Source organism: Streptosporangium sp. NPDC000396, assembly GCF_042898655.1.
Classification (GTDB): Bacteria; Actinomycetota; Actinomycetes; order Streptosporangiales; family Streptosporangiaceae; genus Streptosporangium.
Genome location: NZ_JBIAZA010000012.1, coordinates 193024 through 247173 on the forward strand (window position 1 = coordinate 193024; position 54150 = coordinate 247173).

The following is a 54150-nucleotide window of genomic DNA, read 5'->3' on the forward strand; positions in this document are numbered from 1 at the left end:
AGCACATCACGATCGACCCCCTGCCCTAGCTTCCCGCCCGCCGTACCCGTCCCCGTTGTGCGGTGGGCCGGGCGAACCGGTCCTGGCAGCGGACGCGGAGCGCCACGCCATGCCCTCGCTTGTCCCCGCAGGAAGAATTCGGCAGTGTGACGGCATGCTTCAGAATGCTTCCGACTGCCTTGAGGTCCGCGTCACCGCCAGCAGCCGCGAGGAGGCGGAGCGGCTCTGTTCGGCGGCGGTGGGAGAGCGCCTGGCCGCTGACGCACAGATCATCGCCCCGGTCGAGTCCACCTACTGGTGGGCGGGTGAGATCCAGCGGTCCGACGAGTTGCTGTTGCTGATGAAGACCACCGTTGAGCGGTTTGAGGATCTCGCCCGGCGCCTACGGGAGATTCATTCGTACGAAGTACCGCAGATCGTCGCGGTTCCTCTGGTGGCCGGAACCGCTGACTATCTCGGCTGGATCAGGCAGGAGACGAGTCCTGGCCCGTCGGACGGGGCTGGGTCGCATACATGACCTGAGGTGCCATGGGCTCGTCCTGCCAGTCCGGGGGCGTGACCGTCCCGGAAAGCCAGTCGCGCCGGAGGATCGCATAGCCGATCGAGTCATGGCGTGCGCCGTCCAGGCCCGGCCACGCCTCCCGATAGTGCGCCTCCTTCGCGTAACCGCTCTTACGGAAGATCGCTCGCATCGCGCGGTTGTCCTGCCGGGTCGTGCCCTCGATCCTGAGGATGCCGGGTAACTCGGTGAACAAGTAGCCGGTCAGCCATGACACCGCCTTCGTGCCGATGCCCCGCCCTCGCCAGGCCTCCCGTATCCGCAGGTCGAACATAGGTGTGTCGTCACCGAGATCCAGTAGCCTGACCAGCCCCGCTCGCTCGCCGTCCACGAGAACCCAGAACGTTCTTGTCTCCTCGTTGTCATAAAGACCTTCCGCGGCCCGGCGTCTGACCGTCTCCCGATCCTGGGTACCCGCGTGATACGGCCATTCTTCTTCGGTCAGGAAGTCGGCGAGTGCTTCCGCATCGCCGGACGAGAATCTCAGGAACTCGACGCGCATCCCTTGATCGTCCTCATCGGTTACACGTGGGTCAAACCTGTTTCCCGCCTACCGGGAAGTGCGGAGGCTCTGGGCGGAGATCCGGCCTCCTCCGGCAAGCGCTCATTCACCGTGAGTGACGGCCGCGAGAACACGCGCAGGGACGATGACGACCGAACCTACGCCGGCGACCTCTGACTCGATCCGGAGTGTCGGCGGTTTTCCAGGGCGTTGACATGCTCACTGGTCGGCGCCCTTCCCTCGTGAGGGTTCAGGCGTTGCCGATCTTCCGCCCGAAGGCCGACAGTCCCTGCTCGTGATGCTCGATCAGGCCAAGCCTCCGGTAGAAGGCGTGATTCCTCTCCCCCTCCGGCGTGGACTCGTGATCCGTGGTCAGCACGAAATACCTGCAGTGCGAGTATCGATCCATAAGGTGCTCAAGAAGCCGGCGGCCGACCCCCTGGCCCTGAAATTTCTCATCGACCAGCAAATCCTGGACGTAGCAGATTATTTCGTCATCGGACACCGTTCTCGCCAAACCGAGAAGCCTGCCAGACTCATCGCGGGCGGTGATGACGAGATGCGAGTTCGCCAGACCCCGGCAGACCTTGGCGATGTCGCGCGTCCAGACCCCCCAGCCCACCGAATCGTAAAGCTGGAAGATCTCGTCCTCGTCGAACGATGTCTCTTGAGAGACGATCACCTCAGCTGCCCCCCAGGCTTCGACACGAGTAGCGCGCCTGATCTTATGGCGATTCGCCCGATATTTCCCTTCAATATCCAGCAACCTGAGGTACGGCTACGCGGCCCGGAAACGGTCAACGGCGCCTGACCGGGCCATAAGCCTCGGTCAGGCGCCGTTCCGTAGTGCTCGGCGGAGAGCGTGGGATTCGAACCCACGAGGAGCCGCAAAGCCCCTAGCGGTTTTCAAGACCGCCGCCATCGTCCACTAGGCGAGCTCTCCTGGCCGACACGTTCCGAAGAACGTGTCAGATTGCACCTTAGTCTCTCATCGCCCCGCGCGCGTCCGTGACTCGGCAGCGCCTTGTCTCCGCATCAGAACAGGGCGCTCGCCGTACCGCGTTCAGCGCTGCAGGCTGGCGAAACCGTCGCCCACCGAGGCAGCCAGGCGAAGGTAGGACTCCTGGGTGGCGGGTTGCAGCCTTTCCAGATCGATCTCTGCCCCTTCTTCGAGGTGAGGGTCGTAGGGAACACGGATCACGGCGCGGCAGCGAGCGGCGAAGTGAGCCTCCAGGCGGTTGAGATCCACGGTGGACTTCGAACGGGGGCGGACGCTGCACAGCACCACCGTGGCGGAGCGGACCAGCTCTTCGTAGTGGTGAGCCTCCAGCCAGTCAAGCGTGGCCGAGGCGGCGCGGGCGCCGTCCACGGACGGGGAGCTGACCAGGACAAGCTGGTCGGCCAAGCCGAGGACGCCGGACATGGCCGAGTGAAGCAGGCCGGTGCCGCAGTCGGTGATGCAGATCGAGTAGAAGTTCTCCAGGACCTGTGCCACCGACTGGTAGTCGGACGCACTGAACGCCTCGGACACCGAGGGGTCACGGTCGGAGGCCAGGATCTCCAGCCGGGACGGCGCCTGCGAGGTGAAGGCCCGGATATCGACGTAGCGCTTGATCTGCTGGCGCTCGTTGAGAAGATCTCGGACAGTGGCGGAGGTTTCCAGCTCGACCTTGTCCGAGAGCGTGCCGCGGTCCGGGTTGGCATCGACCGCGATCACCCTGTCGCCACGGATCTGGGCAAGAGTCGCGCCGAGACCGACCGTGGTGGTGGTCTTTCCGACGCCGCCCTTCAGGCTGAGCACGGCGACCCGGTGGTGACCCGTGGCCACGGGGGTACGGGCGCGGCCGACCAGCTCACGGCGGCGGCGGGTCTCGGAGGACTCACCAGGTTTGATCAGACCCGCCGACGCCTTGTAGATCAGCTTGCGCCAGCCGCCCGAGGGCGCGTTCCGGCGACCCCGGAGCAGCGAATCAGGGTCGAGGCTGTCGGCCGAGGGCCTGGGGACACCCACGCCCTGCTGCCGGGGCGGAGCATCGAAGGCGGGCGACGGTGCCGACTGCCGGCGGCGCGCCTGGTACGGCTCCCGCACCGGCTCAGCCGTGTCCCGGCCGGAAGCGAAAGACGTGTCACGCTCGGAAGCGAAGGCCCTGTCCTGGCCGGATCCGAAAGGCACGTCACGCTCGGAGACGAAGGCCGTGTCCTGCTCCGGCGCCGAAGGCACGTCACGTCCGGAAGCGAAGGGGGTGTCGCGCTCGGGAGTGAAGGCCCTGTCCTGGCCGGGTCCGAAGGACGTATCACGACCGGGAGCGAAGGAGGTGTTTCGCTCCGGCGCCGAAGGCGCATCCCGGCCCGGAGCGAAAGACGTGTCCTGCTCCGGCGCCGAAGGCGCGTCACGGCCGGAAGCGAAGGGCGTGTCACGCTCGGAGGCCGAAGACGCGTCGTGGTCCGGCGCGGGAGTCTTGTCACGCTCGGAGACGAAGGCCGTCTCCCGCTCGGAGATGAAGACCGTGTCCTGCTCCGAGGCGAAAGCCTTGTCCCAGCCCCGGGAAGCGAAGGCCGAGGAATCGGAAGGATCCGAGCCGAACGAGCCGGGGGCGAAGCGCTCCGACGGCGCGGCCTGCTTCGACGGGTCGGCGCCAAAAGACTCCGGAGCCCGGAACGGCTCGACGGGCTCAGGCGTGAACCGCTCAGAAGCCGGGCGGAGTGACTCACTGACCGTGAACGACTCGGCGGTTTCGATGACGAACCGGTTGCGGCCGGGATCCGTGCCGCCGGACGTGAACTGGTCCCGCCCCGATTCCGTGCCGCCAGGTGTGAACTGACCATGACCCGGATCCGTGCCGCCGAACGTGGCCCGATCAAGTCCCGGATCCGTGCCACCGGACGCGAACTGGTCACGGTCCTGCTCGGAACCGCCGAAGGAGAACCGGTCATGGCCCGGATCCGTACCGCCAGGCGCGAACTGACCATGGCTCGCATCCGCGCCACCGGGCGCGAACTGGTCGCGACCCGGATTCGTACCGCTGCCCGGGTCCGTGTTGCCGAACGTGAAGCCCTCGGTCTCCTGAGCCGCGGGCTTGAAGGGCTCGAAATCGGAGCTCGGCGACTCGGCGGGGACGGGCCCGACAGGCTCCGCCTCGTCCGAACGGTGAGGCTGTTCGAACAGGCCCCGGGACGGCTCCTGCTCAGGCTCTACCGGCGTGCGAACGTCGGGCCCGGTGAATCCGCCCGGGGTGTAGTCGTCGGCGTCACCCGGCTCCTGCCGGGGCAGCGGCTTGAGCGGCGCCAAGAAGCCGTCGTTGTCCTGCGGGGAAGGAGGGGAAGAGAGCTTGAGGGAGGGCACGGTGAAAGCGCTCACCGCATCGGCCGCCTCCATCCAGTCGGCGGCGTCCGCCTCCTCGGCGGGCGGATCAGCCACGGCCTCCGGCGCGCCCGCAGGGTCGTAGGCCGGATCGGCGGCCGCGCGGAGCAGCGGCGACGAGCTCGCGTCGGGCTCGGCCGGCACCAGGCTCCAGGGGTCTTTCGGATATGGCGAAACGATCGCGTCATCCATCGCGGTGGTCTTTACCGCGACTGGAGGCGGCTCCTCCTGTTCCTTGATAGCGTCGAGCCAGGCAAGCTGTTCCTCGAGAGATTCCTCACGATCGTGTCTTGCCACCGTGTTCCCCCTCGGGATGGGCGTAAAAGGGCAGCAAACACATAGCAGGTTAACGCCCTGTGTTCACATCGATGCGAGCAACCACCAAGTTGGCCCACCGGATAGCTTTGGTCACATGCGCGCCATCGTGATCGACGAACCTGGTGGACCCGAAGTGCTGATCTGGCGAGAGGTCCCCGACCCCAGGCCCGATCGGGGCGAGGTCATCATCGACGTGGCGGCCTCGGCGGTCAATCGGGCAGACATTCTGCAGAGGCGGGGTTTCTACAATCCGCCTCCGGGTGCTCCGCCGTACCCGGGGCTGGAATGCTCCGGGGTGATCGCCGAAGTCGGCTCGGACGTCGAGGGCTTCAGGCCGGGCGACCGGGTGTGCGCGCTGCTCGCCGGCGGCGGCTACGCGGAGAAGGTCGCCGTGCCCTGGCAGCAGGTCATGCGCGCGCCGGACGGCGTGGATCTCGCCGAGGCGGCCGCGCTGCCGGAGGTGGCGTGCACGGTCTGGTCCAACGTGTTCATGACCGCGCGTCTCAGGAAGGGCGAGACGCTTCTCGTTCACGGCGGCGCCAGCGGGATCGGCACGCTGGCCGTACAGCTCGCCAAGGCGTTCGGTTCGCACGTGGTCGTCACCGCAGGGTCGGACGAGAAGATCGCCCGCTGCCTGGAACTGGGCGCGGACGAGGGGATCAACTATCGCGAGGAGGACTTCGCGGAGAAGGTCCGGGCCGATGTGATCCTCGACATCATGGGCGGCCCTTATCTGCCGGGGAACGTGAAGGCGCTCAAGACCGGCGGCCGGCTGGTCGTGATCGGGCTGCAGGGCGGCGCGAAGGGTGAGCTGGACCTGGGTGCGCTCCTCACCAAGCGGGCCTCGGTCCACGGCACCACGCTACGCGCGCGGCCGGTCGATGAGAAGGGGGTCATCGTGCGCGGCGTTGTGGACAATGTCTGGCCTTTGGTCGAGGCGAGGGCGATTCGGCCGGTGGTTCACGCCCGGGTGCCGATGAATGAGGCCGCTGAGGCTCACAGGATCCTGGAGTCCGGCGGCCACGTCGGCAAAATCCTGCTATTGACTTCCTCCAGGTCCTGAAGGGCCTGGATTCCCCGGGCCGCTGGCGCGGCGTGCCGCCGCGAGCGGGCTCGGGGTGGTTGACGCTTCGCAGACCGCCCAGCGGCGAGGTCTCCACGTCCTGACACGGCATGCCCTGCCGCGTTTCTGATGTTGACGGCGGCGTTCACGTCGGCGTGCAGGACCACCGCGCAGGAGATGCAGGCGAATCGCGCTTGGCTCTCACGCGACCTCGCATCCACGCTCCCGCAGGCCGAGCACGTCTGGGACGTGTACGCCGGGTTCACCTTCACGATCCGGGTGCCGGTACGGCGGGCCGCGCCGGTCAACGCCCGCTCCAGGCCGCGCCAGCCCTTGTCCAGAATGGCCCGGTTCAGCCCCCTCTTCTGGGCGACCCGGTGGCCGGGAGCCTGCGCGGTTCCCGTCGCCGAGGCCGTCATGTTCGCCGTCTTCAGGTCTTCCAGGACGACCGTGCCGTACCGCTGGGTGAGCCAGTGCGCGGTCTGGGTGTGGAAGTCGACACGACGATGTCGGACCCGGCGCATTACCGCGCCGAGTTTGGCGACCACGGCCGTACGCCGGTTGCTGCCGCGTCGGGTTCGGGCCAGCTGCTGCAGGCGCCGGTACCGCGCGGCCTGGCCAGAGGTGATAAACGGCCGGTCGAAGAGCTCCCCGTCGGAGGTGGCCACGGCGACGGTCACGCCGCGATCTGCACCCACAACCGGACCGGGGTGCGCGACGGGGGTGGCCTGCCCATCCTCGACCAGGAAGGAGACGAACCAGTGACCACCGTCACACGAGATGGTGGCCGAGCGGGTCTGCCCGCCCAGGGGGCGCGACCAGCGAAATCGGACCCAGCCCAGCTTGGGCAGCTTGACCCGCCCCCACCGGCGAGCCAGGCGTTCGACGATGATCTGCTTGGCGTCGGGGAACCGGAAGGATGGCCTCCACCTGCGGGCCGACCGCCAGCGCACCGTGAACGCACCGTGCCGGGTGCACGCCCGGTCGAGATCCTTCAGCGTCTGCTGGAGCGTCTGGGACGGGGCGTCGGCCAGCCACGTATGCTCCGCTTTGGCATCGGCGAGCTGACGGCACTGCTCGGCATACCCGATGAACGCACCACGCCGCCGGTAGACACGGCGCTGCTCCAAGGCTGTGTTCCACACGCTGCGGCACACCCGCCCGAACCGGTGCGCAAGTTCGGCCTGCTCAGGGGTGAACTCCAGCCGGTAGCGACGACCCACCAGCATCGCCGGCACCTTTCTCGCACACCTCGGGTTGCTCGAACTTTTTATCATCCGGCCGATAAGCGATTCAGGCGAACAGGCGTGGCAGACACGTTGTTTCCGTCTGGTGCTTACCTCCCACCGTCGCCATCGGCAAACCGGTCAACAGCCCGAACGGCGTCTGCTCCCACTGCCTGCGCAGAGAGTTCACCGAGCGGGTCAGCCAGGCCATCATGCACGGCCGCTTCTGGTCCCCGTCCTCCTTGGCCTCCTTCTGCAGCGGCGCACCCTTGTCGATCATCAGGTGATACATCGAACAGCAGCGTCGACCAACCTGACACCCAAGCATCGCCCTCCGCGCTCTGGGATGTCCCGGTTTCGCCGGGCCGCCCCCTGGCGGGGGTCGAATTCGTCCCTGGCCTGAAGGCCGGGGCTTTCTTCGGATTGGCGGTAAGTTGAAGGCTATGAACGCTGAGGAGAGCACTCCGCAAATAGTGGTCGTGGGGCCCCAGGGCATCCAGACCGAGGAGGATGGCGAAGGCCGGTCGGTCGCCGACTTGGTTGAGCAGCCCGCCAAGGTCATGCGCATCGGCAGCATGATCCGCCAGCTCCTCGAAGAGGTCCGGGCAGCCCCGTTGGACGAGGCCAGCCGCAAGCGGCTCATGGAGATTCACCAGAGTTCCATCAAGGAGCTCGAAGACGGGCTGGCACCCGAGCTGGTCGACGAGCTGGAGCGCCTGTCACTGCCGTTCGCCGAGAACAACGGCACCCCGCCGAGCGAGGCGGAGCTCCGGGTTGCCCATGCCCAGCTTGTCGGCTGGCTTGAAGGGTTGTTCCACGGAATTCAGACCACGCTTTTCGCCCAGCAAATGGCGGCCCGTGCACAGTTGGAGAATATGCGCAGGGCGCTGCCCGGCGGTGTGTCCCTCCAGCAGGACAACCATCACCAGAGCAGTTCGGGCCCCTACCTGTAGAGGACCTCTAGAACTCTGGCGACGCCGTCGTCGTTGTTGGCCGCGGTCACGTGATCGACCGCGGCCAGCACCTCGGCGTGAGCGTTGGCGACGGCGTAGGCGGTGCCCGCCCATCGCAGCATCGGCAGGTCGTTGGGCATGTCACCGAACGCGATCACTTCGGCAGGTTTGATCTCCAGCGTCTCGGCGAGCGCGGCCAGTGCCGAGGCCTTCGTCACGCCGTGGGCGCTCATCTCGATCAGGGCGCGGCCGCTGGAGTGAGTGGGCGTGACGAGGTCGCCGACCAGTCCGTAGACCACCGCGTGAAGGATGTCGGGGTCCATCCGGGGGTGCAGGGCCAGAAGTTTGACGCATGGCCGCGAGGTGAGTGTGGCGGTTCCGACGTGGAGTCCGGCGACCGCCTTGCTGTCCAGCCCGCTGAGACGGAAGTCCGACTCGTGGGCGAACCCGCCTTCGTACTCCACGGAGAAGGCCAGGTCCGGCACCTTCTCGCGAAGCCGCCTCACGACCTCTTCGAGCACGTCCGGGGCGATGAGGTGCGACTTCACGATCTTCTCGGTGTGCAGGTCGTAGACGAGGGCGCCGTTGGCGCATATGGCCAGCCCTCGATGGCGTACGGCTCCCGCGACCGGGTGCATCCACCGGGGCGGCCGGCCGGTCACGAAGACCAGCGTGGCTCCGGAGTTCTCCACGAGTGCGAACGCGGCAGCGGTGCGAGGCGAGACGGTGCCGTCCGAACGCAGGGCGGTACCGTCAAGGTCGGTGGCGACGAGGCGGGGGCTTCCCATAACAGATTCCAGTCTGCACTGTGATCCTTGGTGCGGCGGCCCCGGGACCCGCCTAAGGAATCTTCCTCATGGCGGGAACACTGCTGCGCCGGATAGTGTTAGATGTGATGGCGTTGTATTAGCTGAATCCCGTTGTGAAAACCAGCTTGACTGAACCACCCCGGGGCGTGCTGTACGACACATGGGGTTCACGAGGTGTGAATCCCAAAGTTTCAAATCCTGAGGGAGAGCTTTAATGGCTCAGGGAACCGTCAAGTGGTTCAACGCTGAAAAGGGCTTCGGCTTCATCGCACCGGACGGCGGTGCACCGGACGTGTTCGTCCACTTCTCCGAGATCCAGGGCAGCGGCTACCGTAGCCTCGAGGACGGCCAGCGCGTCGAATTCGAGATCACGCAGGGCCAGAAGGGCCCGCAGGCCTCGCAGGTCCGCGCCGTCTGACGCATAGACCTCTGGTAACGAAGGCGGGGTTCGCTCAACGCGAACCCCGCCTTCTTCCTTTCCCGCCGGACTCCCGGCGGACTCCCGGCGGACTCCGCCGGAGTCCCGCCGAGCTCTGCCGGATTCCGCCGGATTCCCGATGGGTTCCTGGCCCGCTCCCTTCCCGGCGGATCGGCCCGCCCGTGCCGGTGAGCCCGCTTCACCTGTAGACCAGGCCCGAGAGCCGCCAGGCGAGGGTGCGGCGGAAGGCGGGGTTGCGCGTCAGGGTCTTCAGGACCAGGTTCCGGATCGGGCGCAGGTGCTTGTTCACGGTGGCCAGCCGGGTGAGCCGGTCGGCCAGAGCGATGACCTTCTCGGCGACCGGGCGCCGGGCCGCCCCGTAGGCGTCCAGAGCCCGCTGATCGCCCTTCAGAGCGACGATGAGGGCCTCGCCCAGGGCTGCGGCGTCCTGGATGCCGGTGTTCATCCCCTGGCCTCCTGCGGGGCTGTGGACGTGCGCCGCGTCACCGGCCAGCACCACCCGCCCGGCGCGGTAGGCGTCGGCCACCCGGTGGTGGATCCGGAAACGGGATCCCCAGACGACCTCCCGCACGACGGCTCGCTCCTTCTCCGGTCCCCGGCTGTCCAGCAGTGCCTGGACGAATGCCACGTCGGGGTCGGCCGGCGCCTCGTCCACCGTTGAGACGATCCGGTGGATGCCGCCCGGCAGCGGGGCGACCACGACCAGCCCGGCGGGTGAGAAGTAGAGGATGACCTCGTCGGCGGGCACGCCGCCGGTGAGTCGCACGTCGGCCAGGCTGAACGACTCGGCGTACTGCCCGCCGGTGAAGCCGATGCCCGCCTGCTCGCGGACCGTGCTGTGCATGCCGTCCGCGCCGACCAGATACTTCGCGGTGACGGTGCTGCCGTCGGCGAAGACCGCGGTCACGCCCTCCTCGTCCTGGGCGAGGCTCTCCAGCGTGTACGGCCTGGCGACACGCCCGCCCAGCTCGGTGAGGCGCTCCAGCAGGACCCGCTCGGTCACCGCCTGAGAGATCATCAGGGTGTAGGGGTAGCGGGTCGGGAGCTTGTCGAACCGGACCGGCACGAGCGTCCTGTCACGATCCCTGATCGTGAACGCGGGGGCATGGATGCCCTGGGCGGCCAGGCGCTCGGAGACCCCGAGGTCTTCGAGGACTTCCAGTGTCCTGGCGTGGACCACGGCGGCCCGGGAGGTGTTGTCACCGGCCGCTTGAGCGTCGATGACGGTCACGTCGAATCCCTTTCCGGCGAGGGATGCGGCGACGGTGAGGCCGGTCGGACCTGCGCCGATGACGAGAACGTCGGTGGTCTTGGGAAGCATCTCGACCTCCAGTAGATAATGTCAACGCTTGTTGGCCAACATCTGTTGGCACAACTATGCGCTCGCGCGCTGGCTATGTCAACAGGTGTTGGCCTACAGTTGTTGACATGAGGAGATCTTCGGAGGACACCAAGACCGCGATCTTGGCCGCGGCGCGCGAACGCTTCGCCTCGGACGGGTACCAGCGAGCCACCATCCGCGCCATCGCCTCGGACGCGGGCATCGATCCGGCCATGGTCATGCGCTACTTCGGCAATAAAGAGAAGCTGTTCGCCGCCGCCGCCGATTTTGACCTGAAACTTCCGGACCTGATGGCGATTCCTCGTGAGGCGCTGGGAAAGACACTCATCTCCCACTTCCTGGACCGCTGGGAGAACGACGAGGGCATGATGATCCTGCTGCGCACCGGCGTCACCAACGAGGCCGTCGCCGAGCGCATGCGTGAGATCTTCGCCCGCCAGCTCGGCCCCTTGGCCGCCCGCCTTTGCGATGACCCGTCCCAGGCCCCGGCCCGGACCGGACTCGTCTCCACCCAGGTCCTCGGCATGGCCCTGTGCCGCTACGTGCTCCGCCTGCCGCCCGTCGCGGCCCTGTCCAGAGACGAGATCGTGGACTGGCTCGGCCCCACCCTCCAGCGCTATCTCGTGGGCTGACCGCCACCGGTCACCGGCAGTGCGTCCGGAGGCCTGAACGCGAGAAGGCCCCGCCGGGCACGGCGGGGCCTTCGGCGCGGACGGTTACTTGACGGGCTCCAGGACGTCGAGGCCGACGTAGGGGCGCAGGGCCTTGGGGAGCACGACGGAGCCGTCGGCCTGCTGGTGGTTCTCCAGGATGGCGACGATCCAGCGGGTGGTGGCGAGCGTGCCGTTCAGCGTGGCCACGTGCTGGGGCTTGCCGTCCTTGTCGCGGTAGCGCACACCGAGGCGGCGGGCCTGGAAGTCGGTGCAGTTGGAGGTCGAGGTGAGCTCGCGGTAGCGGCCCTGGCTGGGCACCCACGCCTCGCAGTCGTACTTCCGCGCGGCCGAGGATCCCAGGTCGCCCGCCGCGGTGTCGATCACCCGGAAGGGCAGCTCGGCCTTGGTGAGCATCTCCTTCTCCCAGTCGAGCAGGCGCTGGTGCTCGGCCCGCGCGTCCTCGGGGCGGGCGTAGGAGAACATCTCGACCTTGTCGAATTGGTGGACCCGGATGATGCCGCGGGTGTCCTTGCCGTACGAACCGGCCTCACGGCGGAAGCACGAGGACCATCCCGCGTAGCGGTACGGCAGCGCCGAGCCGTCGAGGATCTCGTCGGCGTGGTAGGCCGCCATCGGCACCTCGCTCGTCCCGACCAGGAACAGGTCCTCCTCGGACAGGTGATAGACCTCGCTGGCGTGGGCGCCGAGGAAGCCGGTGCCCTTCATCGACTCCGGCTTGACCAGCACCGGGGGGATCATCGGGATGAACCCGGCCTCGATCGCCTGCTGCATGGCCATGTTGAGCAGCCCCAGCTGGAGCCGGGCGCCGACGCCCTTCAGGAAGAAGAACCGCGCGCCCGAGACCTTCGCGCCGCGCTCCATGTCGATCGCGCCGAGCATCTCGCCGAGCTCCAGGTGGTCCCTGGGCTCGAAGTCGAAGGACGGCTTCTCGCCGACCTCCTCCAGCACGACGTAGTCGTCCTCGCCGCCGGCCGGAGCCCCCTCCTCGACCAGGTTGGGCACCGTGTAGATCAGCTCTTCGAGCTCCCCGGCCAGCCTCTCGGCCTCGGCCTCGGACGACTTGACCTGGGCCGCGAGATCCTTGGCCCGATCGAGCAGGGCGGCCTTCTCCTCCCCGGAGGCACGGGACACCGACTTGCCGATGCTCTTCTGCTCGGCGCGCAGCGTCTCGAAGCGGCTCAGCGCACCGCGCCGGCGCTCATCGAGGTCGAGCAGCGTTTCGACGACGGAGTCGTCCTCGCCGCGGGCACGCTGCGACGCCCGTAGCCGGTCGGGATCCTCACGAAGGGTACGCAGGTCAATCACACGACAAGGCTACCGATGTACGGCTTGAGCCCGCGCCCTTATTTCGCCTTCGTCAGGCTTCCCCGGGTTCTTTGCCGGGCTTTCCCGGGTTGAGGCCCCTCGGCGTGTCCGCCGTTCACCCGCGCGCGACCCTTCCCCCGGCGCCGCCGAGGCCCGGATCAGACCCGCGGATCAGACCTGGCCGGCGCGGATCCTGGAGAGCCAGTCCATGGCCTCGCTGAAGTCACCGTCGGCCGTACCGCGCTTGACCTGTGGCGACAGGCCGTCGGCGCGCGGATAGCTGCCGAGGAAGCGCACGTCGGCGCAGATCCGGTGCAGGCCGGAGATCGCCTCGCCGACCCTGGCGTCGGCCACGTGGCCTTCGATGTCGAAGTGGAAGAAATAACGGCCGATGCCGTCGCCGGTGGGTCGCGACTCGATGCGGCTCAGGTTGACACCTCGCATGGAGAACTCGGTGAGCATCTCCAGCAGCGCGCCCGGGTGGTCGTCGTTGAGGAAGGCCACCAGGGAGGTGCGGTCGGAGCCGGTGGGCTCGGGCAGCGGCCCGGGACGCGACACGCGGACGAACCGGGTCACGGTGTCGGAGCGGTCGCCGATCTTGGTGGCCAGCTCGACCAGGCCGTAGTTCTCTCCGGCGATGCGCGCGGCGATGGCCGCGTCGTACGGCGAGCCGGGGAGCGCCACCTCCTGGGCCGCCGCCGCGGTCGACGGGGCTGCGACCACCACGGCGTCGGGCATCTCGCGGGCGATGAAGTTGCGGCACTGGGTGATGGCCGCAGGGTGGGTGAAGACCCGCTTGATGTCTCCGATCCGGGTGTCCGACCGCGCCAGGAGCGAGAACTCGACGGGGAGCAGCAACTCGGCGGTGATGAGCAGCGGCTCGCCCCAGGCGAACTCGTCCAGGGTCGTGGTGATGGCACCTTCGAGCGAGTTTTCCAGCGGAACGACCGCGCCGTCGGCCTCGCCCCGCCGCGCGGCCTCCAGCGCCGCACTGATATTCGCACTCGGCATGCGCTCGGCTTGCGGCGCGAGAATTCGCAGGGCCTCTTCGGTGAAGGTGCCCTCCGGTCCCAGGTAGGCGAGTTTGGGCATGACAACAGGCTATCTGCCAGTCGTCCGAAAGTGGGTGCTGAATTCCATATTCGGAGCAGCTCACCGCCTGCCGAAGTGAGGCTCCACCTCGGGACCGAGCCCGAGCCTCGCGGCGCGCACCGCCTGCTCCTCCTCGGGTGACAGGGGCTGGCCGCCCTTGCCGCCGCGCAGCGGGCGCACGTAGGTCCTGGTCTCCGAGCGGCTGTTGATCGAGGTGAGGACGATCCCGTCGCCGAGCCCGTTCATCATCGCCACCGAGAAGGAGAGCCGGCCGGTCATCTCCTCCAGCGCGTCGTAGCGGAACACCGCCACGTCCCTGATCGCCTTGAGGTCTCCGGCGCTTCCGGCGCCCCCGACGGCCTGCCTGGCCAGCACCCGCCCGCAGTCTCTCACCGCGCTCTGAGCCTCGCGCAACGCGAGCAAGCCGATCACGACACCGATGATCCCGGTGACGACCCCCACGACGTTCCCCACGACGATCCAAACGGTAGCCAGCACGCTACTTAGCGTAATCGCCGGGTCAAGAGAGCGTCCGGAAAACCTCTCGCCGTCTCGGCAACCACGACCCGAGCAGCCAGACCAGGGCAAGGGCACCCAGCCCGAAGGCGTTCTGCACGATCTTGCCCAGCACCGGGCTGAGCACCGGGATCTCCGCCGCCTTGATGGCCACCCCCCACCAGGGGATCGGCAGCACGTAGTAGAGCCAGACCCCGGCGGCCACCCGGACCCGCACCGGGTCGCGCCCGTCGCCGACCAGCGCGCCGAGCACCACGACCACCCAGGCCAGGTGGTGGATCCAGGCCACCGGCGACAGCAGCACCGCCATCAGGCCGACCAGCGCGACACCGGTCATCGCGTGCCCGTCGAGCAGTGCCCGGCGCGCGTGGCGGAAGCCGTACCAGCCGACCACCGCGACCAGCGCCAGCCAGAGCAGGCCGGTCAGCCACTCCGCGGGCAGATAGAGCCGGATGAGCATGCCGCGCATCGACTGGTTGGTGGTCGCCGCGTTGGCGCCGAGCCGTTCGGGATCGAGCAGGGCGTGGAACCAGAAGTCGGCGGCGTCGGCCGGGATCACCAGGAACGGCAGCAGGGTCAGCAGCGCGGCGGTGAAGGCGGCCATGAAGAAGGTCCTGCGCTGCTCCTCGCGCGCGCCCGGGCCGAAGCCGGTGATGAGCAGGTAGATCAGGAAGACGCCGGGGGTGAGCTTGACCGCGGTGGCCAGGCCGATCAGCATGCCGCGCGGCCACGTCGGCCGTCGTGCCACGCAGTCGGCCAGGCAGAGTGCGACCAGCAGGATGTCCACCTGGCCGAAACGGACCTGGTCCCTGATCGGCATCAGGTAGGTGCACGCGACCATCAGGAACGCGAACGCCAGAGGGAGCCGGAGGCCGCCCGCCCGGCCCGGCTCCGCCGGCCGGTTCAGCACGGCGCGGAAGCCGTATCCGACGCTGACCGCCAGCGCCACGAAGATGCCGGCCGTCCACACCCACTGCGCCGCCGGCCAGGAGACCATCGCCAGCGGCGTGGCCAGCAGCGCCGCGATCGGCGGGTAGGTGAAGGGCAGGAGCTGCGGCGCCGGTGTCATGAACCCGTAGACCGGGCGCCCCTCCAGAATCATCTGGCCACCGGTACGGTAAACATCCAGATCGACCAGGCGCTGGTCGTCGACGTTGCCCAGCCACTGAAGCACCAGCGGGGCCACCGCCGCCGCGATGAGCAGCAGCGCGAGCGGCCACACCCACGGTGGCCGCCTGGTCATGGTCGACTCGCCAGTCATCACGACCAGGCAGGCTACCGTGGGCTGGGGAAATCGGCCGCCAACGTTATGGATTGCGGGGGAACAGATGGGTTCGGCTCGTGACGGGCGCGAGGCACGGCCTCGCCCCGGATCCGTCCTGGCCGCGCTGGTCACCGCGTTCCTCCTGCTGTCCGGGCTGCTGTCCGGGTTCTTCGGGGCCGGTACGGCCGCCGCCTCGGCCACGAGGCCGCTTCCCGTCAGGGTCGTGGTGCTCGGGGTGCCCGGCCTGGAGTGGAACGACCTGGACCAGTCACGGACGCCGAACCTGTGGAAGCTCGTGGACCAGGGCGGAGCGGCGTCGCTCTCCACCCGGGCGGTGCCGCCGCCCAGCCGGGGCATCACCTGCCCGGTCTCGGGCTGGCTGACCGTCTCGGCGGGCCAGCGGGCGGGCGCTCCCGGGACGCGTTGCGCGCTGCCCTCGCCGCCGAGTCCGGCCCCGGGCGGCGGGGCGGCCGTGCCCGGCTGGCCGGAGCTGGTGACTTTCAACACCACCGAGACCTCCTACAAGCCGGTGATCGGGCAGCTCGGGCAGCTCGTGGTGGACGCCGGGGAGAAGGTGGCCGCCGTCGGGCCGGGAGCCGCGCTCGGCGCAGCGGACAGGTCCGGAAAAGTCGGGAAGTATGCGGCGACCATCGAGGAGCTCGGCGACCTGGCACCGTACAGGCTGATCATGGTGGAGGCCGCGGACCTCGCCGAGGCGTGGACGAAGACCGGATCCGGCGGCGACGGTTCCCCGGTCTCGATGAGCGTCCAGGCCAGGCGGGAGGCGGTGGCGAGCGCCGACCGCCGGGTGGGCGCGGTCCTCGACCGGCTCCCGCCGGAGACCACGGTCCTGCTCGCCGGCCTGTCCGACACCTCGGCCGCGGCCCACCTGCACGTGGCGATCGCCCGGGGCCCGTCCCCCAGCGGCGAGCCGTACCCGCACGGCTATCTGACCGCCGCCTCCACCCGGCAGGACGGGCTGGTCACCAACACCGACCTGACCGCCACCGTGATCACCCTGCTCGGCCTGGACGCCCCGAACGGCGTCGTCGGCCGCGCCTGGCAGCACGGCGAACGGACCGGGGAGCCGGCCTCTGGCGTGGTCGCGAACCTGACCGGTGAGGATCTGGCCAGCCAGGTCCTCAAGAAGGTGCAGGGGCCGTTCTTCGCGGTGTTCGTGACCGTGCAGATCCTGTTCTACCTGCTGGCCGCCGTCGCGATCCGGCGGGGCTGGGGCGGATCCCGGGCGCTGACGGCCACCCGGGTCGTGTCGGTGGTCAGCGGCGCGATCGCCGTCGCCACCTTCCTGGCCCAGCTCCTGCCCTGGTGGACCTTCCCCGCCCCGATGGCCTCGGTGATCCTGACCATCCTCGGCATCGCCTGCGCGGTCGCCGGGCTCGCCTTCGCCGGGCCGTGGCGGGCACACGTGCTCGGACCCCTGAGCGTGGTCGCCGGGATCACCTCCCTGGCCCTGCTCGTCGACGTGATGACCGGCTCCGGGCTCCAGGTGAACGCGGTCACCGGCTACGAGCCCGTCACCGGCGGGCGCTTCTACGGCTTCAGCAACATCGCCTTCGCCGTCTACTCGGCCGGGACGATCCTGGCCCTCGCGGGGATCGCCCAGTGGCTGATCTCCCGGGGACGGCGCGCTCTCGCGTTCGGGATCTGCGTGCTCTACGGCGGGCTGGCGGTGTTCGCCGACGGCTGGCCTGCGTGGGGCGCCGACTTCGGCGGGGTCCCGGCGTTCCTGACCGGGCTGGCCGTCTTCCTGATCCTGCTGTCCGGCCGCCGGGTCTCGCCGGGCAAGCTCGCCCTGGTCGGCGCGGCGGGGGCGCTGCTGATCGGCGCGATCGCGGTGGCCGACTGGCTCAGACCGGCCGAGCGGCGCACCCACCTGGGCTCCTTCGTCCAGCAGGTGCTGGACGGCGAGGCCTGGACGGTGATCGGCCGCAAGTTCGGCGCGATGATCGGCGTCACGGTCGGAAACTGGTCGCTGAGCCTGCTCTCATTGGTCGCCCTGGCGTTCCTCTTCCTGGTGCTCGACCGCCCGTCCCGGTGGGGCGCCTCCGCGCTGGGCCGCGCCTACGCGCTCGCCCCGGCGCTGCGTGCCGGGCTGATCGGCACGCTGACCTGCGCCCTGATCGGGTTCTTGATGAACGACTCGGGCATCGCGATCCCGGCGATGGCGCTCACGGTCGCGGTGCCGCTGACGCTGGCCGCCTGCGTGCGCGCGCTCCAGCTCTCGCCGCCCACCACGCCAGAGCGAACGTCAGCGCCAGCAGGGACCACGGCACCACCCGCTCCCTGACGACGGTCTTCAGCCAGAGCAGGTCCTCCGGCCGCAGGGCCTCCCTGGCCGGGAGATAGCCCAGGGACAAGATGGTCACCCTGGCCACCATGAACTCCTCAAGCGCGGGCCAGGACGCCATGGCCAGCAGCGCGAAGGCCAGCCCGTCATACCAGGGCAGCGCGTACGGCGCGGCGAACAGCCAGGCGACCACGATCGCGGCGGCGACCGCCGGAGCCGTGTGCCGGGGCGCGGCCCGCAGCAGCAGCCAGGCCAGGCCGGCCAGCAGGAGCAGGGAGCCGGCCTGGATCCAGGCCGAGTAGGCGCCGGGCCCGAACAGCGTCTGGAGCCCGGTCTTGACCAGTTGCCACGGTGTGGCCAGCGAGACCTTCTTGCTGGCCGCGCCGACCTGGTCGAACACGTGGGATCCGGCGACGCCGTAGAGCACCAGCACGGTGGCCGTGGCCGTACCCGCCACGACGGCGAGCCTGGCCGGTGAGCGGCGCAACTCCCACGCCGGGCCGAGCGCGACCAGTCCGGCGTTGAGCTTGACCCCGATCCCCACCCCGAGCAACAGGCCCGAGGCGGCCCCGCGGGCCGTGAGCGCCGCGACCATGCAGGCGACGGCCAGGGTGTCCACGTGCATCCCCGCGGCCAGGTGGTAGATCATCAGCGGGTTGACCGCCCACAGGAGCGCCGCCCGGCGCTGGAGGTCCGCATCGCCCCTGGTGAACCAGTGCAGCAGCAGCGCGGTCGCGATGAAGGCCGCCGCGTTGACGATCGCCATCACGAAGACCGTCAGCCTGACCGAGTCTCCGCCGACGAGACTCGCCAGCGCCTGTACGGCGGTCGCCACCGGGCCGTAGACGCTCGTCACGCCCGCCCACTCCTCCACCGCGCCGGTGACGGGATCCTTCGGCAGCTCGGCGGGGGTGACGGCGTAGGGGTCGTGGCCGAGCGCGGCCAGGCGGCCGTAGGCGGCGTAGTTCAGGTGGTCGGCCGAACCCGACGGGGGCAGGAAGGCGAGCAGCGCGACCGCGACGCAGCCGGCCGCGAGCAGCCATCGCGGATCCGGCTTCCACCGAGACCGGAGAGCGAGGGCCAGGCCGAGCCCGCCCAGCACGATCGCGGTCGCGGCCAGGGCGATCACCAGATGGCCGTCGGGGCGCAGATCCAGCGAGTACGGCGGCTGCCAGGCCGGGCCGGGCAGCCCCGGCACCATCGCCGAGGGCCCCAGCAGCCCGATCAGGATCGTCAGCCCGATGGACAGCCCGACGGCCGCGAACGCGGCAGCGTCGAGCCCCCGCGGCATGTCGCGCGCGGGAACCCCTCTCTCGTCGACAACTGGCAGATCCCGAGTCACCCGCAAATTCCAGCACACCCGGCGCACTGCCCGGACTCCCCGGGTTGCCCGGACTGCCTGGAGCGATGTCACTCAGGCCGGCCACCCGCGCTCCAGGAACGGACCGGCGCGGACCGCTACACGGATCGCCGCACGAGCCATCGCACAGGCCGCCGCACGAGCCATCGCACAGGCCGCCGCACGAGCCATCGCACAGACCGCCGCACGAGCCGCCACGCAGACGGGCGTGGATCAGCTACACAGACATACCTACGCAAATCAGCGCAGGGCAGCATGAATCAGCACAGAACGGCACGGACGCCCGCCGAAGTACGGCGAGGGAGGGACGAGCGGGCGCGGCCGTGGAGACCCGCCTACCTGCGGACCAGCAAGGCCCGGGCGACGTCGCGGAACTGCCTGGCCCGATGGAGCTGGGCCCTCCAGTCGGTGCCGGTGGCCCGGTGGGCCATCTCCACCTCGACCTCCCTCACGCGGAACCCCTTGCGCAGCAGGTCGATCGTGAGGGCGGTCTCCACTCCGAAGCCGTGGGCCAGAGGCTGGGCAGCCTCGAAGGCGGCCCTGGTCAGGCAGCGCTGGCCGTTGAGCGGCTGGGAGGGTGCCCAGCCGGTGGCGCGTTCGATGCCCTCGCGCGCCAGCTTCACCACGAACCCGTGGCCGCCCAGTTTCACGCGATTGGCGAACACGGCGATGGTCATGTCCGCCTCGCCCGCCATGACCGGCTCGATCAAGGGCTCGGCCGTGCGCGCGGTCTCACCCAGGTCGGCGTCCAGGAACAGCAGGTGCCGCGGGCTGTCGCCGTCGAACAGGCTAACGACCTCCGCACCGCTCTCCATGGCGGCGGCCTTGCCCCGGTTCCGGCTGTGCCGTACGACGCGGGCTCCGGCGGCCTTGGCCACCCGCCCCGTCTGGTCGGTCGAACCGTCGTCCACCACCACGACGAGGTCGACACCGGGAAGTCCCAGAGCCGCGGTCACGGTGGCGCCGATCCGGTCGGCCTCATCCTTGGCGGGGATGATCACCGCTGTGCCGGTCATCGTTGCGGTTTGGCCGTCAGCAGCTTCTCCGGCAGGGACTCGTGCACGGTGAACACCGAGTCGAGGCCGGTGACCTGGAGAATCTTACGCACGGCCGGCCTCGGGGCCGCCAACTCCAGGGTTCCGCCACGTTCTCGTAGCCGTTTGAGCGCCGAAAGCAGTACGTTCATGCCGGTGGAGTCGCAGAACTCCACCCCGGACAGGTCGATGACCACGTGAGTGGCCGGACTCTCCTGGAGTAACCGAGCGAACTCGGACTGCAGACCAGGCGCGGTATATAGGTCGATTTCGCCGACGATAGCCATGACAGTGTGTCCGGCATGAGATCGAGTTGAGACTTTTAGCTCCACAGCCGCACACTAGCGGCGCAAAGGCCTCCGGTCACGTTCTCTCGACCAACCGAGTCGTCGGCCCTTTGTCCCCTGTTTCGCCCCCATGGAAACCCGGAGTGCGCGAAACTTGACACTGTGCAACACCGGCTTAGCCGGAAAGGGGGGAGACCCGGAATCTCCCGACCGTCCCTGCGCTACGACAGTGGCGGCCGTTGAGTAGAAACGGGCTCGAACGCATCAATGAACACCGACCTTCCTGAGGATCCCCAGCGGCAGCGGCTCCGGGAGCACCTGGAGTCCATGATCACCCGAACCGAGAAGGCCACCTCGTGGCACGATGCGGCCAACTCGCTTCGCGGCCTGGTGAACCGTGAGGGCTACGTCCCCATCAGAACCCGCCTGGCCAGCGAAGACCTCGACTTCCTCGAGGGAGCGCGAGAAGAGCTGCTCGGCTTCGCCACGCTCGGGGTCAGGCTCCTCGACCTGCATCAGCCGCGCGACGCGGGAGGCATCACCAGCGACCTGGCGCACCCGATCCTGCGGTGCCGCAGCTGCATGTGGCGCTGGCCGTGCCCGACCTTCCGCGCCATGGCGGAATCCTTCGGCACCCCGAGGATCCCGACCTCGTGCCAGCAGATCGAACCCGACGACGGCGAGAACGGGGAGAACGGCGAGGACACCCAGGTGACCCTCACCGTCCCCGCCCAGCCCGAGGGCGAGGTCCCGGCCCTGGCGACCTTCCACGAGGTCGCCGGAGACATGACCGCCTGACCCCGCCCCGGGCCGAGAGGCCTCAGGCGGACAGCGGGAGCCGGATCTCGAAGCGGCAGCCGGGCCCGGCGTTGACGACGTCGATGGCTCCTTCGTGGGCCTCGACGATGCCTCGGGCGATCGCCAGGCCGAGCCCGGCTCCCGCGCCGTCGGCGTTGGGGGTCCGGGCCGCCTCGCCGCGGAAGGCGACGTCGAACACCCGAGGCAGGTCGTCGGCCGGGATGCCGCCGCAGCAGTCGGCGACCGACAGGCAGGCGACCCCGTTCTCCACCGACGCCCGCACCCAGACCGTGCCGTCGCCCGGGGTGTGCCTGATCGCGTTGACCACCAGGTTGCGCAAGGCTCGGGAGAGCTCCCCGGCGTCGGCCTCGACCGGGACCGCCTGATCGGCCTGGCCGTCCAGGCGCACCCCCTTGGCGCGGGCCAGCGGCTCCGCCCCGGCGAGCGCGTCGGCCACCAGGTCTCCGAGACCGACCCGCTCGCGGGACAGGCGCAGCGCGCCCGCGTGGATCTTGGACAGCTCGAACAGGTCGCCCACCATGCCCGACAGCCGGTCCACCTCCAGGCGGATCTGCCGGTGGTAGCGGGCCGTGGTCTCCGGGTCGGAGACCACACCGTCTTCCAGGGCCTCGGCCATGGCCCGCATCCCGGCCAGCGGGGTGCGCAGATCGTGGCTGACCCAGGCGACCAGCTCACGGCGGGCGCTCTCCAGGGCGCGCTCGCGTTCGTGACCCACGCGGAGATGCTCGTAGGCCTGTTCGAGGGTCCTGGCGATGGTGTCGAGTTCGGCGGGAAGCCCTTGGGGAGGGACGAACCTCCCCGAAGGCGGCACCGCGTGCACGGCGGCGACGAGCTTGCGGCTGGCCGCCACCACCCGGCGGGCGAGCACCGTCGCGACCCCCAGGCCCACCAGGCCGCCGACCGCGACCACGCTGAGCACGATGTCGCGGGGCGTGCCGTCGATGATCATTTTCAGGGTGATGGCGACCACCCCGGCCACCGTCGCCACGACGGTCACCACGGCGACCACCGCGAGCATCACCCCGATCGACCGCTTCCGCAGCAGCCACATCACGCCCAGCCCCGCCAGCGCGACCAGCAGGCCGAGCCCCGCCGCGACCGCGACGATCACCAGGATCTCGGGGATCACGGCACGGCCAGAGGTTCGTAGCGGTAACCGACACCCCACACCGTGACGATGCGCCGGGGGACGGTGGGATCCGGTTCGATCTTCTCGCGTAGGCGGCGGACGTGGACGGTCACCGTGGAGGAGTCGCCGAAGGACCACCCCCAGACCTGGTCGAGCAGGGCGGAGCGGCTGAAGGCCTGGCGGGGGTTGCGCATGAGATAGGCCAGGAGGTCGAACTCGCGGGTGGTCAGCACGATCTGGTCGTCGCCTAGCCGTACCTCGTGAGCGCCGACGTCGACCACCAGGGCGCCGTCCCTGAGCACGCCGGTTCCGCTCGGCACCGAGGCGCCGCGCGCCCGCCGCAGCACGGACTGCACCCGCAGGGCCAGCTCGCGGGGGCTGAACGGTTTGGTGACGTAGTCGTCGGCGCCGGTCTCCAGGCCGACGACCCGGTCGATCTCCTCGCCCAGCGCGGTCAGCATGATCACCGGGACCGGCCAGCGCTCCCTGAGCTTCTTGCAGACCTGGAGCCCGTCCATCTTCGGCAGCATGAGGTCGAGCACCATCAGGTCCGGCGGGTCGGACAGCGAGCGCCTGAGCGCCTCCGCGCCGTCTCCGACGCATTCGACCAGGTGACCGTCGCGTTCCAGGTAGCGGGCCACGACCTCGGCCACCGTCGGATCGTCCTCGACCACCAGAATCCGCGTGCTCATATTCTCCACGGTAGGTCCGGGCAGGGCCGATCTCTAAACGGTTTCATCACACCGTGAGCACTGGATCGTTATGCGTGCGGCTCCCATCGAACCGCCCTGCGGCATACGGTGGATCTTATGAGTAGTCGTACCGTGATGGCGATCCTCGGCGCCATCCTCGCGCTTTACGTGGTTTTCGGGCTTGTGCTGCCCGCGCTGTTCGGGCTGTTCAAGCTCGTGCTCGTGCTGGCGCTGGTGGCTTTCGCGGTCGTCGCCGTGGTCACGATCGTGGGCAAGTTCTCGAAGTGAACGCACTGCTCGCCCTCCAGACGCTGTTCGTCTGGATGTTCGACGGCGGCGGCGGCGCCGTGACGGCGACCGCCGTGGTCGGCCTGGGCGTGCTCCTGCTCGCCTGGGCGCTGCGTGTGGTGCCCGTCGCCTCGGAGCCGGGGCAGGACTCACCGCTGTCCAGGCGGGAGCGTGCCGGTCGGACCATGTTCGTCCGGCAGCGCGACCCCGACGCGGCCGGGCGGTCCCGGCCGAGAGCACCGTCCGCGGGCCCGGCGCCCGCGTAGACACGTCCCGATCGCGGGCGCCTTCTGTGCTGAATCCATCCCGCTCAGAAGGGCCCCCATGTTCGACCCCGTCATCGAGTTCACCGCCGATCTCATCGCCGCGCTCGCCCAGCCGCTGAACTCCACCGCGCTGGCGATCATCCTGTTCACACTCGGCGTGCGGCTCCTGCTGCTCCCGCTCAGCGTCATGCAGGCCAGGGGTGCGCGGGCGCAGGCACTGCTGGCGCCGAAGGTCCAGGCGCTGAAGAAGCGGCACGGCCGCGACCCCGAGCGGCTCCGGCGAGAGCTGGGCGCGCTCTACGCCCGTGAGAAAACCTCACTGACGGCCGGCTGCCTTCCCGGAATGGCCCAGATGCCGTTCTTCATGGTGATGTATCAGGCCTTCGCCTCCTCGACGATCGCCGGGCACGCGAACGCGCTCCTCACCCATGGCATGTTCGGGGTGCCGCTGGGGCAGCAGTTCGCGAGCACGGTGGCGGGCTTCGGCCTGCTCAGCGGCCCCACGCTGGTCTTCGCCGGGCTCTTTCTCCTGCTGTTCGCCGTGGCGTTGGTCACATCGCGGCGGGCGCGGCGCACGATGGGCGATCAGGTCCAGCCGGAGATGCTCCGCAACGTGATGCCGCTGCTGCCGTTCGGGACGCTGCTGGTCGCGGCCGTACTGCCGCTCGCGGCGGGGCTCTACCTGCTGGTCACCACGGCGTGGACGGCCGCGGAAAGGGCGGTGCTGTACCGCCCGGCCCTCACCGGGCACTGATCCGGACGAAGGCCGTCCCGCCTCACCGTGGTGAGGCGGGACGGCCTTCTATCCGCATTCCCGCAGGGCGGGTTCGGGGACGGAAACCTGGTCGTTACTTACGGTGTCGACAGTCGTGACCACCGCCCAGACCGTGGTGATCTCGCCGTCGTGCCTGACCCCCCATTTGGTGGCCAGATATTCAACGATGCCAAGCCCCCGGCCTCCCAGGGATGAGAGCGTGGGCCGTCCGGCGCGCGGCTCTGTGGCGGCACCGCCGTCACTCACTGCAACCTCAACGTGTCCGTCAATCCAGCGCCAAGCCACCCTGACCTGACCCGACGGTAACGGATGCGCGTGCCGGAGCGCATTGCTCAGCAGCTCGCTCACCACGAGGACCGCATCATCTATCGCGGTCTCGTAGACCCCCCATTCCTGCAGGTCAGAGCAGAGGCGTTGGCGTGCGACGGCGACGCTGGACGGTGCATACGGCAACAAAACGACGCTCGACGCACTCACCTCCCCGTATCCCTGTTCCCCCTGAGGAACACACCCCAGTACGACCGAAATGCCCCGTTGCTTGGTCTTAGAAACCGGAGCCCAATTACAGGTTGTGCACATTCGACAATAGATCAGCATTTCCGTTACCGGGTTGTTACCGGATCGGCGTGTCTATGAGGTAAGGGCGCCTGGCGTGTCGGCAATGCGCAGGGCGAGCCGCATCCGGGTCCCGCCTCCCGGGCGGGAATGCGCCGTCACCTCGCCCCCCTGGGCGCGAGCCAGGCTGCGCACGATGTAGAGGCCAAGGCCGACTCCTCCGAACCTGCGGCGGTCACCGCTGTCCACCTGGACGAAGCGTTCGAAAATGCGTTCGCGGCTGGCCGGAGCGATGCCCACGCCCTCGTCGTCCACGACCACCACCACCCAGCCGTTGTCCACCCAGGCTTCAACCCTGATCAGGCCACCATCCGGCGAATATTTGAAAGCGTTCTCCAGAAGCTGGCCGAGCACGATGTCGGTGGCGAGCGCGTCGCCGGAGACCAGGGGGAGGCCGGCGGGAACGCTCACCTCGACCCGGTGCAGGTCCGACAGAACCGGCAGGCCCAGCGTGGCGGCCCTGAGCAGCTCCGCGAGGTCGAAACCCTCGATCTTCAGCGTCAGCTCACCCGCCCCGGCGCGAGAGCCCAGCAGCAGGTGGTCCATGAGCTGGCCGAGAGAGCGCGCCCGCTCGGCGATGGTGTGCACGGCGGCACGGCGCTCGGCGTCGGTCATGCTGTCCCAGCGCGAGTCGAGTGTGCCGGCGAAACCGCGGACCACCGTGATCGGGGTGCGCAGCTCATGGCTGGTGGTGGCGAGAAAGAGGTCTTTGGCCTCCTCCAGCTCCTTGGCCCGCGTGACGTCACGGAAGTCGACCACGATCTCGCCCGTCTCCACGATCTCCGCGCAGAGCACGTCCAGCCAGGCGCCGGAGGGAAGCTGGAGGGTGAGCTTGTCGCCCGGCTCGGGCAGCGGGAACGGCGGCGGCCCGCCGATCACGTCGGCCGCCTGGAAACCGGTCAGCTCGGCGGCCGCCGGGTTCCACTGGATGACCCGGCCCAGATCGTCGAGGACCGCGATGCCGTCGGCGCTGGCGTCGAACACGGCCCTCTCGTGGGCGCGCTGCCGTACGGCCTCCTGGTAGGCCATGGCGTTGCCGACGGCGATCCCGGCGTGCCCGGCGAGCAGTTCGAGCAGTTCCAGCTCCACGTGACCGGCCTTGCGCTTGGCGAACAGGGCGTACAGCGCACCGTACGGCCGGCCGCCCACCGCCGCGACACCGAGCGCGATGGTGTGCAGGCCCGGCAGCTGCGACCAGATCAGCTCGTCCAGCCGGGCCTGGTCGCCGGTCTCCAGCATCACGGTCCTGCCGGTGCGCAGCAGCTTGCCGACCAGGCTGGTGCGCAGGTCGGCGGTGGAGTCGCGCAGCGAGTCGGGAAGTTTGTGGCTGGCCACGAGGCGGACCCGGTCGCCCTCGATGAGCACGAACCCGCCCGCGTCCGCTCCCGTGAGCTCGGCGAGGCTGGCCGCGATCCGGTCGAGCACGGCGGGCAGCTCCCGCTCGGCGTTGATATCGGCGACCACGTCGGTGAGCCTGCGGACGAGCTGCGCCCGGCGGGCGACCCGGTCGTGGGCGGTCTCATCGTCCTGGGCCAGGTGGTAGACGCTGACGTAGCCGAGCAGGGCTCCCGCCGCGGACCGCAGCGCGCTGGTGTCCACCCGCACGTCGAGCAGGCTGCCGTCCCGCCGGAACCGCCTGGTCCGCAGCGAGACCTGGCCACCGGTGCGGACCCGTTCCAGGACCGCGTTGTGCTCGGCCATCAGCTCCTCGGGAACCATCGGAGCACGGCGGCCGAGCAGTTCGGTGGCGGACCAGCCGAACAGCCGCTCGGCGGCGGGATTCCACGTGAGAACCGTCTGGTCCCGGTCAAGGGCGACGATCGCGTTGGGCGCGCTGGCGACGACCGCGCGACCGATGCCGTCGTCACTGGCGGCCCTGTTGTCACCCACACATCCATAGTGCCGCGTTAACCAGCCTGATCTTGGCACTTTCGTCCGCATGTGCTGACACTCGTTAGGGTGATCCGTCCGATACCCTGCGGTCACCACACACCTGGACACGGAAGGGTGGGGCCATGTCATCCGGCGACCTCGACGCACTGCTACGGGTGACCTCGCCCGACTACATAGGGATAACCCACCCCGACATCGCGTTCGGCACCCTGGACGCCCCCGTGGGACGCCTGACCCTCGCGGTGACGAGCCGAGGGGTGGTGGCGTGCAGCTACGAGAACGAAAACGTCGTCTTCGAGCGCGTCAGCAGGGAGATCGGCTCGTTCATCGGGCCGGACGCCCGGCGGCTCGACCCGGTCCGCCGGGAGCTGGACGCCTACTTCTCCGGCAGGCTCCGCACCTTCACCGCCATGGTCGACCTGCAACTGGCGACCCCGTTCGCCAGGACCGTGCTGCACATGATGCTCGCCGTGCCGTACGGAACGGTGACCACCTACCGCGAGATCGCCGAGCGGATCGGCCGGCCGAGGGCGCTGCGCGCGGTCGGCAACGCGCTCGGGAGCAACCCGGTCTGCGTGATCGTGCCCTGCCACCGGGTGGTCGAGAGCGAGAACGTCCTCGGCGGCTACGCGGGAGGCGCCGCCGCCAAGGAGCGGCTGCTGCGCGTCGAGAGGGCGGCGGCGGGAGCCACTCGCCCGGCGGCTCCCAGCCACCGCCCACAGGGCTCCTAGCCACCGTCCACAGGGCTTCATGACCACCGCCCGCGAGACTCGCGGATCACCGCCCGCGACTCGTAGCGGCCACCGTGAGCCTCGCGGGTCACCGCCCGCGACCCGTACGGTGGCCGCCCCGCCTACAGGCGGCGGCGGAACGCGCCGAGGCCGAGCGTGATCAGACCGGAGACGAGGAACGCGCCCACGGCCGCGCTCATCCACGGCTGCGGGACGAAGCCGATGGCCTCCCTGACGCCGTTCCAGAAGTTCGCCCACCACGGCACCTTCGGCGGCGCGGCGAGCAGCCACCACGTGACGAACCCGAGCACCCAGGGGATCACCATGGACCACCGGGAGGGCGCGTTCTCGGAGGTGTCCCAGTTCCTGCCGTGGCCGAGCAGGAAGTAGTCGACCGCCAGCACACCGAACATCGGCACGAACACCGCGCCGATGATGCTGAGGAACGCCCCGTAGGAGTTGACATCGACGACGAGGGCGACGCCCGTGGCCAGCACGCCGATGACCACGGAGAAGATCCGGCGGTCCACCCGCGGCATCAGGTTCTGCAGCGACATCGCCGTGGAATAGACGTTCGCGAACGACTGGTCGGTCTCGCGCAGCACGAGGATGCCGAAGAACAGCGCGCCGAGCGGGGCCGCCACGAAGGGGGCGAACACGGCGGTCGGCTGGCTGTCCACCACCTCGTGGCCGGCGAGCGCCACCGCGTAGACGCCGACGGCCAGGCACGCCACCTGGGCGATGGTGTAGCCGCCGACGACACCGGTGAAGGCGGCGCGGCTGGAGCGCGAGTGCCTGGCGTAGTCCGCCGCGACCGGCACCCACGAGACCGACAGGGCGATCACGAAGTCCACGGCCGACACGAAGGCGTGCCAGGAGCCGCCGGTCTGGGCGGGGGTCTCGCGGAGGAAGACCACCGCGAACCAGGCCACCGAGATAATCACACCGATCGTGACGAACCGCCTGATCAGCCTGATCGCGCCCAGGGGATAGATGGTCAGCGCGGTCGTCAGGACCCCGGCCGCGATCGCCCAGACCGCGTAGGGGATGGACGACCCGAAGATCGCCTGTGCGCCCATGGCGATGACCCATAGCTCGAACGCGCCCCAGCCGATCATCTGGATGATGTTGAGCACGGTCGGGACGTAGGAGAGCTTCGCGCCGAACAGCCCGCGCAGCAGCACCATCGAGGGCTGGCCGGTCTGCGCCCCCGGCACCGCGGCGAGGCCGACCATCGCGGTGCCGATCAGGCTGCCGACGAGGGAGGCGGTCAGCGCCGCGGTGAAGGTGAGCGGGTTGCCGTCGAGCAGCGGGTTGACCACGTAGAGCGCGAAGGAGAACCCGAGCAGGCTGACGCCCAGGTTGGCCCAGAACGCGCCCTGGTCGAGCATGCCGAGGGTCTTCGGCGGAGCCTGGTCGAGGGTGAGGGGGGCCTCGGCATGCTTGGAATCGATGACGTCATGCGCCATGAAACGCTCCCTACGCCGGCATTACCCGGACAGGTTCATGCGGTCGGCGGCGCGCCGGAGGGTATAAGCGACCCTCTGCGTGATTCCGCCCTCTCAGCCCGGTTTGCGCCCGAGCTCCCGCGGTAGACAATTCGCCCTGAATTATGTCATTCATTCCCCTCTGCGCAAGGGGGTGAATCAGGCCGCGAATCCCCGCAAGGGGTCAGGTCAGGCCACGAACGGGTCCTGGCCGCTCTCGCTGACCATGGGACGGCCGGCGAAGTGCCAGGACTGCATGCCGCCACCGATGTTGATCGCGTCCCAGCCGACGTGGTTGAGCCAGGCCGCGGCGTGCGCGGAACGGCCGCCGACACGGCAGACGACGTATACGGGCTCGCCCTTGGGCACCTCTTCGACCCGGGCCTGCAGTTCGCCGAGCGGGATGTGGACGGCCGTGGGCGCGTGGCCGGCCCGCCACTCGTCGTGCTCGCGTACGTCAAGCAGGAACGCGCCGTCCGGCACGGCCTGCACTTCGACCTCAGGAACAGTCATGTCATTCATTCTTTCAAGTCCGTCACCAGATGGGGCGCAAAGTGGCTCGACCGCCCGCAACTCACCGACATGGATGCATAGATCCCCTTAAGGAGGATCCAGCCGTTCCGTGCCGATCGCGGCGGCCCCCGCTCCGGCCCGCATGCCGTACGGCGGGCACGCCTCCGGCGGTGAAGGCCGGCACGCGGGCGCCGGTGAGGCGCGCGGCACCGGCGTATCCCGGTCTTCGAGCCCGGATCCGATTTTAAGGGCGAAATTCCTGGTGACGCCCAGGTAGTGAGCGGGTTCGGCCCCGGTGACGCAGCCGTGCTTCCGCCGGAAGCCGGGTCGTCGCGCTCCGCCGGCGGCCGGAAGGTGACGCGGGCCGGGTCAGGGCACGTCCCAGAAGGCGAGCTCGTGAGCCATCCCCCGGGTGAACAGCTCCTTGGCCCGGTCCAGGTCGGGCACGGCCTCATCGATCATCACGGCGATGCGCTCGGTCAGCTCGGCGAAGCCCGGATGGGCGTAGGTGTCGACCCAGGCGCGGTAGCGCGGCTCGGCGGGCGGGTTCTCGGCGAGGATGCGGCCCAGGGTCGAATACCCCCACATGCAGGGGTAGAGCGCCGCCAGGCCGTCGGCGTAGTCCGCCGCGGAGTCGAGCAGGAACGAGGTGTAGGCCGCGCAGGCCGGCCCTTTCTTCGCTCCGTCGAGGTCGGCGCCGAACTCGGCCGACAGCGACCGGTGCAGGCTGAGCTCCTCGTGGAAGGTGGCGTGGGCCAGGTCCACCAGGTCGCCCAGATGAGCGTCAGGGGCCTGCCAGGCCAGCCGGGAGAACACCCGCACGTAGTCGAGGAGGAACAGGTAGTCCTGCTCCAGCCACGACCGGAACACCGGCTCCGCCAGGTCTCCCCTCGCGATCCCCGCCACCGTCGGATGGGCGAGCTGCGCCTCGACAAGGGGACGGCCGATGGCGTGGAGTTCCGCAGAAATGCTCATAGGCAGAGCATTGTCTCAGGCCAGGGCGGCCGCTCCGAAGGAGACGCTGAAGCGCCTGCACCAGATGGTGACGGTCTTCAGGCTGTCCAGGTCGGCTCCGGCGGGGATGGCGTAGTTCGCGTTGCCCTTGTTGCCCTTGAGCGCGCCCAGTTCGAGGTGCTTGCCGTCGTCCAGGTTGAACCATCCGGCCTTGCCCTCCTTGACCGGCTGGTCGCTCAGCCACACCCGCAGGTCGGGACCGTCGGAGGTGTCCAGGTTCTCGATCCTGAGCACCCGGCTTCCGTCGGCCAGTTTCAGGACCACGGCCTTGCCCCTGGTGTCGTGCTCGTGCGAGACGAACGTCCCCGTGGCCAGGGTCTTCGGGCCGCCGGCCGGCTTCGCGGGCTTACCCGGCGCCTGCGCGCCCGTGGCCTGCGAGGTCGTGGCCCCCGGGCTCGCGACCGCGGCCGGCGCGGCCTCGTTCACCTCGACCGTGGTGAACAGGCGCCACGGCTGGAACAGATAGAGGGCGACGCCGAAGGCGACGGCGCCCAAGGCCACGGCCACCCAGGTGGCCGGATGACGGAGCAGTTTCTTGATTCTCATGGTGACCTCCTGCTTCAGGCCGAAGGTATCCCGAGGATCGGCCTCCGACGCTTACGTAGTGCTTACGCCGTAGGGTTGGGGAGTGACGACCATTGCTGAAGAAGTCCTCCTGCTCGCCTACAGCGAGGAAGAGGGCAGACAACTGATCAGCTCAGCGGAGCTGGACGCCGCGCTCGGCGGCTCTCTCCTGGCCGAACTCGCCATCAACGGCCGGATCGAACTGGTCGGCAAGAAGGTCGCCGTCCTGGACTCCACGCCCCTCGGGGACGAGGAGCTCGACACGGCGCTGGCCCGGATCGCCGCGGAGTCCAAGGAGCGCAAGCCCGACTGGTGGGTCTACAAGTTTCATTCGAACAAGCTCCGCAAGCGCCTGCTCTCCCGCCTGGCCGAGCAGGGTGTCCTGCACGAGGAACAGCGGAAGATCCTGGGAATCTTCCCCAGCACCCGCTACCCGGAACGCGACCCGAGCGTCGAGCGGGGCATCCGTGAGCGCGTCCAGAACGTGCTGTCCGGGGCCGATCCCGACGAGCGTGTGGCCGTGCTGGTCGCCATCCTGCATGCGGTCAAGATCGACCGTAAGGCGTTCCCCGGCGCGGACAAGAAGCGCATCAAGGAGATCACCGAGGGCGAGTGGGCCGGCGAGGCCGTCGCCAAGAGCATCGCCGCCATCAACTCCGCCGTGATGAGCGCCGTGATGGCCGCGACGATCGCCGGAGCCGTCGCCGCGAGCGGCTGAGCCGCCCTCCATCGGAAACGCGGCCGCCCCGGTCTCCCGAGCCGTCACTTGCCGAGGACGTCCTTGGGCACCGGCTTGTCCTGAGCCAGGGCCTCGAACATGCGCAGGGCCTTGGCCCTGTCCCACTGGACGACCGCCTCGCCGTTGATGGTCGGCAGCGAGCCGACCGGGACGACGGTGGTGACCGGGTTGTCTCCCATGGCCAGGCCAAGGGAGAGCAGGTTGAAGGCGCCGGTGCCCCCATCGACCGACACGGAGTCCGCCGCGCTCAGCGCGAGCGGCACCGATCGGAAGGGGTTGATCAGGACTCCGGGACTGGCGGCCTTCTTCACCACGGCGGAGAAGAACTGGCGCTGGCGCTGGGTCCGGTCGAAGTCGGGGATGGCGCCGGTGGCGCGGGTGCGGACGTAGCCGAGGGCCGTGCCGCCGTCCAGCACCTGCAGGCCCTTCTTCAGGTCGATCCCCGCCTTGGGGTCCTTGATGCTCTCCTTGACGTTGATCTCGACCCCGCCGATGGCGTCGACGATGCCCACGAAGCCACCGAAGCCGATCTCCATGTAGTGGTCGATCCGGATCCCGGTGACCTTCTCCACGGTCTTGACGAGCAGCTTGGGGCCACCGTCCTGGAAGGCGTAGGCGGCGTTCAGCTTGCCGCGGCCGTGGCCGTCGATCGGCACGTAGGAGTCACGCGGGAGGCTGACCAGCGTCGGGCGGTCGCCGCCGTCGGGGATGTGCAGCAGCATCATCGTGTCGGTGCGGCGGCCGATGGAGTTGCCGGTGGCGAGCTTCCTGCGCTGGGCCTTGGTCAGGCCCTGGCGGCTGTCGGAGCCGACCAGCAGCCAGTTCGTGCCGGGAGTGTCCGCCGGGCGGCCGTCGTACTCTCCGAGCGCGTCGATCCGGGTCAGCCTTGAATTGATCATGAAATATCCGCCGACGGCGAGCACCAGCAGCACGACGAGCAGGCCGACGAGGATCCGCACGGCCAGCTTGCCCGGCCGCTTCGGCCGCCAGGTGATGTTCGGCATCCGGATCCCGCCCCTCCCTCCTCCGGAGAAGCCGCCGCCTCCTTCGGAGGAACCGCCGCCGGCGGGTGCGGCCGAGCCCTTCATCGGCCTGACCGGGCTGGAACCCTGCCTGGCCTTGCCGTAGACCCTTGAGGTCGCCCTCGGCTTCGTGTCGCCCGGTCCGGCCCCCGGAGCGGGCTCCGCCACCGGCCGGTCCTGCCGCCCCTGCACCGGGTGGGCGGACTGCCCGCCCGCCCGCGAGGACGCGGGCGGAGGCGTGGGCTTGGGCGATCGCAACGCACGAGTGCGCTCGTCGTCTTCCGGCCAGTCACCCACGATGTATCCCCGCCATCTCTTGATCTCAAAGTGAGAACGTCATTATCGACGCTACGTCGTGGTTCAAGCGCACGCAGGCACGTTGCAAAGGTTTCCCCATGGAAAAGTACACACAAGGGTACTTATCCACTAACAATGCGTTCGTAGGCCGATCGGGAAACATCGACCGACTCAAGGATCGTTACGGTAGAGAACGGCCTCTGCTCGAAAGGATGATCGTGTCCGCCTCGGACCCCTGGAGTACCTGCCCGTGCGAACGCACGGGAACCTGGAATACCTGCCCGTGCGAACGCACGGGAACCGCTGATCAGACCGGGAGAGCCGCCCGGTGAACACGGCTCTCGGCCTGCTGGCCGTACTGCTCCTCACCCTCGCCACCGGCTTCTTCGTAGCCCAGGAGTTCGCCTTCGTGGCCGCCGACCGCGGCGTGCTGCGCGAACAGGCCGACGCCGGTGACCTCGCCGCCGGGCGCGCGCTGGAGGTGACGGGGCGGCTGTCGTTCATGCTGTCGGGCGCGCAGCTCGGCATCACCGTCACCGCACTGCTGGTCGGTTTCATCGCCGAACCCGCCATCGCCACCGTGGTCCGCCCCTGGCTGGAGCTCACGGGCGTGCCCCGGGCGGCCGTGCCGGGCATCGCGGTCGCGATGGCCGTCGTGATCGCCACCGTCATCCAGATGGTGCTCGGTGAGCTGGCTCCGAAGAACCTCGGCATCGCCCGTGCCGAGCCGGCGGCCAAGTTCCTGGCCCGCTCGACCATCATCTACCTCAAAATCGCCGGACCGGTCATCCGGCTCTTCGACGCCGCCGCCACCGGCCTGCTGCGCCGGGTCGGCGTGGAACCGGTGGAGGAGGTCGAGCACGGCGCCAGCCCCGAGGAGCTGTCCCGGATCATCTCCGAGTCGGCCACGGCCGGCGACCTTCCGCCTCGGCTGTCCGAGCTGCTTGAGCGCGCGCTGGAGTTCGGCGACCGCACCGCCGAGGACGTCATGGTGCCGCGCCCCCGCGTGGTGCTGCTCCGGGCCGAACGACCGATCTCCGACCTGCTCGACGCCATCCGCGAGCACGGGCACTCCCGCTATCCGGTGCTCTGCAGCGAGAACGGCGAGGACGTGGTCGGTGTCACCGGCGTGCGGGAGCTGCTCAAGTCGGGCCTGACCGACGGCCCGCTGGAGAACATCACCCGCTCCGCCCTGCTCGTCCCGGACTCGCTGCCGCTGCCGGCCGTGCTGGAGCGCATGCGGGCCGCCCGCGACGGCCTGGCATGTGTCATCGACGAGTACGGCGGGCTCGCCGGTGTGGTCACCGTCGAGGACCTCGCCGAGGAACTCGTCGGCGAGCTGGTCGACGAGAACGACCCCGAACCCGCGGGGGTCGTCGCCAACGACGACGGCACCTGGGACCTGCCCGGCACGCTGCGGCTCGACGAGGTCGAGCGGGCGACCAAGCTGTCGCTCCCCGAAAGCGACGGCTACGACACCATCGCCGGACTGGTGCTCGCCACCCTCGGCCGGATGGCCGAGCCCGGCGACCAGGTCACCGTCACGTTGACCCTGGAGACCGACCCCCTGGAAAGCGACGGCGCCGACGAGGCCGACGCGGTGCTCACCGTGCTGTCCGTACACCGCCGGGTGCCCGAGTGGGTACGGCTGACACCCGTCACGACCGGGGAAGACCAGGAGAACGAACCGACGATGGTGACGTCACAGATGAGCGCGGGCGGCCACGACACGGCCCTGATCGGGCGAAGCGCGGTGGACGGGCGATGAGCGCTGTCACGGCCCTGCTGATCGGCGTGGCCCTGCTGATCGGCAACGCCTTCTTCGTCGCCGCGGAGTTCGCGGTCATCTCGGCCCGCAGGCACCGCCTGGAAGAGCTCGCGGGCAAGGGGGGCAGGCTGACCCGGATCACCGCTCGCGCGGCCGTACGCGGCGGCAGGGAGCTCTCCCTGATGCTGGCCGGCGCCCAGCTCGGCATCACGCTGTGCTCGCTCGGCCTGGGCATGGTGACCGAGCCGGCCATCGAGCATCTGCTGGAGCCCGTCTTCGCGGCGGTCGGTCTCCCCGAGTCGCTGCGGGTCCCCATCTCGCTGGTGATCGCGCTGGCGCTGGTCACCTTCCTGCACATGGTGGTCGGCGAGATGGCTCCCAAGTCGTGGGCGCTGACCCATCCGGAGACCGCCGCGATGGGCCTGGCCCTTCCGTTCCGTGGTTTCACCTGGCTGGTCAGACCGGTGCTAGCCTCGCTCAACGGCATGACCAACGCGGTGCTCAGGCTGTTCGGCGTGCGTCCCAGGGACGAGCTGGCCACCACCAGGACCCCGGTCCAGCTCGCCATGCTGGTCGGCGAGTCAGGCCGGATGGGCCTGCTCGACCGGGACGAGCACGACCTGCTCACCCGGGCCCTGCGGGTCCACCAGCAGCCGATCGAGCGGCTGATGCTGCCCATCGCGGAGGCCGCCTGCGTGACCGGGGACGCCACCCAGGCCCAGGTGCGCCAGGCCTCCGCCGACAGCGGGCATCTGCGCCTGCTGGTCAACTCGGGCAGGCCGGGCGACGTCCTGGGAGTGCTGCACATCAGGGACGCCCTGATCCGGCCCGGGGCGAGTCCCGCGGAGCTCGCCCGCCCGGTGCCGCGGCTGGAGAAGACCACGACGATTCCCGAGGCGGTCTCCGTCCTTCAGGACGCCCACGCCCATGTGGGGCTCGTCACGGGCGAGAACGGCGAGGTGGCCGGCATGGTGAGCCTCACCGACCTGCTCGGCGAGCTCCTGGACGTCCGGGTTCTCGCCGCGCGTTAGGGGTCTCGTGATCCCCTCCGTCACGATCGGGGATCTACGGGACACCCTCCAGCAGGCGAAACGATCGGGCCGGAAAGATCCTCCGGCCCGATTCCTCTGTCAGCGTAATTTGATCTAGGCCACGGCGCACGTGCAAGCGGTTCGAAAGTGATCAGCAAGCACCGGTGGCTAGAACGAGGACGCATGACATATCGCCCCAGAATCAAAAAGAACCGCACGCAACGGCCGGGACTTCTCTATAACGGAGCGAACGGATACTTTGATCGATGATCGCCTGACCGGCACGGACTCCACGGACGGCCCGATGGGAGCGCGGATTCTTGAGGAAACGACAAAACCCCGGTGCGCTGTCCGCACAACCGGGGTCTTGTTCGAGTGGGCGAGGAGGGATTTGAACCCTCACGTCCTTTCGGACACACGGACCTGAACCGTGCGCGTCTGCCGTTCCGCCACCCGCCCTTGTTGGGTGCGGTCGAAACACTAGCACGAATCGGCTGGTACCCACGAACCCGGATACGATCCTCCTAGACGCGGAGCAGGGGAGCTGGAATGCGGGAGAGCGAGGAACGAGCCCCCGAGCGGCCGTGACCTACATAGAACGGAAGAAGGGAGGTACCCGGTGGGAGTCCTTCAGCGCTTCGAGCGAAGGCTCGAAGGCTTGGTTGAGGGGGCGTTTGCGCGGGCGTTCAAATCTGACCTTCAGCCGGTCGAGGTCGCCAGCGCGGTTCAGCGGGAGATGGATGAGCGGGCGGCGATCGTCGCACAGGGACGCACGCTCGTGCCGAACGACTTCGTGGTCGAGCTGTCCATGACGGACAGCGAACGCCTGGAGGTCTACGCGGACAGCATCAGCCACGAACTCGCCAACCTCGCCAGGGAGTACGCCAAGGAGCAGGGCTACTCCTTCGTGGGCCCCGTCCGGGTGCGTTTCGAAACCGCCGACGATCTGGCCGTCGGCCTGTTCCGGATCCGTTCCGGCGTGATCCGGGGCGCCACGGTCGAGCAGGACGAAATCCGCCAGCCCGTGAGCGACGTTCCCCCGGCCAAGTCACACAACTTCGGGGGCCGTCCCCGGCTGCTGGTCTCGACCCAGGACGACCCGCAGGGACAGCGGTCCTATGACCTGACCACACCGGTGACCCTGCTCGGCAGAGGCACCGACTGTGATCTACGGCTGGTCGACCCGGGCGTGTCCCGGCACCACGCCGAGCTGCGGGTGGAAGGCCCGCAGGTCGTGCTGGTCGACCTGGGCTCCACGAACGGCACCTTCGTCAACGGCCAGCCGGTTCGCCGGGTCGAGCTCCAGAACGGCACTCGCGTGACGCTGGGGCGAACGACCCTGGTTTTCCGGCGCGATTAAAGGTAAACAGACGGTCCATGTCCGAGCTCACGCTGCTGCTGATCCGGCTCGCGTTCCTCGCGTTGCTGTGGTTCTTCGTGATTGCCGCGGTCGGCGTGATCCGGACAGATTTGTTCGGATCACGCACCACCGCGGCCGTCCCCGCGCGCAAGGCCCCCAAGCCGGCCAAGCCCGCGGCCAAGCCCAAGAAGGGGGAGCCACGGCAGATGGTCGTCACCGGTGGCCCCCTGCAGGGCACCACCATCACCCTCTCGGAAACGCCGATCACCATCGGCCGGGCGAACGACGCCACGCTGGTAGTCAGCGACGACTACGCTTCCAGCCGGCATGCCCGGCTCTTCCCCCAGGACGGTCAGTGGATCGTGGAAGATCTTGGTTCGACCAACGGCACATACCTCGACCGCTCTAAAGTCACCCGCCCGACTCCGGTGCCGCTCGGTGTTCCGATCCGCATCGGCAAGACCGTCATCGAATTGCGCAAATGACCATCGCACTCCGTTACGCCGCCCGCTCTGACGTCGGCCTCCTCCGCGAAGGTAACGAGGACTCGGCGTACGCCAGTGGCCGTTTGCTCGCCGTCGCGGACGGCATGGGCGGCCACGCACACGGTGAGGTGGCCAGTTCGGTCGCCATCGCCACAATGTCGTCCCTCGACGAGGCGGCACACGGTGGTGATCTGCTCAGCGCCATCGAGACCGCGGTCCGCGACGCCAACCGCAGGCTCCACGAGATGGTGGGGCGGGATCCCAGCCTCAAGGGCATGGGCACCACCCTGACCGCCATGCTGTGGTCCGGGACGAGGATCGCCCTGGTCCACGTCGGGGACTCCCGCGCCTACCTGCTGCGCGCCGGGGAGCTCTATCAGATCACGCACGATCACACCCTCGTGCAGTCACTCGTGGACGACGGCCGGATCACCCAGGAGGAGGCCGCCACCCACCCGCAGCGGTCGATCCTGCTGCGCGCGCTCGACGGCACCGGCGAGGTCGACCCCGACCTGTCCCTGCGCGAGGCTCAGGTCGGCGACCGTTACCTGCTCTGCTCCGACGGGTTGTCCGGGGTGGTGAGCGCGGAGACACTGCATCACACGCTCTCCACGATCGACGACCCCGAGACGGTGGTCCGCACGCTCATCGACCTGGCCAACCGCGGCGGCGGCCCCGACAACATCACCTGCGTGCTCGCCGACGTCCTGGAGGTCGACGAGGGTTTCCCCCTCCCGGCCGAGGCCGCCGTGGTGGGAGCCGCCGGGTCCAACCGGCAGCGGACGCAGGTGACGGACACCCCGCCCGGCGCCACCGCGGTCACCATGCCCCAGCCGGTCATCACGGACGACGACCTCGACGAGCCGGTCGTCAGGGCCGCGAGGCGGCCGGCCAGGCGTCGTCGGATGTGGCCGTTTCTGGCCTCGGTGGGAGGCGTCGTCCTGGTCGGCAGCGGCCTAGGCTGGTACTTCGGGAACCAATGGCTCAAAGATCAATACTTCGTAGGGGCGAAAGGGGATGAGATAGTGGTTTTCCAAGGCGTGAAGACCAATCTCGGCCCCTTCGAGCTCTTCGAGGTCGCCCGGAGCACCACCGAGTCGGTCAAGGTTCTCGGTGCGCTCCAGCAGGGTCTGGTCCGCGACGGCATCCCCGTCCCCAACGTCGACGCGGGCCTGCGGAAGATCCAGGAGCTGAAGACGGCCACGCAGAAGCCCGCAGACAGGGGCAACGAAGACAAGACCACCACCACCGGCAAGAACAACGACGGAAAGAACAGGCAGACCTCCTCCACCTCCCAGCCGAGCGGCACCGCAACCCCGGAACCCACAAGGTCGCATTAGACACATGAGCACCCCAAGCGTCGAGCCCGTCCTCATGCCCGCCAAGCGGCGGGTGGCCCAGCTGGCGATGCTCGCCTTCGCGGTCGCGATCGTGATGGCCGCCTACGCCAACGTGGGGCTGGCGATCGACAAGCAAGTCCCTGCGGGCATGCTCACCTACGGTCTGGGCCTGGGCGGCCTCATGCTGGCCGCCTACCTGGTGCTGGCCAAGTTCGCCCCCTGGGCCGACCCGCTGATCCTGCCCCTGGTGACGCTGATCAACGGCCTCGGGCTGGTGATGATCTATCGCCTCGAACAGGTCAAGGCGTTCGGCGCCTCGGCCACCACCCAGCTCCTGTGGACGGCCGTCGGGGTCGTCATGTTCAGCGTGACGCTGATCGTGCTGCGCGACCATCGTGCGCTGCAGCGGCTGACCTATACGGCGGGTGCGGCCGGTCTGCTCCTGCTGATCTCCCCGCTGCTGCCGATCATCGGTGAAGACATCAACGGCGCCCGCATCTGGATCAAGCTCGGCGGCTTCACCCTCCAGCCCGCCGAGTTCGCCAAGCTCGCCCTGATCATCTTCTTCACCGGCTACCTGGTCGCCAAGCGTGACGTGCTGGCGCTGGCCGGCCGGCGGCTGCTCTTCATCGACCTGCCCCGCGCCCGCGACCTCGGCCCGATCCTCATCGTCTGGGGCCTGAGCCTCGGCGTGCTGGTCATGCAGAAGGACCTCGGCTCCTCACTGCTGATCTTCGGCACGTTCATCGCGATGCTCTACATCGCCACCCAGCGCACGTCGTGGGTGCTGATCGGCATCCTGCTCTTCGTCGGCGGCGCGATCCTCGCCGGGATGGTCTTCAGCCACGTGCACGACCGCTTCGAGGTCTATCTCAACCCTGAAGACCCGGAGCTCTACACCAAGCCCGGTGGCAGCGAGCAGCTCATGCAGGGTCTGTTCAGCATGGCCACCGGCGGGATCCTCGGCACCGGGCTCGGCCAGGGCAATCCCGAGCGCATCCCCCTGGCCATCTCCGACTTCATCTTCCCCGCCACCGGCGAGGAGCTGGGCCTGACCGGACTGATGGCCCTGCTGATGGTCTACGCCCTGCTGGTCGAGCGCGGCCTGCGCACCTCGATCGCGGCCCGCGACCCGTTCTCCAAACTGCTGGCGGGCGGCCTGTCGTTCATCCTGGCCTGGCAGGTCTTCATCATCGTCGGCGGCGTCACCAACCTGATCCCGCTCACCGGCCTGGTCACCCCGTTCATGTCACAGGGCGGCTCGGCGCTGCTGGCCAACTGGATCCTCATCGCGCTGCTGGTACGGATGTCGGACGCGGCCAGGAAGCCACCGCCCCAGGCCATCCAGGACGAAGGAATGACGCAGGTGTTCCAGCGATGAACGGACCCCTCAAGCGCATGGCCCTGGCCTGCCTGCTCATGTTCGGCCTGCTCATGATCAACGTCAACTACCTGCAGGTCGTGCGGGCCGATGATCTGCGCTCGGACTCCCGCAACGTCCGCAACTTCCTCGCCCGCTACAAGGTCGAGCGCGGCCGAATCACCGCGGGTAACAAGGTGCTCGCCGAGTCGGTCGACACCGGCAGCCTCGACTACCGCTACGAGCGCCGCTATCCCGAGGGCAAGATCTACGCGCCCGTCACCGGCTTCTTCGCGCCGGAGAGCACGCAAGAGATCGAACGGGCCGAGAACGACCTGCTCAACGGCACCAGCCCTGACCTGCTGATCCGGCGCAGCATCGACCTGTTCAGCAACAAGCAGACCAAGGGCGCCAGCGTCGACCTGACGATCAACCCCAGGGCGCAGGAGGCCGCCTACAAGGCGCTGAGCGCCAGCGGCAAGAAGGGCGCGCTCGTCGCGATCGAGCCGAAGACCGGGGCGATCCTCGCCATGGTCTCGGTTCCCACCTACGACCCCAACCTGCTGTCCAAGGCGAACAAAGACACGGTCAACCAGGCCTCCAAGAAGCTGGAGAAGGACAAGGACCAGCCGCTGCTGAACCGGACGATCAACCAGACCTACGCGCCGGGCTCGACCTTCAAGGTGGTCACCCTGGCCGCCTACCTGGAGAGCGACGACACCCTCGGCCCGCAGACCCAGGTGAACGCCCCCACGCGGCTCGACCTGCCCAACACCACCGCCGACCTGCCCAACCACGGCGGCTCGGCGTGCGGTTCCGGACGCGTGACGCTGTCGTACGCGCTGGAGCGCTCGTGCAACACGCCGTTCGGCAAGATCGGCATGGATCTCGGCTACAGCACGATGAAAGAGCAGGCCGAGAAGTTCGGCATCGGCGGCGACGCGCTGAAGATCCCGATGCCGGTCACGGCCAGCGACTTCGGCCCGGAGGAGGACCAGGCCGCGCTCGCCCAGGCCTCCATCGGCCAGCGCAGCAACCGGATGACCCCGCTGCAGATGGCGCTGGTCGCCGCGGGCGTCGCCAACAACGGCGTGGTCATGAAGCCCTACCTGGTGAACAAGATCGTGGACGCCGAGGGCGGCGAGGTCGAGTCCGCCGACCCCGACGAGCTCTCCACCGCGATCAGTGAGGAGAGCGCGGCCAAGCTGCGGGAGATGATGGTCAACGTCGTCAAGAACGGCACCGCCACCGCCGCGCAGATCCCGAACGTGACCGTCGCCGGCAAGACCGGCACCGCCGAGACCGCCCCGGGCAAGCCGGCGCACGCGTGGTTCATCTCCTTCGCCCCGGCCGAGAACCCCAAGGTCGCCCTCGCGCTCATCGTCGAGGCCGGCAGCGCCGGAGACGACGCCTCCGGTGGCCACACCGCGGCGCCCATCGCCAAGAGCGTGATGGAAGCGGTGCTGAATTAGATGACCGCGTTGCTCGGAGGCCGATACCGCCCGCTGGGGCGGATCGCGGCGGGCGGCATGGGCGAGGTCTGGCGGGCCAAGGACGAGCTGCTCGGCCGCGAGGTGGCGGTGAAGCTGCTGCGCCGGCACGTGGCGGCCGACCCGGCCTTCCGCGCGCGGTTCCGCACGGAGGCCCGGATCACGGCCGGGCTGTCCGACCCCGCCATCGCCCAGGTCTTCGACTACGGCGAAGCCGACGACGTCGCCTATCTCGTGATGGAGCTGGTCTCCGGCGAGTCTCTCGCGACCATCCTGGCCCGCGACGGCAGGCTCAGCGTCGAGAACACCCTCGACGTGATCCACCAGACCGCCAAGGGACTGCACGCCGCGCACAGCTCGGGGATCATCCACCGGGACATCAAGCCCGGCAATCTTCTGGTCACCGTGACCGGCATGATCAAGATCACGGATTTCGGCATCGCCCGGGCGCTGGAGGCCGCGTCGGTGACCCAGACGGGCACCGTGCTCGGCACCGTGCAGTACGTCAGCCCCGAGCAGGCGTCGGGAGTCCCGCTGACCTTCGCCACCGACATCTACTCGCTCGGCGTGGTCGCCTACGAGTGCCTGGCGGGCCGTGCGCCGTTCGTCTCCGAGACCCCGGTGGCGGTCGCGCTCATGCACATCGGCGAGACCCCGCCGCCGCTGCCCGCCAGCGTGCCGCCGGCGGTGCGCGAGCTGGTCATGGCGTGCCTGTCCAAGGATCCCGGCCACCGGCCGGCCGGCGCCAGGGAGCTGGCCGACCGGGCGCACGCGCTGCGCGGGTCGCTCGCCACCGCGGGCGCGGCAGACCTGGCCATGCTCACCGATCCGGCGGGGTGGCGGGCGGAGCCCGCGACCGAGTGGCCTCGTGAGGTCACCCCCGCCCTGACCATCCATCCCGACTCCGGCCCGGGTTCGACCGGTGCGGTTCCGGCTCCGGCACGGCCGGGGAAGGGCACCCCGAGGCGGCGCGGCCTGCGCCGGACGACGGTGATCGTCGCCGCGGCGGGATGCGCCGCCGTCGCCGTCGGGCTGGGCACGCTCGCCGCCCAGAATCTGGGGGATCACAACGGCACCAGCGGCTCGGAGAAGCCGACCGCTCCGCTGAGTCCGACCGTCAAGACCCCAACCCCCCGGACGAGCAAGACCAAAACGGTGAGGAGCAGGCCACCGGCTTCGCCGACGAAGTCGCTCCGCCCTTCGCCTACGCCGTCCGCTACGGTAAGCACATCGGCCACGCCCAGCACCCGGCCGACCAAGCCGACCCAGTCGCCATCACCCAGCCCCAGCCCGACGACCTCGACTCCGACGCCCACCGCGCCGACGGCGACACCGAGCCTCACACCGAGCACCACTCCCGAACCGGAGAACACAACCCCTCCGAATGGGGAGACGTGATGCGGCAAGGGGTCGATGATGGACACCGGTGGCTCAAGAGCTCACCGGCACCCAAGATGAACGGTAAGGGACAGTGCAGGAAATGACTCAGCCCCGACGCCTCGGCGATCGCTACGAGCTTGACGGCGTCGTCGGGCGTGGCGGCATGGCCGAGGTGTATCGCGCCCGAGACATCCGGCTGGATCGGATCGTCGCCATCAAGACCCTCCGCGCGGACCTGGCAAGGGACCACATCTTCCAGGCTCGCTTCCGCCGGGAGGCCCAGTCCGCCGCGTCACTGAACCACCCGTCCATCGTCGCCGTCTACGACACGGGCGAGGACGTGACGGACGGCGCGCCGGTGCCGTACATCGTGATGGAGTACGTCGACGGCCGCACGCTGCGCGATCTGCTGCGGGCCGACCGGCGGCTGCTGCCGGAGCGCGCGGTCGAGCTGGTCGACGGCATCCTGCGGGCGCTGGACTACAGCCACCGCGGCGGCATCGTCCACCGGGACATCAAGCCGGCGAACATCATGATCACCCGTAACGGCGACGTCAAGGTCATGGACTTCGGCATCGCCCGCGCGATGGCCGACTCGGCCGCGACCATGACGCAGACCGCCCAGGTCATCGGCACCGCACAGTACCTGTCGCCGGAGCAGGCCAGGGGCGAGCGGGTGGACTCCCGCAGCGACATCTACTCCACCGGCTGCGTGCTGTACGAGCTGCTGACCGGGCAGCCGCCGTTCACCGGTGACTCTCCCGTCGCGATCGCCTACCAGCACGTGCGCGAAGACCCGATCCCGCCGTCGCAGATCGACCCCGAGATCCCCAAGTGGGCCGACGCCATCGTGCTCAAGGCGATGGCCAAGGACCCGGCGCATCGCTACCAGAACGCCGGGGAGATGCGGGCCGACATCCAGCGGGCGATGTCCGGCATGCCGATGGACGCCCAGACGATGGCGCTGGCCAACAACTACGGATCGGCCACCCGGACCATGGCGGCTCCCGGTCCCGGCGGGCCGGCCACCCAGCGCACCACCGCCGTCCCGGCGTACGAATACGGCACGGAGGAGGTCGGGCGCGGCGAACGCGGCCGGCGCCGGCAGCAGAGCGGCGGCAACACCGCGGTCAAGACGGCCGCGTGGATCCTGATCCCGCTCCTGATCATCGGTTCCTTCATCGGCGTGGGCTACATGTTCCTGAGCTCTCCCGGCGACACCACCGCGGCGGACAAGGTGAAGATCCCGTCGCTGGCCTCGCAGAGCGCGGAGGGGGCGGAGAAAACGCTGGAAGGCCTCGGCCTGAAGGTCGAGAAGGTCGAGAAGTTCGACGAGGAGATGCAAAAAGGCTGGGTGATCGAGACCGACCCGGCGGAGGGCAGCGAGGTCGCCAAGGGCAGCACCGTCAAGCTCGTCGTCTCCAAGGGCGAGGAGAAGATCGAGGTCCCCAGCGTGCTCAACATGACCGTGGAGGAGGCCAAGGCCGCCCTCACGGCGGCGGGGTTCGAGGTGAGCGTGCAGACCAAGGCCTCCAGCCGCCCGCAGGGCAAGGTGTTCGAGACCGATCCCGCCCCCGAGGAGAAGGCCCCCAAGGGCAGCACGGTCCGGATCTACGTTCCCAAGGAGGCCGTGGAGGTTCCGAGCGTGGTCAACCTCACGGTCGAGGACGCGAAGCGGGCGCTCAAGGGGGCGGGCTTCAAGTACAAGGTCGTCGAGCAGGAGAGCGACCTGCCCGAGGGCACCGTGCTCAGCCAGGCGCCCGAGCCGGGCGCCAAGTTCCAGCCGGGCACCACGATCACGCTGGTCGTCTCCAGCGGGCGGGCCCCGCAGCCGACGGAGAACCCGTCGCTGCCGACGCAGGAGCCGACCATCACCGATCAGCCGCAGCCTGACCCGACGGAGACCGACGACGGGGGCATCTTCGACGACACGTCCCCCGAAAACGGAGGGGGCTGAACTCCGGCCATGTGAAGAGGACCCCCGCCACTCGGCGGGGGTCCTCTTCACGTCGGAACGTTCTCTCGCAAAGTCCCCAGAACAGAAGTGAGCCCTTCCGCCACTCGGGGGCGATGGCGGAAGGGCTCACTGGGTAGTCGTTCAAGAAGGCTGCGGCGTTACACGATTCCCGCGAGCCAATTCCCGAGCAGCCGATGGCCGTGCTCGGAGATCACCGATTCGGGGTGGAACTGCACGCCCTCGACGGGTGCGGTGCGGTGGCGCAGTCCCATGATCACACCGTCGCCGGTGGTCGCGGTGACCTCCAGGGTCTCCGGGACCGTCTCGGGCACGACCGCCAGCGAGTGGTAGCGCGTCATGGTCACCGGGGACGGCAACCCGGCGAACACTCCGCGTCCGTCGTGCACGATCGCGCTGGTACGGCCGTGCATCAGCTCCGGAGCCCGCGTCACGGTCGCGCCGTGGGCCACGGCGATGGCCTGGTGGCCCAGGCAGATGCCGAGCAGCGGGAGGTCGTGGGCCTCGCAGTAACCGACGAGCGGGACGCTCACCCCGGCGTCCTCGGGGGTGCCCGGACCCGGGCTGATCAGGACCCCGTCGAAGCCGGCCGCGTCCTCGACCACGACATGGTCGCGCGGGCGCACGTCGCAGGCGGCGCCGAGCTCGCGGAGGTACTGGACGATGGTGTGAACGAAGCTGTCGTGGTTGTCCACGACGAGAATGCTGGTCATCGGCTCACGGTGGTGTGATCGAGCGGGATTCGGGGTTCGAGCCAAGGGAACACGACATACCAGAGTACGACCGCGGCCACCCCTGTCAGCACCATCACGGCGAACACCCTGGCCGCGAAACCGCCGGGGAGCATCCTCCAGATCCAGCCGTACACGTGACTCCTCACTCGCTCATCCGCGATTCACCCGCTCATTCGCGACTCACCTGCTCATCCGCGGCTCATCCACGGTGGTCCCCGCGCCTGTCCAGCTCGCCGAAGACGACGAGCCGCCGGGCGGCGGAATATTTCGGATGGCAGGTGGACAGCGTGATCCGGGCATCGGCGGGCTCGCGGCCGGGTCTGCCGGGGACCGGGGCGATGAACTCCACCGCCGTGGGCTTGACGACGCGCCTGCCGGTGACCCGGTAGGTGTAGTGGCCTTCACGGGCGTCGACCACGATGGGGTCACCCCGGCGAAGCTCGTCGATACGTTCGAACGGCGCGCCGTACGTGGTCCGATGCCCAGAAAGCGCGAAATTTCCGTTCTTTCCGGGAAGGGCCGTACCGGGGTAGTGGCCGGGTCCCCTCCGCAGCTGTTCCCAGCCGACCCCCTCCACAACGGCGTACCGGTAGTGGCGGCCGAGCCGGGGGATCCTGAGCATCGCCACCGCTCCGCCCGGCCGGACCCTGCCGGACTCCTTTTCCTGGAGTTCCCGGAGGAGCTGCTTGCGCAGCAGCACCTGCTGCCCGGCGGTGTAAGAACCGGTTCCCCAGAGGAGATAGGCGCAGAAGAGCAGGAGAATCACGCCTGCGGTGGCACTCAGCTCCCCGAAAGCTCTCAGCGCGGCCCTCATGGGCTCAGGCTAGTGACGGCGGATCATCCCAGGCCGGTGAGCGTCACGGCATTGATCCAAGGTTTGCCCTGTGATGATCGCCCGTGGGATCGCCATGTCCCATGTGTGCCGACTATTCTTACTCGGGTCTTCGCCCACCAGCTATTACGCTAGTTGACACAGCCTGCGCACGATCCGGATCGCGCAGGGTTGACGCAGGAGAGCCCAGTGCCCAAGTCCAAGAGTCGCAAGAAGGCCGTCTACACGCCGCCGCCGTCGGCCCAGCAGGTCAAGATGAGCCCACGCTGGCTGGCGCCGGTCATGGTCGCCTCCTGGATCATCGGAATCCTCTGGATCGCGATCTACTACGTGGCGCCCACCGCGCCTCTCCTTGGTTACCTCGCGAACTGGAACCTGCTGATCGGGTTCGTTTTCATCATCTTCGGTGTGGTGTTGTCCACCCGCTGGCGTTAGCTTTTTCCACAGCTTTTATCCACAGCCTGGGGACCTAGCCAATCAGCGGCACCAAGACGGCGGTCCTGGCGATGACCAGCCCCACCAGGATCGCCAGGACGCCGGTCAGCAGCACGCCCTGGAAGAGAGCGCGGCCCGCCTTCGGGCTGTAGGCCAGGATGGTCGCGACGACCAGGCCGACGACGAGGCCGCCCACATGGCCCGTCCAGCTGATCCTCAGCCCCGGGATGAAGGTGATCACAAGGTTGATCGCGAGGAGCACGAGGATCGGGCGGACGTCGAGGTTCAGCCTCCTGCTGACCACGAAGAACGCGCCGAAGAGGCCGAAGATGGCTCCCGACGCGCCCAGGCTGGCGGTGTTCAACGGGTCGACCCAGTAGCTGAGCACCGATCCGCCGAGCGCGCTGAGCAGATACAGCGCCAGGAAGCGGACATGGCTGAACGCCTGCTCCAAGTAGGGGCCCACCATGAAGAGGGCCCACATGTTCAGCCCGATGTGCACGTAGTCACGGTGCAGGAAGGCGCTGGTGAGCAGCCGGTAGTACTCCGAGTCGATGACGATCCCGGGGCTCCACATCACCAGGTCATGGGTGAGCCGGCCATCGGTGGCGAGCTGGGCGAGGAACATCACGACATTGAGGCCCAGGAGCGTCCAGGTCACGTAGGGCTTGGCGACCACCTTGCCGCCGAAGGTCGCCTGCGCCTGCCGTACCGTCCTGTTGCCCTCGGCGACGCACTCGGGGCACTGGAAGCCGACCGAGGCATCGCGCATGCAGTCGGGACAGATGGGTCGTTCACAGCGCTGGCAGCGCACGTAGGTCTCACGCCCGGGATGCCGGTAACACGTGGGAACGGCGGCGGTGTCAGGCTCACTGGGTGGCTGGGTGGTCATGGCGTCTCGATGGCCCCTTCGACCGTGCTGTTATCCACAGACTGCCAGCCTATTCATGATCCCGAGCACCCACGCACGCGAACGGCGGCCTCCGGCCGGAGGCCGCCGTTCGAATGATCAGCTCTGGACACGCTCGATGGTGACCGACTCCAGGACGACCGGGTCCGTGGGCAGGTCGTTGGCGCCGGTCTTGCCCTTGACGATGGAGTCGACGACCTCCTGGCCTTCGAGGACCTCGCCGAAGATGGTGTGCTTGCCGTTCAGTCTCGGCGTAGGCGCCACGGTGATGAAGAACTGCGAGCCGTTGGTGCCGCGGCCGTACTGGATGCCGGCGTTGGCCATGGCGAGCAGGTAGGGGCGGGTGAAGTAGAGCTCGGGGTGGATCTCGTCGTCGAACGTGTAGCCCGGGCCCCCGAAGCCGGTTCCCAGCGGGTCTCCACCCTGGATCATGAAACCGTCGATGACCCTGTGGAAGATCGTGCCGTCGTAGAGCTTGCTGGTGCTCTTCTCACCGGTCTCCGGGTGCACCCATTCACGAGTTCCCTCGGCCAGCTCGACGAAGTTTCGCACGGTCTTCGGCGCCTTATACGGAAAAAGCAGGATCTTTATAACACCACGGCTCGTGTTCAGATTCGCGATCAACTTTTCAGCCACGATGGGACCGCCCCCTTCGGGTCGTCAGCTCAAAACCTTGCAACGTGCGGCTTTGCGATGTCTCGATGACCGCGGCCGCAGCCGACCCATCTAAGCATCCTCCCACGGCCGGTAATGATTGAGCCGCCTTCGAGCGGGAAGGGGACGCAACGGGGCCCCGACGACTGGGGAGGTTAACGTGCCTCTTGCACTATTTGGAAAGCGTCACATGGAGAATCTGATTCCGGATATGCGGCTGAGCCAGATGAAGTCTCAGGTCGTACACGCCGCCGATCGAGTGGGTCCGATGGCCGCTCACGCCCGCGACGCGGCCAGTCACGCCCGCGACGCAGTCGGCCATGCCCGCGACGCAGCCGGCGGCAGGATCTACGTTGCCCGCGAGTGGGCAGCGCCGAGGCTGGACGCCGCCGCCCATTCCGTCGAGGACCAGATCGCGCCCAAGGTCAGCGCGATGTTGTCACAGGCGGCCAGCAAGATCGATCCCGCGCCGAGGGCCAGGTCGCGCAGATGGCCGATGGTCCTCTTCCTCACCGGTGTCGCGATCGGAGCCGTCGGCTTCGCGATGTATCGCAAGAACGCCGAGCAGTGGACCGAGGCGATGAAGGAGACCGCGGCCGACGCGTCCCGCTGGATGGGAGAGAAGACCCATACCGGAGCGAGCAAGGTCTCCGAGACGACGGAGAACGTCGCGTCGAAGGTGAGCTCCACGGCAGATGAGCTCGGCAGCAAGGCCGAGACCCAGGCGGAGCAGGCCGCCAAGAAGTCGTCCTGACACATACGAGTACGGCCTGCGCCCGGACGGCGCGGGCCGTACTCGTATGTGTTGACTGTTTCACCAAGCGCTTGCTAGAACGTGTTCCTCAGGCAGAGGAGCACCGATGACGCTGTCGCCGCTCGACGACTACCCCGTCCACCAGTCGCCAGACGTGATGCGCCACGTCGCGACGTCGGACCGCAACTTCTACGACCGGTACTACTTCAACTGCCACGCCGGCACCGACGAGCTGATGCTGATCGTCGGCGTCGGCCAGTACCCCAACCTCGGCGTGACCGACGCCTTCGCCTGCGTGCGCCACCGGAACCTGCACCGGGTCGTCCGAGCCTCCCGGGAGCTCGGCGACGACCGGATGGACACCCGGATCGGCCCGTTCCGGGTCGAGGTGATCGAAGGGCTCAGACGGCTGCGGATCGTGCTCGAACCCACCGAGCACGGCCTGTCCTACGATCTGACCTGGGAGGCGACGATCCCGGCCACGCTGGAGCCCCGCCACTTCGTGCGCTGGCAGGAGCGGGTGATGTTCGACTCCTCCCGGATGGCCCAGACCGGCCGGTGGACCGGGCACATCATGGTCGGCGACGAGCGCATCGAGGTCACCCCCGACCGGTGGCAGGGCACCCGCGACCGCTCCTGGGGCATCCGCCCGGTCGGCGAGCCCGAACCTCCGGGGATCCAGGCCCGCAACCCGGGCACCTTCTACTGGCTCTACACACCCATCCAGTTCGACGACCACGCCATCCTGTGCATCGTCCAGGAGGACGACAAGGGCCGCCGGGTGCTGGAGGAGGCGGTCCGGGTCTGGGCCTTCGGGTCCGGCAGGGAGGGCGAGGAGGAATATCTCGGCCGCCCCGAATACCGTCCCGAATACCTGGAGGGCACCCGGGAGGTGCGGGAGGCGACGATCTCCTTCTCCCCACCGGGCGGGAAACCCTTCGACGTGCGCTGCACCCCGATCCTTCCGGTCCACCTGATGGTGGGCACCGGATATGGCCTGGAACCGGACTGGAAGCACGGCATGTATCAGGGTCCCGGCCCGGCGGTCCAGGGCGTCACCTACACCCTGCCGGAGGACTCGGCCCGCATGTGGGGCCTGGTCGACGCGGTCGGCCGGTTCGAATACGCCGGCCACGTCGGCTACGGCCTCTACGAATACTGGGCGCTGGGCCCGCACCCGAGTTTCCCCGAGGGCTGAGCCGCGCCGGTCCCCGTGCGGCACAGCCCGTTCCCGGGCTTTCCCGAGGGCCGGGCCGTACCTGCCTCTCGTGCGGCGCGGTACGGCTCGCCCCGGTCGGTGCGGCGCGGTACGGCTCGCCCCGGTCGGTGCTGCGGGGTACGGCTCAGCCCCGGTCGGTGCGGCGCGGTACGGCTCAGCCCCGGCGATCAGTTCTGCTGCTTGGCGCAGGTGATCGTCCTGTCCTCGGCCAGGGAGCCGGGGACGGGGGCCTTCCCCTCCTCAATGGTGAGCACCGGAGCGCCCTCGGGCGCCTTGTCCACCCGGGTCACCTGGCCGGAGGCCTCAGCGGTGATCATGACGTCCGTCGCCTCGGAGAGCGGGGTCGCGGGCGTGGCCTCCACCATCACCCCCTCCGTAGCCTTCTCCGCCCGAGCCACCTGGCCGGGGGCGTCCGCGATGATCTTGACGTCGTTCACCTTGACGTCCTTCAGCTCGGCGAGCTTCGCCGGGTCCATCCGCTCGGCCGGGACGGCCTCCGCCGCCCGCCCGCCGCCTTCGAGCTCCTTGATCTCGGCGTCGCTGAGCTTGCGCGCCGTCACCGTCATCTGGCCACCGCCTTCACACTGGACGGTGAAGCTCTCGGAAGGGGCAGGGGCGGGAGCGCCGGCGGCGTTGGCCGCGCCGGTCAGCGTGGCCATCAGGGCGCCGGCGGTGACCACCGCGGCGGCGAGGATGCGGATGCGCATGCGTGTTCTCCTTTTCGTGGGAGCTCATCGGGCGAACCTGGAGATCACAGCTTCCCTTCCGCTACCTGAACCCAGCCTGAAGACGGCAGAAATCGTCTTCAGGTTGGCTTTAGGTAGGGTGCGGCAGGCTGTGCGGCATGCGCGTGCTGCTGGTTGAGGACGAGAAGCGCCTGGCCGAACTGCTGAAAGGCGGGCTGGCCGGTGAGGGGTTCGCCGTCGACGTCGCCCACGACGGACGCGACGGGCTGTGGATGGCGAGCGAGAACGACTACGACGTGATCGTGCTCGACGTCATGCTGCCCCGGATGAACGGCTACACCGTCTGCGCCAAGCTCCGCGACGCGGAGAACTGGACGCCGATCCTGATGCTCACCGCCAAGGACGGGGTGCACGACGAGGCCGAGGCGCTGGACACCGGCGCCGACGACTTCCTGTCCAAGCCCTTCTCCTACGTGGTGCTGCTGGCCCGGTTGCGCGCGCTGATCCGCCGGGGTGGCAAGGCCAGGCCGGTCTCCATCTCGGTGGGCGACCTGACCATCGATCCCGCCGGGCTCCGCTGCCGCCGGGGCGACGTGGAGATCGCCCTCACCCCCAAGGAGTTCGCGGTCCTGCACGGCCTGGCCCGCAGGCCGGGCGAGGTGGTCTCCAAGAGCGAGCTGCTCGCCCAGGCCTGGGACTTCTCCTACGACGGCGACCCGAACATCGTCGAGGTCTACATCAGTGCGCTGCGCCGTAAGATCGACGCCCCGTTCGGCCGTTCGTCCCTGGTGACCGTACGCGGCGCCGGTTACCGGTTGGAGGCCTGAGATGTCACATCTGTCGGTCCGGCTCAGGGCCACTCTGGCGGCCACCTTCATCGTCGCGGTCGCGCTCGGCGTCGCGGCCGTCGTGCTCGTCAGCGTGCTGAGGGGCAGCCTGGTGGAGAGCGCGTCCAACGACGCCACCCGGCGCGCCGACGCCACCGTCGAGGCGCTCATCAGCGACGCCTCGACGGTCACCGTCGCCCAGCGCGCCGAACCGCCCCTCGATCCGGACGTCAAGGTCTTCACGCAACCCGCCCAGCTCGCGGTCACCCGGTTCTTCGGCGCCCAGCCCTCAGCCGCCCGGGCCACGCCCCTCAGGGCGGGGACCGTCCAGCTTGGCATCCAGCCGTCTGACGACTGGGCGGCCGCCGACTCCTTCGCGGTGGCCACGGTGCCCGTCGCCACCTCCGAGGGCACGCTGGTGGTGCAGGCCAGATCCTCCCTGGAGAGCACCAAGGCCGCCCTGCAGACCCTGCAGAACCTGTTGCTCCCGGGTGTCCCGGCGCTTTTGCTGCTGGTCGCCATCCTCACCTGGCTGGCCGTCGGCCGGGCGCTCGCGCCGGTCTCGGCCATCCGCGCCGAGATGGCCGACATCACCGCCAGCGACCTGCACCGCCGGGTTCCGGTACCGCGGTCACGCGACGAGATCGCCCGCCTCGCCGAGACCATGAACCGCACACTCGATCGGCTGGAGCTCGCCGTCGGCCGGCACAAGCGCTTCGTCGCCGACGCCGCCCACGAGTTGCGCAGCCCCCTGGCCATCCTTCGCACCCGTCTGGAGCTCGCCTCGCCCGACCCGCTGGCGGCCGAGGCCCTGACCGACGTGAACCGGATCCAGACGCTCACCTCCGACCTGCTGCTGCTGGCCCGGCTGGACGCAGGCGAGCCGGCCTGTCACGAGGAGGTGGATCTCGGTCAGGTCGCCGCCGAGGAGGCGGCCCGGTCCCGGCCCAGGCCGCGGATCCGGGTCGGCCTGGAGGTGGCCGCCGACGCGCTGGTCCGTGGCTCGGCCGAGCAGCTACGCCGCCTGGTGGCCAACCTGGTGGACAACGCGGTACGGCATGCGGACTCCACGGTCACCGTCCGCCTGGCTCTGGACGGGGGCGAGGCCGTACTCGATGTGCGCGATGACGGGCCGGGCATTCCGGCCGAGCACCGCGAGGCGGTCTTCGACCGGTTCACCCGGCTGGACGAGGCGCGGGACCGCGACGCGGGCGGGTCCGGGCTCGGGCTGGCCATCGCCCGGGACATCGCGGTACGACACGGTGGCAGCCTGGATATCGTCGCCGACCCTCCCGGGGCATGGCTACGCGCCCGTTTCCCTGTGATATGAACCACACACGTGATTCATTGAGGACCCCCCGGAGGCCCGCCATGCCGTCCACGACCCGTCGCGTAATGATCTTCCGGAGCCTCGCGGGAGGTGCCGCCGCCCTCGTCTCCTCCGCCGTCGCGTGGGTGCGCCCCGCCGAGGCCGCCGAGGACGCCGCCGGACCCGTCCTCGCCAAGACCAAGAGCATCCCCGTCGGCGGCGGGGTGGTCATCAAGAGCAGGCGGGTGGTGGTCACCCAGCCCACCCGGGGCACCTTCCGGGCCTTCAGCGCCACGTGCACCCACCAGGGCTGCACGGTCGCCACCGTCAAGAACGGCACCATCA

57 protein-coding genes, 2 tRNA genes and 1 riboswitch (2 of these 60 cut by a window edge) are annotated in these 54150 nt (G+C 69.0%); of the genes, 28 read left to right on the plus strand and 31 right to left on the minus strand.

What is annotated here, in order from left to right; translation table 11 throughout:
* A protein-coding gene (locus tag ACFY2X_RS21205; protein WP_389940197.1) for a hypothetical protein crosses the window boundary here: on the plus strand, positions 1-29 show its final stretch. Its footprint begins 358 nt before the window's first position; only the last 29 of its 387 coding nucleotides appear in the window; its start codon lies off the left edge, out of view; the stop codon is at positions 27-29.
* A 125-nt stretch (positions 30-154) separates the two neighbouring features.
* A complete protein-coding gene (gene cutA / locus ACFY2X_RS21210; RefSeq protein WP_389940198.1) occupies positions 155-517 on the plus strand; it encodes a divalent-cation tolerance protein CutA in 363 nt (120 codons plus the stop codon).
* On the opposite strand, the gene ACFY2X_RS21215 is transcribed toward cutA, so the two are convergent.
* The 4 genes from ACFY2X_RS21215 to ACFY2X_RS21230 all read right to left on the minus strand — a co-directional run bounded on the left by ACFY2X_RS21215 (position 465) and on the right by ACFY2X_RS21230 (position 4614).
* Positions 465-1061 (minus strand): GNAT family N-acetyltransferase, encoded by a 597-nt coding sequence (locus tag ACFY2X_RS21215; RefSeq protein WP_389940199.1) that lies wholly within the window; start codon positions 1059-1061, stop codon positions 465-467. The genes cutA and ACFY2X_RS21215 overlap by 53 nt on opposite strands.
* A 250-nt stretch (positions 1062-1311) precedes the next feature.
* Positions 1312-1743 carry a GNAT family N-acetyltransferase gene (locus tag ACFY2X_RS21220; RefSeq protein WP_389940200.1) on the minus strand — a complete coding sequence of 144 codons (432 nt, stop codon included), beginning with the start codon at positions 1741-1743 and terminating at the stop codon, positions 1312-1314.
* A gap of 172 nt (positions 1744-1915) precedes the next feature.
* A tRNA-Ser gene (locus tag ACFY2X_RS21225) sits at positions 1916-2004 on the minus strand.
* A gap of 120 nt (positions 2005-2124) precedes the next feature.
* Positions 2125-4614: an AAA family ATPase gene (locus ACFY2X_RS21230; protein WP_389940201.1), complete on the minus strand. Its 2490-nt coding sequence runs from the start codon at positions 4612-4614 to the stop codon at positions 2125-2127.
* Between the two features lie 220 nt (positions 4615-4834).
* Here ACFY2X_RS21230 and ACFY2X_RS21235 point away from each other — a divergent pair, with 220 nt between their 5' ends.
* Entirely contained in the window at positions 4835-5803 is a 969-nt protein-coding gene (locus ACFY2X_RS21235) for an NAD(P)H-quinone oxidoreductase (protein WP_389940202.1), read from the plus strand.
* Here the strand turns inward: ACFY2X_RS21235 and ACFY2X_RS21240 are convergent.
* Together ACFY2X_RS21240 and ACFY2X_RS21245 are read right to left on the minus strand one after the other, a co-directional pair.
* Positions 5737-7032: an RNA-guided endonuclease InsQ/TnpB family protein gene (locus ACFY2X_RS21240; protein WP_389940203.1), complete on the minus strand. Its 1296-nt coding sequence runs from the start codon at positions 7030-7032 to the stop codon at positions 5737-5739. The two genes, ACFY2X_RS21235 and ACFY2X_RS21240, sit on opposite strands and share 67 nt — an antisense overlap.
* A gap of 64 nt (positions 7033-7096) precedes the next feature.
* Positions 7097-7321 carry a hypothetical protein gene (locus tag ACFY2X_RS21245; RefSeq protein WP_389940204.1) on the minus strand — a complete coding sequence of 75 codons (225 nt, stop codon included), beginning with the start codon at positions 7319-7321 and terminating at the stop codon, positions 7097-7099.
* A 151-nt stretch (positions 7322-7472) separates the two neighbouring features.
* Between ACFY2X_RS21245 and ACFY2X_RS21250 the strand changes: the two genes are divergently transcribed.
* Positions 7473-7982: a bacterial proteasome activator family protein gene (locus tag ACFY2X_RS21250; RefSeq protein ID WP_389940205.1), complete on the plus strand. Its 510-nt coding sequence runs from the start codon at positions 7473-7475 to the stop codon at positions 7980-7982.
* On the opposite strand, the gene ACFY2X_RS21255 is transcribed toward ACFY2X_RS21250, so the two are convergent.
* Positions 7973-8770, minus strand: a complete 798-nt coding sequence (locus ACFY2X_RS21255) for an HAD family hydrolase (RefSeq protein ID WP_389940206.1) — start codon at positions 8768-8770, stop codon at positions 7973-7975. The genes ACFY2X_RS21250 and ACFY2X_RS21255 overlap by 10 nt on opposite strands.
* Positions 8771-9005: 235 nt before the next feature.
* Here ACFY2X_RS21255 and ACFY2X_RS21260 point away from each other — a divergent pair, with 235 nt between their 5' ends.
* Positions 9006-9209 carry a cold-shock protein gene (locus ACFY2X_RS21260; protein WP_179821289.1) on the plus strand — a complete coding sequence of 68 codons (204 nt, stop codon included), beginning with the start codon at positions 9006-9008 and terminating at the stop codon, positions 9207-9209.
* A gap of 199 nt (positions 9210-9408) precedes the next feature.
* Here the strand turns inward: ACFY2X_RS21260 and ACFY2X_RS21265 are convergent, their stop codons facing one another.
* On the minus strand, positions 9409-10551 hold the full coding sequence (locus ACFY2X_RS21265; protein WP_389940207.1) for an FAD-dependent oxidoreductase: 1143 nt from the start codon (positions 10549-10551) through the stop codon (positions 9409-9411).
* Positions 10552-10658: 107 nt separating this feature from the next.
* Between ACFY2X_RS21265 and ACFY2X_RS21270 the strand changes: the two genes are divergently transcribed.
* Complete coding sequence (locus ACFY2X_RS21270; protein ID WP_389940208.1) at positions 10659-11204, plus strand: TetR family transcriptional regulator; 546 nt, start codon at positions 10659-10661, stop codon at positions 11202-11204.
* A gap of 84 nt (positions 11205-11288) precedes the next feature.
* Here the strand turns inward: ACFY2X_RS21270 and serS are convergent, their stop codons facing one another.
* The 4 genes from serS to ACFY2X_RS21290 all read right to left on the minus strand — a co-directional run bounded on the left by serS (position 11289) and on the right by ACFY2X_RS21290 (position 15420).
* Complete coding sequence (gene serS, locus ACFY2X_RS21275; RefSeq protein WP_389940209.1) at positions 11289-12551, minus strand: serine--tRNA ligase; 1263 nt, start codon at positions 12549-12551, stop codon at positions 11289-11291.
* A gap of 171 nt (positions 12552-12722) precedes the next feature.
* The gene (pheA, locus tag ACFY2X_RS21280; protein WP_389940210.1) at positions 12723-13643 is read right to left on the minus strand and encodes a prephenate dehydratase; all 921 of its coding nucleotides are present in this window, start codon (positions 13641-13643) and stop codon (positions 12723-12725) included.
* A gap of 60 nt (positions 13644-13703) precedes the next feature.
* Complete coding sequence (locus ACFY2X_RS21285; protein WP_389940211.1) at positions 13704-14141, minus strand: DUF4446 family protein; 438 nt, start codon at positions 14139-14141, stop codon at positions 13704-13706.
* A gap of 22 nt (positions 14142-14163) precedes the next feature.
* Complete coding sequence (locus tag ACFY2X_RS21290; RefSeq protein ID WP_389940297.1) at positions 14164-15420, minus strand: glycosyltransferase family 87 protein; 1257 nt, start codon at positions 15418-15420, stop codon at positions 14164-14166.
* A 67-nt stretch (positions 15421-15487) separates the two neighbouring features.
* On the opposite strand from ACFY2X_RS21290, the gene ACFY2X_RS21295 reads away from it, so the two are divergent.
* Complete coding sequence (locus ACFY2X_RS21295; protein ID WP_389940212.1) at positions 15488-17731, plus strand: hypothetical protein; 2244 nt, start codon at positions 15488-15490, stop codon at positions 17729-17731.
* On the opposite strand, the gene mptB is transcribed toward ACFY2X_RS21295, so the two are convergent.
* The 3 genes from mptB to ACFY2X_RS21310 form a co-directional block, all read right to left on the minus strand.
* Positions 17613-19073, minus strand: a complete 1461-nt coding sequence (gene mptB, locus ACFY2X_RS21300; RefSeq protein WP_389940213.1) for a polyprenol phosphomannose-dependent alpha 1,6 mannosyltransferase MptB — start codon at positions 19071-19073, stop codon at positions 17613-17615. The genes ACFY2X_RS21295 and mptB overlap by 119 nt on opposite strands.
* A gap of 353 nt (positions 19074-19426) precedes the next feature.
* Entirely contained in the window at positions 19427-20107 is a 681-nt protein-coding gene (locus ACFY2X_RS21305) for a glycosyltransferase (RefSeq protein WP_389940214.1), read from the minus strand.
* Positions 20104-20457 (minus strand): STAS domain-containing protein, encoded by a 354-nt coding sequence (locus tag ACFY2X_RS21310; protein WP_389940215.1) that lies wholly within the window; start codon positions 20455-20457, stop codon positions 20104-20106. Before ACFY2X_RS21310 ends, ACFY2X_RS21305 begins: the two co-directional genes overlap by 4 nt.
* A gap of 222 nt (positions 20458-20679) precedes the next feature.
* Between ACFY2X_RS21310 and ACFY2X_RS21315 the strand changes: the two genes are divergently transcribed.
* Positions 20680-21210 carry a hypothetical protein gene (locus ACFY2X_RS21315; protein ID WP_389940216.1) on the plus strand — a complete coding sequence of 177 codons (531 nt, stop codon included), beginning with the start codon at positions 20680-20682 and terminating at the stop codon, positions 21208-21210.
* A gap of 22 nt (positions 21211-21232) precedes the next feature.
* Here ACFY2X_RS21315 and ACFY2X_RS21320 read toward each other — a convergent pair whose 3' ends face one another.
* The gene (locus ACFY2X_RS21320; protein WP_389940217.1) at positions 21233-22360 is read right to left on the minus strand and encodes a sensor histidine kinase; all 1128 of its coding nucleotides are present in this window, start codon (positions 22358-22360) and stop codon (positions 21233-21235) included.
* Positions 22357-23052 (minus strand): response regulator transcription factor, encoded by a 696-nt coding sequence (locus ACFY2X_RS21325; RefSeq protein WP_389940218.1) that lies wholly within the window; start codon positions 23050-23052, stop codon positions 22357-22359. Before ACFY2X_RS21325 ends, ACFY2X_RS21320 begins: the two co-directional genes overlap by 4 nt.
* A gap of 117 nt (positions 23053-23169) precedes the next feature.
* Here ACFY2X_RS21325 and ACFY2X_RS21330 point away from each other — a divergent pair, with 117 nt between their 5' ends.
* From ACFY2X_RS21330 to ACFY2X_RS21340, 3 genes are read left to right on the plus strand one after another with little or no spacing between them, the layout of a single operon-like run.
* On the plus strand, positions 23170-23340 hold the full coding sequence (locus ACFY2X_RS21330) for a hypothetical protein (protein WP_389940219.1): 171 nt from the start codon (positions 23170-23172) through the stop codon (positions 23338-23340).
* Positions 23337-23606, plus strand: a complete 270-nt coding sequence (locus ACFY2X_RS21335) for a DUF6412 domain-containing protein (RefSeq protein ID WP_389940220.1) — start codon at positions 23337-23339, stop codon at positions 23604-23606. The genes ACFY2X_RS21330 and ACFY2X_RS21335 overlap by 4 nt, the downstream gene beginning before the upstream one ends.
* Positions 23607-23664: 58 nt before the next feature.
* On the plus strand, positions 23665-24360 hold the full coding sequence (locus ACFY2X_RS21340) for a YidC/Oxa1 family membrane protein insertase (protein ID WP_389940221.1): 696 nt from the start codon (positions 23665-23667) through the stop codon (positions 24358-24360).
* A 48-nt stretch (positions 24361-24408) separates the two neighbouring features.
* Here the strand turns inward: ACFY2X_RS21340 and ACFY2X_RS21345 are convergent, their stop codons facing one another.
* Both ACFY2X_RS21345 and ACFY2X_RS21350 read right to left on the minus strand, forming a co-directional pair.
* Positions 24409-24858, minus strand: a complete 450-nt coding sequence (locus ACFY2X_RS21345; RefSeq protein ID WP_389940222.1) for an ATP-binding protein — start codon at positions 24856-24858, stop codon at positions 24409-24411.
* A 153-nt stretch (positions 24859-25011) separates the two neighbouring features.
* On the minus strand, positions 25012-26937 hold the full coding sequence (locus ACFY2X_RS21350) for a PAS domain S-box protein (RefSeq protein ID WP_389940223.1): 1926 nt from the start codon (positions 26935-26937) through the stop codon (positions 25012-25014).
* A gap of 74 nt (positions 26938-27011) precedes the next feature.
* Here ACFY2X_RS21350 and ACFY2X_RS21355 point away from each other — a divergent pair, with 74 nt between their 5' ends.
* The gene (locus tag ACFY2X_RS21355) at positions 27012-27620 is read left to right on the plus strand and encodes a methylated-DNA--[protein]-cysteine S-methyltransferase (RefSeq protein ID WP_389940224.1); all 609 of its coding nucleotides are present in this window, start codon (positions 27012-27014) and stop codon (positions 27618-27620) included.
* Positions 27621-27742: 122 nt separating this feature from the next.
* Here ACFY2X_RS21355 and ACFY2X_RS21360 read toward each other — a convergent pair whose 3' ends face one another.
* The 4 genes from ACFY2X_RS21360 to ACFY2X_RS21375 all read right to left on the minus strand — a co-directional run bounded on the left by ACFY2X_RS21360 (position 27743) and on the right by ACFY2X_RS21375 (position 31180).
* Positions 27743-29089: a purine-cytosine permease family protein gene (locus tag ACFY2X_RS21360; RefSeq protein WP_389940225.1), complete on the minus strand. Its 1347-nt coding sequence runs from the start codon at positions 29087-29089 to the stop codon at positions 27743-27745.
* A riboswitch (TPP riboswitch) is annotated at positions 29079-29220 on the minus strand. Its footprint overlaps the gene before it by 11 nt.
* 76 nt (positions 29221-29296) lie before the next feature.
* Positions 29297-29629 (minus strand): rhodanese-like domain-containing protein, encoded by a 333-nt coding sequence (locus tag ACFY2X_RS21365; protein WP_389940226.1) that lies wholly within the window; start codon positions 29627-29629, stop codon positions 29297-29299.
* A 360-nt stretch (positions 29630-29989) separates the two neighbouring features.
* Positions 29990-30595 carry a TenA family protein gene (locus tag ACFY2X_RS21370; protein ID WP_389940227.1) on the minus strand — a complete coding sequence of 202 codons (606 nt, stop codon included), beginning with the start codon at positions 30593-30595 and terminating at the stop codon, positions 29990-29992.
* A 15-nt stretch (positions 30596-30610) separates the two neighbouring features.
* On the minus strand, positions 30611-31180 hold the full coding sequence (locus ACFY2X_RS21375; RefSeq protein ID WP_389940228.1) for a DM13 domain-containing protein: 570 nt from the start codon (positions 31178-31180) through the stop codon (positions 30611-30613).
* Between the two features lie 82 nt (positions 31181-31262).
* Between ACFY2X_RS21375 and ACFY2X_RS21380 the strand changes: the two genes are divergently transcribed.
* Complete coding sequence (locus ACFY2X_RS21380; protein WP_389940229.1) at positions 31263-31916, plus strand: GPP34 family phosphoprotein; 654 nt, start codon at positions 31263-31265, stop codon at positions 31914-31916.
* A 44-nt stretch (positions 31917-31960) separates the two neighbouring features.
* On the opposite strand, the gene ACFY2X_RS21385 is transcribed toward ACFY2X_RS21380, so the two are convergent.
* Positions 31961-33256, minus strand: coding sequence for an LCP family protein (locus ACFY2X_RS21385; protein WP_389940230.1), 1296 nt, complete (start codon positions 33254-33256; stop codon positions 31961-31963).
* 328 nt (positions 33257-33584) lie between these two features.
* On the opposite strand from ACFY2X_RS21385, the gene ACFY2X_RS21390 reads away from it, so the two are divergent.
* On the plus strand, positions 33585-35024 hold the full coding sequence (locus ACFY2X_RS21390) for a hemolysin family protein (RefSeq protein ID WP_389940231.1): 1440 nt from the start codon (positions 33585-33587) through the stop codon (positions 35022-35024).
* A complete protein-coding gene (locus tag ACFY2X_RS21395) occupies positions 35021-36055 on the plus strand; it encodes a hemolysin family protein (protein ID WP_389940232.1) in 1035 nt (344 codons plus the stop codon). The genes ACFY2X_RS21390 and ACFY2X_RS21395 overlap by 4 nt, the downstream gene beginning before the upstream one ends.
* Positions 36056-36431: 376 nt before the next feature.
* Here the strand turns inward: ACFY2X_RS21395 and ACFY2X_RS21400 are convergent.
* A tRNA-Leu gene (locus ACFY2X_RS21400) sits at positions 36432-36514 on the minus strand.
* A gap of 160 nt (positions 36515-36674) precedes the next feature.
* On the opposite strand from ACFY2X_RS21400, the gene ACFY2X_RS21405 reads away from it, so the two are divergent.
* The 7 genes from ACFY2X_RS21405 to pknB all read left to right on the plus strand — a co-directional run bounded on the left by ACFY2X_RS21405 (position 36675) and on the right by pknB (position 45427).
* Entirely contained in the window at positions 36675-37415 is a 741-nt protein-coding gene (locus ACFY2X_RS21405; protein ID WP_389940233.1) for an FhaA domain-containing protein, read from the plus strand.
* A 17-nt stretch (positions 37416-37432) separates the two neighbouring features.
* A complete protein-coding gene (locus ACFY2X_RS21410; RefSeq protein WP_389940235.1) occupies positions 37433-37900 on the plus strand; it encodes an FHA domain-containing protein in 468 nt (155 codons plus the stop codon).
* Positions 37897-39240 carry a Stp1/IreP family PP2C-type Ser/Thr phosphatase gene (locus ACFY2X_RS21415; RefSeq protein WP_389940237.1) on the plus strand — a complete coding sequence of 448 codons (1344 nt, stop codon included), beginning with the start codon at positions 37897-37899 and terminating at the stop codon, positions 39238-39240. Before ACFY2X_RS21410 ends, ACFY2X_RS21415 begins: the two co-directional genes overlap by 4 nt.
* 4 nt (positions 39241-39244) lie before the next feature.
* Entirely contained in the window at positions 39245-40621 is a 1377-nt protein-coding gene (locus ACFY2X_RS21420) for an FtsW/RodA/SpoVE family cell cycle protein (protein WP_389940238.1), read from the plus strand.
* On the plus strand, positions 40618-42072 hold the full coding sequence (locus tag ACFY2X_RS21425) for a peptidoglycan D,D-transpeptidase FtsI family protein (RefSeq protein WP_389940240.1): 1455 nt from the start codon (positions 40618-40620) through the stop codon (positions 42070-42072). The genes ACFY2X_RS21420 and ACFY2X_RS21425 overlap by 4 nt, the downstream gene beginning before the upstream one ends.
* Positions 42073-43488 (plus strand): protein kinase, encoded by a 1416-nt coding sequence (locus ACFY2X_RS21430; RefSeq protein WP_389940242.1) that lies wholly within the window; start codon positions 42073-42075, stop codon positions 43486-43488. It begins immediately after the preceding gene.
* Between the two features lie 82 nt (positions 43489-43570).
* Entirely contained in the window at positions 43571-45427 is a 1857-nt protein-coding gene (gene pknB / locus ACFY2X_RS21435; RefSeq protein WP_389940244.1) for a Stk1 family PASTA domain-containing Ser/Thr kinase, read from the plus strand.
* A 158-nt stretch (positions 45428-45585) separates the two neighbouring features.
* Here the strand turns inward: pknB and ACFY2X_RS21440 are convergent, their stop codons facing one another.
* From ACFY2X_RS21440 to ACFY2X_RS21450, 3 genes are all read right to left on the minus strand, one after another.
* A complete protein-coding gene (locus tag ACFY2X_RS21440) occupies positions 45586-46158 on the minus strand; it encodes an anthranilate synthase component II (protein WP_389940246.1) in 573 nt (190 codons plus the stop codon).
* Positions 46155-46313, minus strand: coding sequence for a hypothetical protein (locus ACFY2X_RS21445; protein ID WP_389940248.1), 159 nt, complete (start codon positions 46311-46313; stop codon positions 46155-46157). The genes ACFY2X_RS21440 and ACFY2X_RS21445 overlap by 4 nt, the downstream gene beginning before the upstream one ends.
* Positions 46314-46378: 65 nt before the next feature.
* On the minus strand, positions 46379-46993 hold the full coding sequence (locus ACFY2X_RS21450) for a class E sortase (protein WP_389940250.1): 615 nt from the start codon (positions 46991-46993) through the stop codon (positions 46379-46381).
* Between the two features lie 207 nt (positions 46994-47200).
* Here ACFY2X_RS21450 and ACFY2X_RS21455 point away from each other — a divergent pair, with 207 nt between their 5' ends.
* Positions 47201-47446, plus strand: a complete 246-nt coding sequence (locus ACFY2X_RS21455) for a cell division protein CrgA (protein ID WP_389940252.1) — start codon at positions 47201-47203, stop codon at positions 47444-47446.
* A gap of 34 nt (positions 47447-47480) precedes the next feature.
* Here ACFY2X_RS21455 and ACFY2X_RS21460 read toward each other — a convergent pair whose 3' ends face one another.
* Both ACFY2X_RS21460 and ACFY2X_RS21465 read right to left on the minus strand, forming a co-directional pair.
* Entirely contained in the window at positions 47481-48338 is an 858-nt protein-coding gene (locus ACFY2X_RS21460; RefSeq protein WP_389940254.1) for a rhomboid family intramembrane serine protease, read from the minus strand.
* A gap of 117 nt (positions 48339-48455) precedes the next feature.
* Complete coding sequence (locus ACFY2X_RS21465; RefSeq protein ID WP_389940256.1) at positions 48456-48992, minus strand: peptidylprolyl isomerase; 537 nt, start codon at positions 48990-48992, stop codon at positions 48456-48458.
* A 286-nt stretch (positions 48993-49278) separates the two neighbouring features.
* Between ACFY2X_RS21465 and ACFY2X_RS21470 the strand changes: the two genes are divergently transcribed.
* Complete coding sequence (locus tag ACFY2X_RS21470) at positions 49279-49764, plus strand: hypothetical protein (protein ID WP_389940258.1); 486 nt, start codon at positions 49279-49281, stop codon at positions 49762-49764.
* A gap of 106 nt (positions 49765-49870) precedes the next feature.
* Positions 49871-50962, plus strand: coding sequence for a hypothetical protein (locus ACFY2X_RS21475; protein ID WP_389940260.1), 1092 nt, complete (start codon positions 49871-49873; stop codon positions 50960-50962).
* A 188-nt stretch (positions 50963-51150) separates the two neighbouring features.
* On the opposite strand, the gene ACFY2X_RS21480 is transcribed toward ACFY2X_RS21475, so the two are convergent.
* On the minus strand, positions 51151-51690 hold the full coding sequence (locus tag ACFY2X_RS21480; protein WP_389940262.1) for a hypothetical protein: 540 nt from the start codon (positions 51688-51690) through the stop codon (positions 51151-51153).
* A 137-nt stretch (positions 51691-51827) separates the two neighbouring features.
* Between ACFY2X_RS21480 and ACFY2X_RS21485 the strand changes: the two genes are divergently transcribed.
* The 3 genes in view from ACFY2X_RS21485 to ACFY2X_RS21495 are tightly spaced (at most 41 nt apart) and all read left to right on the plus strand, a layout consistent with a single transcriptional unit that may run on beyond the window.
* Positions 51828-52496 carry a response regulator transcription factor gene (locus ACFY2X_RS21485; protein WP_389940263.1) on the plus strand — a complete coding sequence of 223 codons (669 nt, stop codon included), beginning with the start codon at positions 51828-51830 and terminating at the stop codon, positions 52494-52496.
* Between the two features lies 1 nt (position 52497).
* Complete coding sequence (locus ACFY2X_RS21490) at positions 52498-53826, plus strand: ATP-binding protein (RefSeq protein WP_389940265.1); 1329 nt, start codon at positions 52498-52500, stop codon at positions 53824-53826.
* Positions 53827-53867: 41 nt separating this feature from the next.
* Positions 53868-54150: the 5' portion of a Rieske (2Fe-2S) protein gene (locus ACFY2X_RS21495; protein ID WP_389940267.1), read on the plus strand. Its footprint extends 122 nt past the window's final position; only the first 283 of its 405 coding nucleotides appear in the window; the start codon lies at positions 53868-53870; its stop codon lies off the right edge, out of view.

Excerpts from the sequence above, each read along its gene's own strand:
- cutA (WP_389940198.1), top strand. The coding sequence starts at position 155 with ATGCTTCAGAATGCTTCCGACTGCCTTGAGGTCCGCGTCACCGCCAGC.
- ACFY2X_RS21215 (WP_389940199.1), bottom strand. The coding sequence starts at position 1,061 with ATGCGCGTCGAGTTCCTGAGATTCTCGTCCGGCGATGCGGAAGCACTC.
- ACFY2X_RS21230 (WP_389940201.1), bottom strand. The coding sequence starts at position 4,614 with ATGGATGACGCGATCGTTTCGCCATATCCGAAAGACCCCTGGAGCCTG.
- ACFY2X_RS21235 (WP_389940202.1), top strand. The coding sequence starts at position 4,835 with ATGCGCGCCATCGTGATCGACGAACCTGGTGGACCCGAAGTGCTGATC.
- ACFY2X_RS21240 (WP_389940203.1), bottom strand. The coding sequence starts at position 7,032 with ATGCTGGTGGGTCGTCGCTACCGGCTGGAGTTCACCCCTGAGCAGGCC.
- ACFY2X_RS21245 (WP_389940204.1), bottom strand. The coding sequence starts at position 7,321 with ATGTATCACCTGATGATCGACAAGGGTGCGCCGCTGCAGAAGGAGGCC.
- ACFY2X_RS21250 (WP_389940205.1), top strand. The coding sequence starts at position 7,473 with ATGAACGCTGAGGAGAGCACTCCGCAAATAGTGGTCGTGGGGCCCCAG.
- ACFY2X_RS21255 (WP_389940206.1), bottom strand. The coding sequence starts at position 8,770 with ATGGGAAGCCCCCGCCTCGTCGCCACCGACCTTGACGGTACCGCCCTG.
- ACFY2X_RS21260 (WP_179821289.1), top strand. The coding sequence starts at position 9,006 with ATGGCTCAGGGAACCGTCAAGTGGTTCAACGCTGAAAAGGGCTTCGGC.
- ACFY2X_RS21265 (WP_389940207.1), bottom strand. The coding sequence starts at position 10,551 with ATGCTTCCCAAGACCACCGACGTTCTCGTCATCGGCGCAGGTCCGACC.
- ACFY2X_RS21270 (WP_389940208.1), top strand. The coding sequence starts at position 10,659 with ATGAGGAGATCTTCGGAGGACACCAAGACCGCGATCTTGGCCGCGGCG.
- pheA (WP_389940210.1), bottom strand. The coding sequence starts at position 13,643 with ATGCCCAAACTCGCCTACCTGGGACCGGAGGGCACCTTCACCGAAGAG.
- ACFY2X_RS21290 (WP_389940297.1), bottom strand. The coding sequence starts at position 15,420 with ATGACTGGCGAGTCGACCATGACCAGGCGGCCACCGTGGGTGTGGCCG.
- ACFY2X_RS21295 (WP_389940212.1), top strand. The coding sequence starts at position 15,488 with ATGGGTTCGGCTCGTGACGGGCGCGAGGCACGGCCTCGCCCCGGATCC.
- ACFY2X_RS21305 (WP_389940214.1), bottom strand. The coding sequence starts at position 20,107 with ATGACCGGCACAGCGGTGATCATCCCCGCCAAGGATGAGGCCGACCGG.
- ACFY2X_RS21315 (WP_389940216.1), top strand. The coding sequence starts at position 20,680 with ATGAACACCGACCTTCCTGAGGATCCCCAGCGGCAGCGGCTCCGGGAG.
- ACFY2X_RS21325 (WP_389940218.1), bottom strand. The coding sequence starts at position 23,052 with ATGAGCACGCGGATTCTGGTGGTCGAGGACGATCCGACGGTGGCCGAG.
- ACFY2X_RS21330 (WP_389940219.1), top strand. The coding sequence starts at position 23,170 with ATGAGTAGTCGTACCGTGATGGCGATCCTCGGCGCCATCCTCGCGCTT.
- ACFY2X_RS21340 (WP_389940221.1), top strand. The coding sequence starts at position 23,665 with ATGTTCGACCCCGTCATCGAGTTCACCGCCGATCTCATCGCCGCGCTC.
- ACFY2X_RS21350 (WP_389940223.1), bottom strand. The coding sequence starts at position 26,937 with ATGCGGACGAAAGTGCCAAGATCAGGCTGGTTAACGCGGCACTATGGA.
- ACFY2X_RS21355 (WP_389940224.1), top strand. The coding sequence starts at position 27,012 with ATGTCATCCGGCGACCTCGACGCACTGCTACGGGTGACCTCGCCCGAC.
- ACFY2X_RS21360 (WP_389940225.1), bottom strand. The coding sequence starts at position 29,089 with ATGGCGCATGACGTCATCGATTCCAAGCATGCCGAGGCCCCCCTCACC.
- ACFY2X_RS21365 (WP_389940226.1), bottom strand. The coding sequence starts at position 29,629 with ATGAATGACATGACTGTTCCTGAGGTCGAAGTGCAGGCCGTGCCGGAC.
- ACFY2X_RS21370 (WP_389940227.1), bottom strand. The coding sequence starts at position 30,595 with ATGAGCATTTCTGCGGAACTCCACGCCATCGGCCGTCCCCTTGTCGAG.
- ACFY2X_RS21375 (WP_389940228.1), bottom strand. The coding sequence starts at position 31,180 with ATGAGAATCAAGAAACTGCTCCGTCATCCGGCCACCTGGGTGGCCGTG.
- ACFY2X_RS21395 (WP_389940232.1), top strand. The coding sequence starts at position 35,021 with ATGAGCGCTGTCACGGCCCTGCTGATCGGCGTGGCCCTGCTGATCGGC.
- ACFY2X_RS21410 (WP_389940235.1), top strand. The coding sequence starts at position 37,433 with ATGTCCGAGCTCACGCTGCTGCTGATCCGGCTCGCGTTCCTCGCGTTG.
- ACFY2X_RS21415 (WP_389940237.1), top strand. The coding sequence starts at position 37,897 with ATGACCATCGCACTCCGTTACGCCGCCCGCTCTGACGTCGGCCTCCTC.
- ACFY2X_RS21420 (WP_389940238.1), top strand. The coding sequence starts at position 39,245 with ATGAGCACCCCAAGCGTCGAGCCCGTCCTCATGCCCGCCAAGCGGCGG.
- ACFY2X_RS21425 (WP_389940240.1), top strand. The coding sequence starts at position 40,618 with ATGAACGGACCCCTCAAGCGCATGGCCCTGGCCTGCCTGCTCATGTTC.
- ACFY2X_RS21430 (WP_389940242.1), top strand. The coding sequence starts at position 42,073 with ATGACCGCGTTGCTCGGAGGCCGATACCGCCCGCTGGGGCGGATCGCG.
- pknB (WP_389940244.1), top strand. The coding sequence starts at position 43,571 with ATGACTCAGCCCCGACGCCTCGGCGATCGCTACGAGCTTGACGGCGTC.
- ACFY2X_RS21440 (WP_389940246.1), bottom strand. The coding sequence starts at position 46,158 with ATGACCAGCATTCTCGTCGTGGACAACCACGACAGCTTCGTTCACACC.
- ACFY2X_RS21450 (WP_389940250.1), bottom strand. The coding sequence starts at position 46,993 with ATGAGGGCCGCGCTGAGAGCTTTCGGGGAGCTGAGTGCCACCGCAGGC.
- ACFY2X_RS21460 (WP_389940254.1), bottom strand. The coding sequence starts at position 48,338 with ATGACCACCCAGCCACCCAGTGAGCCTGACACCGCCGCCGTTCCCACG.
- ACFY2X_RS21470 (WP_389940258.1), top strand. The coding sequence starts at position 49,279 with ATGGCCGCTCACGCCCGCGACGCGGCCAGTCACGCCCGCGACGCAGTC.
- ACFY2X_RS21475 (WP_389940260.1), top strand. The coding sequence starts at position 49,871 with ATGACGCTGTCGCCGCTCGACGACTACCCCGTCCACCAGTCGCCAGAC.
- ACFY2X_RS21480 (WP_389940262.1), bottom strand. The coding sequence starts at position 51,690 with ATGCGCATCCGCATCCTCGCCGCCGCGGTGGTCACCGCCGGCGCCCTG.
- ACFY2X_RS21485 (WP_389940263.1), top strand. The coding sequence starts at position 51,828 with ATGCGCGTGCTGCTGGTTGAGGACGAGAAGCGCCTGGCCGAACTGCTG.
- ACFY2X_RS21490 (WP_389940265.1), top strand. The coding sequence starts at position 52,498 with ATGTCACATCTGTCGGTCCGGCTCAGGGCCACTCTGGCGGCCACCTTC.